The sequence below is a fragment of the Legionella stuttgartensis genome, assembly GCF_977063405.2.
The window spans coordinates 1-44,627 of the sequence record NZ_CDRUHA020000004.1 but is presented as its reverse complement, the minus strand read 5'-3'; the positions used below and the strand labels follow the sequence as shown (position 1 = coordinate 44,627).

Genomic DNA, 44,627 nt, shown 5'->3' with positions numbered 1-44,627 from the left:
GGTTATTCAAAGTGCCCACACAGTTTGTCTTCTCTCTTCTTAATGAACCTGCCCCGAAGGCGTGCTGCGTATTCTACTGATTTCACCCTCAGTGTCAAACACTTTTTTCATTTTTTTTAAAAAAAATGATGACACTCTGTTTATTGTAAATGCAGCTTGGCTATTCTACGCTTACCAACTTGTATTATATAGGTCTTATTTGTTGATAAAACAACTGCAGGGTCCTCAGCTTTATCTCCATCTATCTTAACTGCACCTTGCTTTACCAAACGAATCGCTTCTGAAGTACTTTGAGTTAGATTCATTTGTTTTAATAATTGAGCCAAAGAAAGCGGCTCTTTCGATGTTATGGTTTGTTCCTCTAGATCTTCAGGGATAATGCCCTTTTGAAATCGCTCTACAAACTCCTTATGTGCATGTTCTGCTTGCGTTTGGTCATGGAAACGTGCAACGATTTCTTTAGCAAAATCAATTTTTATATCTCTAGGATTCGTACCGTCCAGTACGGATTTTTTTAGAGCCTGGATTTCCTTTCCTGTTTTAAAGCTCAGTAAATCTACATACCGCCACATTAATTCATCAGAGATTGACATAATTTTACCAAACATATCGGATGCTGGCTCATTAATACCAATATAATTATCCAGTGACTTAGACATTTTCTTCACCCCATCTAAGCCTTCAATCAATGGAGTCATCATCACAACTTGTGGTTCAAGACCATAATGCTTTTGTAATTCACGTCCCATTAATAAGTTAAATTTCTGATCCGAGCCACCCAATTCAATATCGGCTTTAAGTGCAACAGAATCATAACCTTGAAGTAAAGGATATAAAAACTCATGAATTGCGATTGGCTGACCTGTAGTATACCGTTTATTAAAATCATCACGTTCTAACATACGTGCAACTGTGTGTGTTGCTGCCAGCCGAATTAAATCTGTTGCATTAAATTTTCCAAGCCACTGCGAGTTAAATGCCACTCTTGTTTTAAGAGGATCTAAAATTTTAAAAACTTGCTCTTGATAGGTCTTCGCATTATTAAGGACCGTTTCTGGGCTAAGTGGCAAACGTGTTACATTCTTCCCGGTTGGATCGCCAATCATCGCCGTAAAATCACCAATTAAAAAAATGACCTCATGACCATGTTGTTGAAATTGCCGTAATTTATTAAGTAATACAGTATGCCCTAAATGCAAATCAGGTGCAGTTGGATCAAAGCCTGCTTTTATTTTTAAGGGTGTTCCTTTTTGTAATTTTTTTTCCAATTCATGCTGAGGAAGGACCTCTTCACAGCCTCTTACAAGCTCGGAACAAACTGAATCTTCAACTATCATGACATCAAAACCTTTATAAATGATTGACCTATCTTCTCACACCGAGTATCTTAGCCCGGTTGGCAATTTCCTGCCATACCTAAAAGGTGATTTTAAGATAATTTGTCACCCGAAATTTAATAAATGCAGACAATAGCATGATTCCGGATGGCAATGTATAGGCAAACAATGGATAAAAAACCTTATATATATATCGAAAAAAGTAAAACGAATAAAAATAAAAAATCCAATCCATCTAAGGTATTAATGGGTTTTGCCTTGGTTATTGCCTTTTCACTACCCTATTTTCTTGTAAAAAAGTTTTCACATTCACATCAGGGACCTACAACTCAATCTATTGCCCTACCCAATCTCGAAGAGGATGAATCCGAAGAGTATCAAGATGAAGCTTACCAAGAAAATTCATTTCAAAATGAAGAAGAACAAATTGTTGAAGAGTCTAAACCCGATCTTACAGAAGAAACAGCTAAAACTGTTGTAAAAAACGCTGTTAAAACGGTTCAACCAGTTAAGAAAATTACCAAGGATAATGAATGGCAAACGATCAGACCTAGATCGGGTGACTCCATGGCTACTATATTTAAGCGCCTTGGATTAACTGCCCAAAATTTACATTTGGTTATGCAAAAAAATCCCTATTCTAAAGCACTAACCGCAATAAAACCCAGTCAAGAACTGAAGTTTTTAATTAATAAGAATAAGTTGGAAAAATTAATTATCCCGATGAACACCATACAAACACTTACAGTTTATAGGGATGGAGCGGTTTATAAAACAAAAATTGACTCCAAAAAAGTAAAAACCCAAGAGCGTTATGTTACAGGTGTAGTCAAGGGTTCCTTATTCGGCACAGCCCAGCAGTTAGGGATCCCTAGGAAATTAATTCAGCAAATGACTACTATCTTACGTAAAGAAATAGATTTTTCGCGTTCTGTTCGTAGTGGCGATCGATTTTCTATTGCTTATGAAACATTATATGTGGAAGACAAAATGGTGGGCACAGGTGATGTTGTTGCCGTTAGTTATACTAATCAAGGCAAAACTGCACAGGCTGTACGCCATATTAGTCGAAATGGTACGCGGGACTACTATACTCCTAAAGGCGAAAGCTTTAAAAAAGCATTTTCACGGTATCCCATTAAATTTAGCCATATCAGTTCGACCTTTACCACTTCAAGATATCATCCAATATTACACTATAAGAGAGCCCATAAAGGGATCGATCTTGCGGCTCCGATAGGAACTCCGATTCAATCGGTCGGTGATGGAACAATTGTTAATATTGGTCGGCACAATGGCTACGGTAATATGATTGAAATCAAACACGATAAGACATTCAGCACGCTTTATGGGCATATGCTTCGATTTGCAAAAGGTCTTTCCAAAGGAAGCAGAATAAGACGAGGCCAAGTTATTGGTTATGTAGGTCAAACAGGTCTAGCAACAGGTCCTCATTGTCATTATGAACTGCATGTTCATAATCAACCAAGAAATCCAACAACAACTTATTTGCCTACTGCATCCCCTGTTCCTGCTCGCGAAATGGCTCAATTTAAAGCGAAGGTGCGTAATGTGTTTGCTCATATGAAATCTTTAGAGAAAACAGATTATGCACGTAAAGACAAAAGTAAAGGCAAGAAAAAAACAAAAATAGGATAATTTAATGCTGAACGGCATGATTCGGCGTACGCCAAATCTTCGTGGGTGCCTGGTATTGCAGCACCCAATTAAGTTCTACCGAATTAGGGATTATCACCCGAATAAATAGCGACAAACAATGACTGACGCAATGATTCCGGCAAGATCAGCTAATAAACCTGCGGGAATAGCGTGTCGTGTGCGCCGAATACCTACAGAACCAAAATATACTGCAATAACATAAAATGTCGTTTCTGTACTTCCCATCATCGTTGCTGCAATTTTGGAAATGATCGAATCCCCGCCATATTGATGAATCAATTCTGCCATCATCCCCGTTGAAGCACTTCCAGAAAAAGGTCGAATTAAAGCCAATGGTAATACTTCCGGCGGCATACCAATCATAGCTAAAAGCGGGGCAAGAAGATTTGCCATTAAACCAAAAAAACCTGAGGCACGCAGCATGCCTATAGCAACTATCATAGCGATCAGATAAGGTACTACACTTAAAATTGTATCAAAACCTTGTTTCGCCCCCACAATAAATGCGTCAAACACATTAATTTTTTTTACTGCTGCAGCATATAAAGGAATACCCACAATAAAAACTAAAAGCATCCAATTGGATAATTGATTGGCAAACCCACTCATAAGCTATTTTTCCCTTCAACACGAAACATCGGTAATTTTGCTAATTGTTTTACAGAAATAATAGCAACCAACGTAGAAATGACCGTTGCGATCAATGAGCTGACTATAACGCTGCTAGGATTAGTACTGCCATTTGCAGCTAAATAAGCAATTGCTGTAGCAGGAATTAATTGTACGCTTGAAGTATTAATCGCCAAGAACGTACACATGGAATTTGTGGCAATTTTTGCGTGTTGATTCAGTGTTTGCAGCTCTTTCATTGCTTGCAGCCCAAATGGAGTTGCTGCGTTGGCAAGACCCAGCATATTCGCAGCAATATTCATAGTCATCGCCCCCATTGCAGGATGCTCAGTAGGAATATCAGGAAATAGTCGTCTTAAAATCGGCCGAAGTATTTTTCCCAGTAAAGCAACCAAACCTGATTCGTTCGCTATAGACATTATGCCTAGCCATAAGGACATGATTCCTGCTAAGCCAAGAGCGATTTCAAAACCTAGTTTTGCTGATTCTGTGACCGCACGAGCCACCTCATCAATACGTCCTTCAATTACCCCAACGACTACAGAAATTAGTATCATTCCTAGCCAAATTATATTGAGCATCCTTGCCTCCACACTTTGGAACAGGTTAAAATGTTGTCTTTATTTGGCTTTAGATAGAAAAAACGCATGAAGTACACACTTACTCCCTTAAAACATCTGGCTGTTATAGCCTGTTTTCTCATTTCTTTTCAAAGTCAGGCTTTTGACTCAGATAGTACCGAAAAACAAGCTAATTCCTCAATAGAAGAACTATATCATAGACTAGGCAGCATGCCGAATAGTTCAATGCCAGATAGAATAGATTGGGTTAGTAGCCAATTTTTAGGGGTACAATATGTACTTGGCTCCTTAGGAGAAGGACCAAAGGCTCGATATGATCAATTCCCTCAATATCGTGTTGATGCATTCGACTGTGATACCTACGTAAATACCGTCTTGTCATTAGCCGTTTCAAATTCTCTCACATCGTTTCAACAATGCATAAAAAATATACGCTATAAAAACGGAACTGTTTCTTATCTACAACGAAATCATTTCACTGGCTTGGATTGGAATCACAATAACCAGCGCAATGGAATACTCAAAGACATTACATTAACTATAAAAGATCAACATAATCAACCCGTAGCCAAAATTGCTGATGCAGTTATTAATAAACCCAATTGGTATGCCTATAAAACTGTCCAAACAATTAGATTAGTAAATGCGGATAAAGTAAAAGAAGAGGAACGATTAGATGAATTAAAAACGAAGGGCGCCAAATTGGAAACCATTGCAGAAGAAGTTCCATATATCCCCTTCACTGCATTATTTTCCGAACAGAATAAACCCAATATGTATTTATTCGAACAAATCCCTAATGGTGCAATCATCGAAATCGTAAGACCCAATTGGGATCTAAGCCAAAAAATTGGTACTGCATTAAATATTTCGCATTTAGGCTTTGCAATTCGAAATAAAGGCCAATTGTATTTTCGACAAGCGTCGTCAGAATACGGTAAAGTAGTTGATATTCCATTGATTGAATATCTTGAAAAAGCAATAAATAGCCCAACGATTAAAGGAATCAATGTCCAAATTGTTGTACCAACACAACCATTAACAGACTGTAGGTAGAATGCCTGTTTAAAATCAAACTTAGTTTGGGTAAACTACAAGTCAAAATGTAGTCTGGGTGAGGCGAAGTCCCAGGTTTAATTAATAAATTCCCGGGTTAAACTGCGTTTCACCCAGGCTAATCCAGGCATTAGGGATCATTAAAATGAATTACGGATTGACGCAAAAACCGAACTTATCGAGTAGTGAATGTCTTGTTCTTGGGGTGTTTTCTGATGCTGAACTATCTGATTTTGCTCTGAGTAAAGAGCATCATAACTTAGTTAGTAGGCTTATTAAAAAAACATCCGAAGCCGGCGATATGCAATGGCATCATGATCTGGATGGTAGCTTATTAATCATTCAATGCGGTGAACAAACTAAATTCACCCCATCTCAGCTAAAAAAAAGAGTAACAGAGATTACAGGTGCTTTGATAAAACACCGCATTCGCTCTGCAACAGTATGTTTGCCCCAAATAGCTCGATATTCAGCAAATTGGCAATTGGAGCAAATGATTGTTCAAATGGATAATCAACGCTATCAATTACTCGACTTTAAAAAGAAGAAAGCCAAGCCTCATCTATTAGAAACGATAACTTTTTATTTACCAAATGCTAGTGAAGAAGGATTAAAATTAGGTCAATCAATTGCAGCAGGTGTTGAATTGACTCGTCATCTGGCTAATATGCCTGCTAATATCTGTACCCCTACTTATTTAGGTGAACAAGCATTGCAGTTAGCTAAAGAATTTGCACAAAACATGAGCTGCAAAGTGATGGGCCCGGAGGAAATGCACCAAATGGGTATGGAAACTTTATTAGCAGTTGCACAAGGGTCAGCCCAACCACCAAGACTCATTGATATACATTACAAAGGAGCAGATGATGCTCCTCCAATAATTCTAGTAGGCAAAGGAATTACCTTCGATTCTGGCGGATTATCCATCAAACCAGCCAATGCAATGGATGAAATGAAATATGATATGTCTGGTGCTGCCAGTGTATTAGGTACTTTAAAGGCCTGTGCTTTGTTAAAGCTCCCGGTTCATGTTATTGGTTTAATTGCCAGTGCTGAGAATATGGTAAGTGGCACCTCGGTCAAATCAGGTGATATTGTTACGAGTATGTCCGGACAGACTGTAGAAATTATAAATACTGATGCCGAAGGTCGTTTGGTTTTAGCCGATGCATTGACCTACGCAGAGCGCTATCAACCGAAATTTGTCATTGATGTTGCAACGCTTACTGGTGGAATTATTGTTGCGCTAGGAACTGTTGCATCCGGTTTTATGACTCAAGATGAAGAATTAGCACAATTAATTGAGGATGCAGCTAAGGAAAGTAATGATAGAGTATGGCGAATGCCTTTAGATGATGAATATCAAGACGCCCTGGATAGCCCTTTAGCCGATATGATCAATGCAGGTTTTGATCGTACTGCAAGTAGCGTCACCGCAGCGTGCTTTTTGTCTCGTTTTACAGAAAAGTATCGCTGGGCACATTTAGATATCGCCGGTACAGCCTGGATTTTCGGAAAAAACCGTAATGCCACTGGTAGACCAGTTCCCTTATTAACTCAAATAATTCGCCATGCCCTCAATTCGCGTTGATTTTTATTTATTAGCAAGCGACCAAAATGATGCACGTTGGCTGCTCGCTTGTCGTCTTTTAGAAAAAGCTTATGCTAAAGGGCATAAGGTTTATGTCTTATGCAATAACAAACAGGATGCAGAGCTTCTTGATGAACTGCTATGGACATTTAAAGAAGACAGCTTTATTCCACATAACTTGCAAGGTGAAGGACCAGAGCCACCCCCTTCAATTCAAATAGGTTATGAAGGAGAACCTCGAGGATTTAACGATATTTTATTCAATCTATCCGATCATATTCCCAATTTTTATTCTAAATTCAAACGTATTATAGAAATTGTGATAAATATTGAGTCAGATAAAGAATTGAGCCGCAAGCATTACAGAGACTATCGAGTAAACGGGTGTAATTTATATACCCATCAGATAGAGGCTTAGAACGGAACGGTCAAATCTACCCATAAGGTCAGAAAATCCACTCATTTCTAATTTAAGATTTAATGCTGTTTTATATCTCCTGAGTATTAACTCTTTAAGGACACCGATAGAGGTTGTTGTTGTTCTTCCTCTTCTTCTTTTCCTGGTTGCTCAAATGCAAGCGCTTTACGCTTATCTGGACTTAGTGTTAAATAATTTTTAATAAATTCTTTTGCTTCCTGTCTAACTTTAGTATCTGAAAGCAGCTCCTCACTATATTTTTCTATAAAAGTAAAATAAGCAAACCGATCTTTAGGTCGTGCACCCTGAATTTTGATACGGTAATCAAGACTAATTAATGCCTCTCCTAGTGGCATTACGGGTACACCATTTACCTTTATTGGTTGGATTTTATTCAGTCCAAAATCTTCCTTATCGACCAGTTGAATTTTTAGTTTTTGATTTTTATTCGATTTATCAATAACATAAATATCGTTAACTAAACTAAATCCCTGCGGAATTTGCAATGTTATAGAGCTGCCTATACTTTGTAGTTTTGAATTTAATTGGGTTAGTGCCTCTTTTGCAGCTTTGCCATAGGACACCAAAATATCGATATCATCTGGATTCTCAAAGCCATTGCCTGCGAAATCAATCCCATGCATTAAAAGTCCCATACTACCTTGTACCATTGGTTCAAGACAAATACTGCGAGGTGGTGCTACCGGTTTAAACATAAACCCTCTGGGTCCCCCTATTTTCTTTTGACCGCCTTGGCTGTCTGCCGTTGGAGTGTAATCTTCCAATGCTTTAGTGACTAATGCTGCTATTTCTTTTAGATATTCTGTTGAGTGAGCCATGCTCCGCTCCCAGAAAATGAAGTTATAACAAAATTATAGCCAACTCTTTACCCTTTTGATCATTTGTTGATCAAAAGGGTAAAAAGCAAACTTAACTACAGTGATTTGAGAGAAAAAGATTTTTATTAATTTAAAATCAAAATAAACGACTTTTAGGGGAAAGAGAGAAAATAACTAGCCTTATGGCTTGAGACAACACAGCCAGAACCTGGTACTCATTGATTCACATTGATAAACAATGTTCGGCTGTGCTGTATACTGAAGTGAATTAATCCCAAAGGATATCTTTATCTTTTTTTATTGCAGCTTGCAATAAACTAATTAGAGGAACAGCGCGCTTTGACAAACTGATTTCTGGTTCATTTTCGTCATCGTTTTCGTCAACTTTTTTCTCTTTTGTAAGACCAGCCTGTAATCGTTCCAACGCTTCAGGAAGATTTTCCGATTTGATTGCTCCAGGAATAGTACCACTATGTCCCATTAAAGAAAGCAGACGCTTAGCCACATCTGCAAAATAAGTTATATCTTCATAGGCATCTGTATGAAATGTTATTAACATCAAAATCTCCTTTTAAACTCAACTTATTACGTTATCCATAAACCTTTAGCAAATACTCTGCAACCGTATGTAATCCCATTGCTTCACCACCTTCAGGTTTTCCAGGCCGATTACCCAAATTCCATGCCATAATATCAAAATGCATCCAGGGTATCGATTTTGCTACGAAACGTTGCAAAAATAACCCAGCAACAATTGCTCCTGCATAGGGGTGATCACTTGAGTTGGCCAAATCAGCAACATTTGAACGAAGCAACTCTTCATATGCACCAAATAAAGGTAAGCGCCAGATAGGATCAACCACTTTATAAGAGGCAGCTGTGACCTCTGCCGCTAAGTGATCGTTATTGGTAAACAACGCGGCAATTTCGGTACCCACTGAAACACGCGCAGCGCCTGTCAGAGTCGCAAAATCTATCAATAATTCGGGTTGTTCTTCACATGCTTTTACTAAGGCATCCGCCAAAACCAATCGTCCTTCCGCATCCGTATTATGCACTTCCACAGTTAAGCCGTTACGCATAGTTAAAACATCACCAGGCCTAAATGCATCAGGACCAATAGAGTTTTCTACCGCAGGTATCAGCATTTGTAGGCGTACAGGTAAATTCCGAGCCATAATCCATTGAGCAAGACCTATTACATGGGCAGCACCACCCATATCTTTTTTCATTAATCGCATACCCGAAGCCGATTTAATATCTAAGCCCCCACTATCAAAACAAACACCTTTTCCTACTAGAGTAATACGAGGATTTTTCTCATCGCCCCAAGTTAGAGACAACAAGCGAGGCGCTGATTTAGAAGCACGCCCAACAGCATGAATTGCTGGGAAATTATCCTTCAGTAATTCATCACCGACCCATTGTCTGAATTGTGCCTTATGGGTTTTTGCTAATTGTTCTACCACCTCAGCTAATTCTTTTGGACCTAAATCACTTGTTGGTTTGTTTATCAAATCCCTCACTAAAAAGTGAGCTTGGGCTAATGCCAAAATTGGATTTAAATCATCTGGATGAACTACTAAAAGACGTGGTTGCGCTTCTTGCTTTTTATATGCGTCAAAACGGTATTGCGCCAAAGCCCAACTTATTGCTCCTTCTTGAGAGCATCCACCTTGTACCTGATAAATATTCGCAGGAACAATTAATGCCGCATTGGCTAAAGCCAGGATCTGATTCCCATCCCCGGTACCAATAAATACTTTATCGATCAAACCATCTGCATTCTGAATGAAACAAGAATCACCTATTTTTCCTTTAAATTGATGCAAGGAAAGGCAATTCTGTACCGCAGGAGTAAGCATGCTCTGCTCCTCCTCCCATTGATCTTGCGAAATCAAATAAAGAGGAATAGCCCGTTCACCTTGCGTCTCATAAAATAACTTTGCTTGCATGTTTTTATTCCTTCACTTGACCACGAAATTGAGCAGGTCTAAGCCCAGTTAACCCCAGAACGAACAAATAAATGATTACTGCAATTGCTACATGAGCGGATAGTACGCTTAAACGCATTACAGGGGAAAAACTAAGCCAGTAACTTACTGTGCCACTCATTAAAATTAAATAAATGCTAATTGCTGCATTCGCAACGAGTAATTGCATACTGTATTTTAACCATCCAGGTGAAGGTTTGAATACCCCTCGTTTAATCAATAAAAACAATAAAGTCCCGCAATTAACATAACCTGCCAATGCGGAAGCTAAAGTTAGACCTGCATGAGCAAAATGCCAAATAAATATAGAACATAATAAAGTATTAACGATCATAGATATCGCACCCACCTTAACTGGAGTGCTAATATCTTGTCGTGCATAAAAACCAGAAGCCAATACTTTAACCATCATAAAAGCAGGTACACCTGCTCCCAGTGTGATTAAACTTTTTTGGGTCTGAATCACATCATAAGCAGTGAATTTACCATAGGCAAAGCAACTCGCAATCAAAGGCATAGCAAATAAACATAAACCTAACCCTGCTGGAACTCCAATGAGTAAAATAGAACGCAATCCCCAATCTAAGGCACTTGAATATTGGCTAATACTTTGCTCCGCATGCCGCCGAGATAAATGAGGAAGAATCACTGTTGCAATCGCCACACCAAAGACTCCTAATGGAAAATCAGTAAGGCGGTCGGTGTAATATAGCCAAGACACACTTCCAACTTTTAAAAAGGAAGCAAAAATACTATCAACCATTAAATTAAGTTGGGCGATAGAGACACCAAATAAAGCGGGAATCATCAACTTAAGCACTTTATTCACTCCAGCATCATTTCTGACTAACTGAGGTTTTACTAATAAACTACGTTGATGTAAAAATGGAATTTGGAAAAGTAATTGCGCAATACCAGCAATAAGAACACCCCAAGCCAAACCCACTACAGGCCTTGGTAAATGAGGACATAAATAGATCGCAGCAAGAATCATACTGATATTCAGTAATACAGGTGTAAATGCCGGAATTGCAAAATAACCATAGGTATTTAATACCGCTCCAGCCATAGCCGTTAGCGAAACGAGCATTAAAAATGGGAACGTAATACGCAACATTTCCGTGGCCAATACCGCACGGTCACTGTCATGACTAAAACCAGGGGCAAATAAAAAGATGATCACTGGTGCTGCAAATATCCCAATTAAAGTGACAACACTAAGAATGCTCCCTAAATATCCGGAAATACGCGCAATAAAAACCCGTACGTCGCTTGGAGAACGCGTTTTTTGATATTCAGCAAGTACCGGAACAAACGCTTGAGCAAATGCTCCTTCTGCAAAAAGACGGCGCATAAAATTAGGGATACGGAATGCGACAAAAAAAGCATCCATCCCGGCTTGAGCACCAAAAAAATTGGCAAGCACCATATCACGTACAAAACCTACAATACGTGAAATAAAGGTCATTACTGAAACCAGTGTTGTTGAACGTAATAAACTCTGCCGTTTAGGTACCATAATCTCTGTTTCTGTTGCTGACATAATTTTTATACAAGGCACAAATACCTTATAATATCCTAAATGAATCAACTGTCATAATTCTATATGTGGAATATTGGTCATTAAACGGAATCTGGAGGGATGATTAAAAATTCATATTGCCCCTTGATTTTGAACAGAAATGACACATACCGCCATAGAGTGAATCAATTTATGCTTTAGAAACAAAGAAGTCTATTGACAAATTCTAACTCATTGTGCATGATCATCATCTTTTTGTACCATCTGAATGAGTGGAGATTTTTAAGTGGCAAATATTAAATCAGCGATCAAACGTGCTCGCCAAAACGTAAAACTACGTCAACACAACGCCAGTGCACGTTCTATGTTCCGCACTTACATCAAAAATGTAATTAAAGCTGTTGAATCAGGTGATAAAGAAGCAGCTCATGCAGCATTCACTAAAGCACAACCCGTTATTGATAAAGCTGCTTGTAAAGGTTTAATTCATAAAAATAAAGCTGCTCGTATTAAAAGTCGTCTAGTAGCTCGTGTTAAGGCAATGGCTGCTTAATCACTCAATTCGAAAATTCGAACTGGCTATGCCGGTTCGATTTCTTTATCTCCTAATGAAATCGTGTAATCGTTCACGACTCTATCACCCTGAAAAATTTACGAATCCCTGATTTTAGCATTATGTTTATTGCCATATCTTTGGGAGATCCCTCATAATGGCTCAGATAGAATTGAAGAACTCCGTCATCCAGAATAGTTTATGACGAAGGAGCTCCTGTTTTGAGCATTAATTTTATTATTATGTTATACCACCACTCGAAGATCTTTTACTAAGTTTCAAAATGACATTTCTTACACCACTAAAATATCCCGGGTTATGGCATGCGCCTCACCCGGTTATAAGCAAAGCTAAGTAGCAACAGGTACCGGCAAAGGCGCATAGGTTTCTTCATTTTTCAAATAAGCTCTTCCGAGTATCTTGCATAAACTAATTTTGTCTTCAGTTGATAAATAAGAAGCTAAGGCTTCCAGTACGTTATAATCTTCTGCATCTTCTATTGTAGATGTCTCAGAGGGATACTCATCATAAATTGACCATCCATCTACCATGGCCATATAAAGAGAGTTTAAAAGTGTTTTTGCCTGACGGATTTTATTTTGTAATTTTTTCTCTTCACAACTTCTAGGCATAGAAAAGAAACTAAGCATCGAACCTTGCCAACCTGATATTTTAGCATCTTCCTTGGGGTGAATAGTGGCAAAAGCTTTATAAGAGGAAACAATGCGCTGAATTAAATCCTCTTGATATTCTTTGTATTTTTCAGGTAAAGACGCATTTCTTATTAACCACTCGGAACGCTGTAACTGACTGACAATATATTTCACTTCATCACGATACATTTCATCTATTTTAAATAAATTCTCAGTATCCTCTGATAATTGATCAAAACGTTGGGGCGGCACACTCCAATATAATTTAACCTCTTTATCCTGTTTCTTATCTCGGTAATAAACTTCTTTACCTGATGATTTTTTATGGGTATGTAACGGACCTTCGCTATGTAAAAGAATAGGTTCTAAACCTGGAATCAATCGTGGTAAAGAGGAGTTTTTAAATGGGGCGAGTTGTTCTTGAGTTAATATTCCTTCCAAAAGGGAAACTGCCCTAGTTTTACAAGTATTGGAATTCTTCAGGCTAGGTCCTGATAAACCAAATGATAAATGAAAATCAAACGGCTTAAGCCTTGAAGGGCGTCCTTCAATTTTGGCTTTTATTTGTTCGATTTCAAAAATTTGCCTGGAGTATGCCTCTTCTGGATAAACTCGTCCTTTTTTTGATGGATCGCTTTTAAAATTTTGACCATCACCTATTATTTCTTTAATAGCAGCTTCTTGATCTGCTACAGCTTTTGCACATCTCTTTTGTAATAATTCGAAATTATCCTCATCCAACTCAAAAGTGTATCCATGTAAACCATGCCCCAGATCCATAAAACGCACTTCTTCATTTATTAACATCCCATGATTGCCTTGGAAATCAACATCTAAATGATATTTGTTTTTGAATTGCTCGAACCAACTGTGTTTATCTCCAGTACTTGTAACACCATAAAATCCCCAAGTCTCAACAACCTCAAGCAATTGTTTGCTTTCATCCAGCATCGATAGAAAAAATGAACCATGCCAAAAAGGATTCCCTCCTACAGTATGATCAAATACGCAAAAAGTTATCGTATATTTCATCGTGACACTCCTGTCAATTGTTAGACTTTCTATTAAAAAACTAGATAAATCAAAAGCTATTTTGAGTAAAAATTATAAAATTTGCAAGATTTTATCCCAAGATAAAGGAGAATAAATTGAAAGAAGGCTTTTATTGAGAATAACAAGACGTGCGACGCATAGACGATAAACAAAGCTTCCCGGGCATGTTGACTTCACCCGGGAATTTAAGAATTAATTAACTAACCATAAATACTGACTAATTTTGCTTGGTTCAACCGCTCAAAAGCACGTTTAGCCGGTACAAAATTAGGATATTGAGTCACTAAACGTTGTAAAATCATACGCGATAAAATTTCATCTCCCTGATTCCACTCATTTAATGCTTGCAGATACATAAAATCTGCATTTTGCTCCATAATTAATGGAGCTTTACTCATAAACACGGGCTCAATAAAGCTTACACGGGCTTGATTTTGTGCTTCCATCCTTTGTAAAACTTTACGCGCTTGTACGCTACCATTATCGCTCGCCTGTTGTAATAACTCCTTACCCTTAACAAGAGAGCGCTCCCCAGCTGTACCTTCCAAATAATAAGTACCTAACTGATATTGCGCATAAGCATTTTGACGTGCAGCCAGTTTTTCATAAAAGCTTGCAGCCATTTTGGGGTTTTTATCAACACCCACACCATAATGATACATTCTTGCTAAAGCCAACATCGCTTTCTCATTCCCTTTATCTGCAGATTGTTGGTAATAGTTAATTGCGTCATTAAAATCAAGTTTGGTAATAACTCCTGTTTCTGATAACAATCCTAATTGATAAAGAGCATTGTCATTTCCTAAAGCCGCTGCTTTTTTATACCAGGATAAAGCTTGTTGTGTATCACGGGATTGTCCAAGGCCATTGAAATAAATTGCGCCTAATTGATTCATTGCCTCATGAACTTGGTGAGTAGATGCTTCAACAAACAAATCTCTAGCTTTTTGATAGTTGACTGGCGTTCCTTTACCGTATAAGTACATTAATGCCAAATCATATATCCCTAAAGCATCTCCTTTCGCAGCAGCTTGTTCATAAGCTTTGAATGCCTGGGCATAATTATCATTGACTGTTTCATCAATAAAACCTAAAGCAACCGAAGCTTCTGGTAGGACAGAAGCAGCCTTCTCATACCATTGCTTAGCCAAATTATAATCGGGCTCGCCATTCTCACCCAATTGATAAAACTGACCTAACAGATACTGAGCAAGAGGATTTCCTTGTTCTGCAGATGCAGTATACCAACGTTGTGCCTCAGCCAGATTAGGTTCGGAACCCAAACCTTTTTCCAGCATAAAAGCCAATTTCAATTGGGCATACTGGTCTCCTTTTTCGGCTAAACCAGAATAAATTTGTTTGGCTTCTTGCATTTTCTCTGGATCAGAATTTTCTGCCAAATAGAAATCAGCCAAAACGATTCCTGCATGACTGTTTCCTAATTTATAGGAGCGTATTAAATTAGGTAAGAAATCTTGTCCATTTTGTTTTTGCAACACGGCCATATTAAAATCAGCATAAGAGAATTTATCATCAACGGATTTCTGCAATTGCTCAATTCCTTTTGTCTTGTCTTGAGCAATACCCTTCCCTTCTGCAGAATAAGTTCCTAAGATAAAATCGCTTACTGAGTTTTGTCCTGCTTGCTGATACCAGGTGATCGCTTGTCCTGGATCCGCTTTAACACCGACACCCCGATCATAGAGTAATCCCAGCAATAATGCGGCATTTTCATCGCCAGAAGCCGCTTGCTCCTTAGCAATAAGAAAAGCTTGCGATTGTCTCGCCTTATCCTGATCCATAGCATCGTAAAATGCGAGTGGCAGTAATGCCTGCGAAATACCTCTATCTGCTGCTCCTTGATACAATTGACGAATCATAGCTATTCTGTGCTTCCTAACATTGACACTTAAACCGCTATCATTTTGACGCGCCAAACTATCTGCAAGCTCATATTCTGCCGGGCCATAATTATTGGCTGCAGCCAGATATAACATGGACATTGCCTGTTCAGGGTTAGGCTGAATATACACTGTGCCATCTGGACCAGTTATTCCCTGAGATAGGATTCTGGCCAAAACATATTGAGATTTTTTGTTTCCTTTAAACGCTGCATCAGTTAAATCATTTAATGCAAGCTGATAATCATTTTTATCCTTTGCATGCTGCAAATATAAAAGTCCTAAATTGTATTCAGCCCCCAAATGTTGCTGCTGTGCCGCATTTTGATAAAAAATAATGGCTGAAGAATCACTTTGTGCTACACCGATTCCATATTGAAACATTTGTCCTATTTGAAACTGCGATTGAGCATCACCTAATATGGCTCTGAAATATAAATGATTAAACATCGACATGTAGTTAAGTTGTGCTTGCCAACCTTGAGTCCACAAATCCATGATGCTGGCTTGGGAATTATCATCATAATCATAATAATTAGCATCTATGTAAGGAGCAGGTAAGTTCAACTGAGCAAATACAGGGGAATTGACCCTTTCCAAAGCAGAGAGCTGCGGGTCTAAAGGATAAAGAGGATAGGTCCATTGATTTGCCTGGAAGCTTGGGATTTTACTCAAGAGTGCATCGTAATAACTGGTAATTGGTACATCATTAGGTTGAACTAATTCAAATTGAGGCTGGAAAATAGACTGTCGCATTATTTTTTTCAGCTGAGGTGCTTGGTTATAAGCAAAATCTCCTAATACTGCAGGATTATGCCAGGCACTAAGTATTCCTTTCATTTGAAAATCGGTTTGTTCCAGTTTATCGGTGGTGCCATTACTTAACCACAATGCTGCTTGCGCTAATGCGGCTTCTTGATTTTTTGCACTTTCATCTTGATTCGCCTGAGCCAACCATTGTTTTGCCAAATTTTGATCCGCATCAACGCCTATTCCTTTTTGATACATTTCGGCTAACTCACGTTTCGCTTTGGGCAATCCATTCTGAGCGGCCTTCAAGGTCCACATAAATGCAGTTTTGGTATCATAAATTGGGCTTTTCTGTTGTAAATAAACGTGAGCCAAGTCTAAATATGCTTCATCACTTGACTGATTACCTGCTTTATTAAACCACTGCAAAGCTTGTTCTTTTTGATTTTGCTCTAAAGCCAATTCCCCTAAAGCCACCATTGCAGGCGCAAAACCTTGCGCTGCAGCTTGATTTAATAATTCCTCACCTTTCTTTTCATCTTTATCAACCAGCTGCCCTTCAAGATAAAGCTCACCCAATCGAGTTATGGCTTGAGTATTGCCATTAGCAACTGCTTTATTTAACCAAATAAGGCCTAATTTACGATTTGATGAATTACGACTATCAATAAAATTCTTTGCTAAGGTAAATTGTGCAAGAGAGTTACCACTTTTTGCCGCATTAATATAATAGCGAGTTGCCGTATCGCTATTTTTCTTTACCCCTACTCCATACATATAAGCGGCTGCCGTAAACATTTGGGCGTCTACATCACCTGCATCGGCTGCTTTTTTAAACCAGACAAAAGCTTGCTCCGGATTCTTATCATGCAATAAAGTGTATTTCGCCATCAGTTGGATTGCAGGAAGATATCCCTTTTGTGCGGATTGAGTAAAATAACGTATTGCTAACAAACTATTTTTTAACTGGCCATATCCATATAGATAAATCCGTCCTAAATAGTAATCAGCGACTGCATTTTTCCCTGATTGAGTCATCAAAGGCTCTATCGCGTTATTATAATTCCCTAATCGATAAGCACTAAAGTCATCAGCAAAAGTATTTTGGCTAGCTGATGCAACGAATAAACATACCCAAGGTACTAGCGATTTCATGAAAATTCTCCCTCTTTGCATGGCAATTTAACCTGATTTTTTATCATTATATTTTCAGATTTATACCCCAGGTATTATGCCATAATGCACTACTTCATTAACGGCCCCATTTCTCGTTGTGCCATCGACTATCCAAAAATTACCTTTATTATTCAAACCAAATTTAACATTAACGTATTCACATACTTTTATCGTATCAGCACAATCAATAATTTTTCCATAGGAAGTTTTACCATCCCCCGCTGTACAAATAAATTTGACTAATGGTTCCCCTGTAGCTAATGCCGCCCATTGTCGACCACCTATAGAATGATTATATCGAGTTGTATACTGACTATTCTCATCACGCATTTGGTACAAGCTGACCGTTTGGGTTGATTTATTAAAGAAGAAATACAAAGATTGCAAAGCACCCTCTTTCCCTGGATAAAGAGATAATACTTTTAAACTTTCCTTATACCCTACCGGCTTACATCCTATAGGAAACCTTGCCTCCTCTTTTTCCGCCTTGGCTTGCGCCTCTTGAGGGTCATTTTTTTTGGGTTTGGCTGCCTCAAGTTGTGCAGACATGAGTCCTAAGAACAGCATCAATGAAATTGAAGTGATTTTATTTATTGTGTTCATTATATTTCTCACTCACTGTCATTTATTGGACGTACAATAACCGTTGTACCCGTAAAATTATTTCGCTCACTTGATAACTCAACAAAGCTTTGATTTAACCATTTAGCATCTTGAGTGAACATCCGCACACATCCATGACTTGCTCTTACTCCAGGAATATCATCTGAACCATGTAATGCAAACCCTTTATGGAAAAACATGCAAAAAGGCATCTTTGCGCCACCTTTGCCTATAGGGAAGACATCGGAGACACATTTTTCATTTTCTTTACTGAAAACCCGATAAATTCCGGTTAAAGTGCGGCAAGAACGATTGGCATCAGGACATCGGTCTCTTCCAGATGAAATCGGTCCCCATTTCACCAGATTACCTTCGGCATCATAAGCACCAAAAGCCAATTTATCCTGATCAACAATAATTTGTTTTTGATGTTCATTCGGAATTTTTAATGGGAACGGTGCCACATCAAAAACGGAGAGATAAGCTAAGTTTTTTGGAACTGCGATAATCTTGCCAGTCCATAAAGGGTTATAGGTCCGATTGACCCTTTGCACAATATCGCGTTGATTCGGATCTGGAAATAAGGTATCCCAGCTTTGCCCCGACTCTACTTTAATACAGTCGTATTGTGGGTATCCACATAATCCAGTGCCATAAAAGTTACCCGCATTCGCAATGGTAACCATGAGCATCATCAATGCAGCTGAAAGTAATTTATACATATGCCCCCCTCTCACCTTACTTTTTATTTTTACATGCAAGATTTGTGCTTAAATATCAATTTATTCTAATTATTATTCGAGCATATCTAAAATAAGTTTAGTACGAATATTAGAGTTTTTGCTAGGGTTATGAATAATATTCCGCGTCATTAATCGATAACTGAGATTCAATAGGGAGATTTTTTGGGGTTTCGAACAGGAATAGAGCCCAGTTTTGCTGCATTGTACCCAGATTACAACCGCTTTATGGCAATATGTTTTCGCCATGAAAAAATTGAAAAATACGCTTTGCTAAATGCTCACTAATTCCTGAAACTTTGGCAATCTCTTCTAATGGAGCTTTAGCAAGCTCTCGTATCCCACCAAAACGATGCAGTAATGCTTGTCTTCGTTTGGCTCCAACTCCTTCTATATCCTCAAGCGTTGATTCCAATCTCTTTTTTTGTCTTTTTTTACGATGGGCCGTAATAGCAAAGCGGTGGGCTTCGTCACGAATATGTTGTAACAAATGCAAGGCTTTTGAGTCATCAGGTAACGTCCATTCTTTTGCTTCGTGCACTAAAATCAATTTTTCCCATCCCGCTTTCCGTGAGGGTCCTTTAGCCACTCCCAACAAGGTAACCGTTGAAACACCTAAGGACGTAAGAACTCTCTGGGCCACCGCGACTTGTCCCTTGCCTCCGTCAATAATTAATACATCGGGTAAAGATTGAGCTTCCACTAAACGCTTAAAGCGACGGGTAATTGCCTGTTCCATTGCGGCATAATCATCTCCTGGAGTAATACCTTCGATATTAAAGCGTCGATAGTCATTAGGACTAGGACCTTCATGATCAAACACAACACAGGATGCAACAGTCGCTTCACCTTGAGTGTGACTAATATCAAAACATTCCATGCGTTCAATGGGTTTACTTAGACCCAAAAGCCGCTCCAACTCTAGGAAACGAGATTTCATTGTGGAATGTTTCGTAACATATTCGGCTACTGAAACACGTAAATTATTTCGTGCAAAATCCATCCAGCGGGACTTAATTCCGCGAGGATTCACTTGAATTTTACACAATTTCCCACGCTGTTGTGATAATGCTTCTTCTAAAGACTGGTGATCCACCAAATTCTGATTCGTAATGATTAAAGCAGGAATCTTCTCTGGGGCGTCTAAATAATAAAATCCAATAAATGCATCAAAAGTTTGTTGCCACAAATCGTCCATGTCGAGTTCATCTTCTAGACCTTTTTGAGGGACTGATGGAAAATAGCTACGACTTGCCAATACTTGACCTTCACGAATGGTCACACATTGGACGCATGCAAAACCAGGGCTAAGTTCAATTGCAATAGCATCTGCATCCCCACGTAATTGCAAAACCCCCTGTTGTTCTTGCACCAATCGCAAACTTTTAATTTGATCGCGCAAAAGTGCTGCTTCTTCAAAATTTAATTCGTTTACAGCTTTATCCATTCGCTTAGCAAGCTCATCAAGAATTAATTGAGATTTACCCTGTAAAAATCGCATAGCGTCCTGCACTGATCGTTTGTAATCTTCAGGTGTTATAAAATTGACACAGGGTGCAGTACATCTTTTAATTTGGTACTGCAAGCAAGGTCTTGATCGTGCATTGAAATAACTGTCTCGACAATTCCGGACTTTAAAGACTTTTTGAATAGTGACTATGGTTTCTTTTACCGCGGCACTACTGGGATAAGGACCAAAAAAATCACCTGAAAGAGGTTTTTTTTTAGAACGATAGCTTTCTATACGCGGAAAGTCAGGATGATTGGATAGATGAATGTATGGATAAGATTTATCATCACGTAATAAAACATTGTATTTGGGTTTTAATGTTTTAATCAGATTGCTTTCCAATAATAAAGCTTCTGTTTCGCTACGCGTAACGGAAATTTCTATAGAAACGATTTGATTCACCAAAGAACGGGTTTTAATCCCTGTATTTTGTTTGTTGAAATAGCTTGTAACCCGCTTTTTCAGATTGGAAGCCTTACCTACGTAAAGAAGATGACCCGCTTCATCAAGCATTCGATAAACTCCGGGCTCATTAGGTAACTTTGTCAGAAACAACGCTAATTCTGTAGAAATATTCATGTAATAATAGCAATAATTTTGGTTTAAAAAGTATTATAGGTGCAGTGCTGCTGCACCTGCTCCTTACTCAAAATAAAAATTTTTGGAGGAAAGTCAGACGCTGCACCCAGGCTACACTAGGGCCTTTAATCTTCTGACGTCAAGTCGATGGGATTTTCTATAATTCCATGTTTGAGTGCTAAATAAGTAAGCTCCACATCATTTTTAATACCTAATTTTTCAAATGTTCGATAACGGTAGCCATTAATTGTCTTGGTGCTAAGGAAAAGTCTATCACTAATTTCTTGCACATTCATGCCACTGGTAATCATCAACATCACTTGCATTTCACGTTCAGATAATACATCAAAGGGTGAACCTTGTACTTCTTCTAAGCTATTAATCGCAACTTTCTGAGCAATTTCAGCACTAAGGTATTTTTCTCCTTTGGCAACTTTACGTATTGCAGCAGCCATTTCTTCGGCACCCGATTCTTTCGTCAGATACCCCATAGCGCCTAATTGCAAAACACGAGTAGGTAACAGATCGGAACACATCGCGGTTACAGCTATAACCTTAATATGTGGATTGGATTTTTTTAGACGACGTGTTACTTCCCAGCCATCAATCCCAGGCATTTTCATATCTAAAAGGACCACGTCAGGTGAATGTTTTTTTACCAATGCCAAAGCTTCTTCACCGCTTTCTGCATCAGCGACTACCTCTACATCCGACATATCTTCGAGTAATCGTCGAATACCCATTCGAACCAATGCATGGTCATCAACAATTAGTACTTTAATCAAATAATGCTCCTTGACCTTAAAGCCAATGAACAAACTAGGTTGCTCGATGTTAACAAGACTAGCTGTTCATTACAATACATAGATTAACATGCTCTAATATGGATATTAGGGTTATCTGGATCCACTTTGAAAAAAGGTGGAAACTCACCTAGTTCTCGAGTTCGAGCTAGAAGTTTACCTATGTCTGATAAAACAAAATCGTACAAAACCTGATAATCATTAATTACAAAATAAACGGGTTGTAACATATCGATGCGATAGGGCATCCGAAATGCAGCTACTGGTTCAAAAACCACTCTAAGCGGAATATCACTTTCGACGCTATAGACTGTTTCACTGATAGAAGACAGTATTCCACCGCCATAAGCTCGCAATCCCTGTGCGCTTCTCACTAAACCAAACTCCACAGTAAACCAAAACAATCGTTGGAGTAAGGGCCAATCTGATTCAGGGAAGGTTAATACTTTTTGGGCATAGTCATAAACAAACTCTGCATAAACCTTATCCGTCAACATGGGACAATGGCCAAAGACTTCATGAAAGATATCAGGCTCTTTAACATAATCCAACTCTTCTTCATTTCGAATAAAAGTAGCTACAGGAAAATGTTTGGTGGCCAACAATTCAAAAAATTCTCGAGCGGAAATTAATGCCGGGACTCCAGATACTTGCCAACCAGTTTCAGCTTTAAGCCTTTGATTTAGATCGGGAATCTGTGGAATTTTTTCAGATTTTATCGCTAAAGTTTTTAATCCAGTTATGAATTCATCACAAGCTCTTCCTGGTATTAATTTTATTTGTCTTTCAAATAAAATACTCCAGATTTTATTTTCTTCGGCAGAATAATTAACAAACCCTTGAGCGTCAGGAATATGCGCTACATAACGGCTTGAAAATTCCATAATTTCTCCTTTACATACAAATGATCGTACAAATTAATCGCAAACTAGTATTTATCTTAAAAAAAACCACCTTTTCTAGTTATTAGGCAATTTCAGAATAAATGTCAATAACTATTACAGATTTTTCAAATTATGCTATAAAATCAAGCTAATATGATCTTCGGAAATAAACAATGACGGCAGCCATTTTAGCAACCGGTGATGAAATTGTTCATGGTGATACCCTAAATACCAATGGTCGCGACATCGCTCATGCCTTAAGCTCTGAAGGTTTATCTTTAGGCCTGCACCTTTCTTGCAGTGACAAAAAAGTTGATATTATCAATTGCTTGCAGTTCTTAACCAAAAAGCATGACATTATCATTATCATTGGCGGACTAGGACCTACCACAGATGACCTCACTCGTTTTGCCTTATCTCAATTTACAGGCGAAGCATTGGTACAACATGCAGAAGCTCTTGAGCACATAAAAACGCGCTTACGAGATGCAAAGCTAATCCTCAATGCAGGGAATTTACAACAATGCCTTTTTCCTGAACAAGCCCAACTTTTACCCAATCCTGTGGGAAGCGCTTTAGGGTGCTATTATCAGTGGAATAATAAAATCTTTTTTTTATTACCTGGTCCACCCCGTGAATGTTTGCCAATGTTTAATAATTACGCACTGCCTATCTTGCAGCAAACTACCCACAGCCACAAACAAATACTCAAGTGGCGAATTTTTGGCTTGGCAGAAAGTGAAATAGCCCAAAAATTAGAAGATGCGCTTGAAAGTATTGATTGTCATACAGGCTATCGATTGGAATCACCTTATATAGAATTTAAGGTGCGTTGTACTCCCAATTTGATGCATAAAGTAAAGGACATAGTCGATCCAATCCTAGAACCACACATTATTAGCTCTGTAGAGAAAAAAGCGTCAGAACACTTACGTGAATTAATTGCCAGTATTAATGAACCAATAACTATAATTGATGAAGCAACGGGGGGATTATTGCAATTATTGCTAACCAGGCCCAATACACATCATTTATTACATTTTAGTGATTTACATCAAAATAAGCTGTATTTTCATATCAGTGGCCTAGCAGAATATTGGCAGCAACAACCCACAAACGGGACAACACAAGTAATCATTGACTACAGCAATCACTCTCAAGAAGGACGTGAAACCCATAGCATCCCCTATCGGAGTGTTTCAGTAGTTGAACATGCTGCAGAATGGCTATGCTTCAGACTCTTTCATCTCATCAATCAGCTGCATCAATGAATAGCATAATTGTTGTGTTCCTTCACCACTGATTGCAGAAATGGCAAATACCTTATCTTCCCAGCCCAGGCCCTTTACTATGGTCTGTATTCTTTCTTCACGACTCTCAGCATCGGGTAACATATCTATTTTGTTCAACACCAGCCATCGAGGTTTTTGCAACAGTTCAGGATTGTATTCCGCTAATTCATGAATAATTGCTTTAGCTGAGGCAACCGGATCACTGTCGTCTAATGGAGCGACATCAATTACATGGAGTAACACACAGGTACGTGAAAGATGTTTTAAAAACCGATGCCCAAGCCCAGCACCAGTAGAGGCCCCTTCAATGAGACCTGGAATATCAGCCATCACAAAGCTTTTGTGTGAAGAAACACTCACCACACCTAGACCTGGATGCAACGTAGTAAAAGGATAATCCGCTACTTTTGCTTTTGAACTGGATACTGCGCGGATTAAAGTAGATTTTCCGGCATTAGGCAATCCTAATAAACCCACATCAGCCAAAACACGCAACTCCATACGTAAATGCCGTGATTCGCCTGGACTTCCTGGACTCGTTTGCCTTGGAGAACGATTTACACTACTTTTATAGCGTGTATTTCCTAAACCATGAAATCCACCTTGAGCAATCAATACGGGTACGCCTGGTTCTTTAATATCACCCAACAACTCTCCAGTATCTACATCATAAATCATAGTGCCGACAGGGACTTTTATCGTTAAATCATCACCTTTTTTTCCGGTACAATTTCCTCCCATGCCATGCTGGCCATTACCTGCTTTATAATGACGCATATAACGGAAATCAATCAGGGTATTTAAATCCGTACTGGCTTCAAAATACACGCTGCCGCCATCACCACCATCACCGCCATCAGGACCACCACGGGGTATGAATTTTTCGCGTCTGAAGCTTAGACAACCATTTCCACCATTGCCCGCATCTACTTTTATTACTGCTTCATCAACGAATTTCATGACCAACCTCAAAATAAAAAAAAACCCCGTTGCCGGGGTCAAATAGCGACATTGCATTTGGGTATAACATGTATCCTGAATTAAGTACAATCATATTCCGGAATACGTTATAAACACCAAAGCCGCTCTGAGCGGCATAATGGTTTCCTGTACGAATTAGTTTGCAGCTTCTTCTTTTTCTTCTGCAACTATAGTTACGTACTTACGATTTTTGTCACCCTTAACAACAAATTGAACCAAACCTTCAACTAGGGCAAACAAGGTATGATCACGACCACAACCTACGCCAGGTCCTGGATGGAAACGTGTACCACGTTGTCTTACAATTATTTCACCCGCATTAACAAATTGACCGCCATAACGCTTAACACCAAGATACTTGGGATTCGAGTCGCGGCCGTTACGAGTACTACCACCTGCTTTCTTATGAGCCATTTCTATCCTCTCTTACTTGCTTATCGCAGTAATTTTAACTTGCGAATAATATTGTCTGTGCCCCATTTGCTTTCTGTGGTGCTTACGACGACGAAACTTGATAATTTTAACTTTCTTGTGACGACCATGATCAAGCACTTCAGCTTTCACTATTGCCTTGGCAACTAATGGTGTACCACAAACGATTTTATCACCATCAGCTAACATTAACACTTCTTCAAATTGTATTTCATTGCCAACATCTTCAGGCAGTAATTCAATTTTTAACACATCACCTTCCTTCACGGTGTATTGCTTACCGCCAGTTTTGATTACCGCATACATAATATTTCTCCAATTCGCCTGATTGGCTATCACAAATTCAATAAAGTCGCATATTCTATGAAATTATGACTATGACTTCAAGTTCATTTTAAAATATTGTATACTTCGCCACCCTTTCCGGATATTTTAATTCATTATCCGGTGTTTAATCTGGTCGCGGATTAAATTTTAAAGGAACCGTATCGATTCATCACATCTAATCTTGGCAAAAGCCATATTTGAATGAATGTGCTGAATAGTTACCAAAAACTTATAAAAATTTTTGGAGTATATAATGTCAAACATCCTTTTAGAAGCACAAGCAAGAACGGATATGGGGAAAGGTGCGAGCCGCCGCCTACGTCGTCTTGAAAATAAAGTACCTGCTGTAATTTACGGTGGGGATAAAAAGCCAATGTCAATTCATTTTCAACATAACAAAGTAGTTAAAGCACTAGAAACAGAAAGTATCTATTCAAGTGTTTTTGATATTACAGTTGATGGTAAAGTTGAACATGTTATTTTAAAAGCGTTACAACGTCATCCCTACAAACCTGTTGTAATGCATATGGATTTACAACGCGTTTCTAAAACTGACATTCTGATTAAATTAGTACCCATCCACTTTATCAATGAAGAGAAAGCTCCAGGTATTAAAGCAGGTGGTATCATTAACCACACCATGACTCAAGTAGAAGTTCGTTGCCAAGCAAAAGATCTTCCTGAGTTTATTTCAGTAGATATGTCAGAAGTTAAAATGGACGATGTTGTTCATTTATCTCATTTAAAATTACCTAAAGGGGTACAACTGACTGTTGATGTTACTGATGGAAGTCATGACGCACCTGTTGTTAGCATTCATATGCCCAGAGGAAACGTAACAGAAGAGGAAGAAGCTGAAGCAACCGAAGTTCCAGCCTCTGCTGTACCCACTGTTAACGCTGAGAAAAATGAAGAGTAATCTTCAAGTTTGATTGAAAAATGTAAAACGTAGCCTGGGTAATGCGACAGCAGAGCCCGGGAAATTTGTGTAAACTTAACCCGGGTACAGCAGTACTTTACCCAGGCTACATAAGCTCCAAAATTACGACCCCTATCAAAGAGCTATATCATGGCTATAAAACTTATCATTGGTTTGCGTAACCCCGGTTCAGCCTATGAACATACGCGTCATAATGCCGGTGGATGGTTAGTCTCTGCCTTAGCTCAGCGACATAGTGTCTTTTTCAAATTGGAAAAAAAAATGCAAGCCGAACTGGCTGATTTGGAATTAAATCAGCATGCAGGTAAATTGGTTTTGCCCATATCTTTTATGAATCACAGCGGTCAGCCTACCCGACTCATTAGTCAATTTTATAGAATTCAACCTGAAGAAATACTGGTTATACATGATGAATTGGATTTACCTCCAGGACGAATTAAACTTAAAACAGGTGGCGGTCATGGCGGTCATAATGGCTTAAGAGATATAATTGCCCAACTAGGTAGCCCAGAATTTCATCGCTTACGAATTGGAATCGGTCATCCTGGTCATAGAGATTTAGTTCATCAATTTGTGCTCGGTAAACCCTCAGCACAAGACAGACAATTAATTTATGATGCAATTGATAGAGGCATCGCGGTAATGCCTTTAGTCTTATCTGGTGATTTAGCTAGAGCAATGAATCAATTGAACGTTTAGATCCTGTTTCTCTGCAAGTTATTAATCCCAATCGATTTGAATAAGTTGGCAGAGTAGCAGTTAGTTTAGTTTAAGGTGCGTTCGGTATAAAAGATAATTTATTCTTTTCTATCGAACTAAATTATTTAGAATGGATCCCATATTAAGTGCGTCACATTTTTTTATGGGATAACGTTCGTTTAACGACATAAAAAGAAGAACATTATTTTTTACTTTTTATGCCGAAATTCACGTTAGTTTTAACATTTAGAGGTATTACTCATGGGATTTAAATGCGGCATAGTGGGCTTGCCCAATGTTGGTAAATCAACTCTGTTCAATGCGCTCACCAAAGCAGGTATTGAAGCAGCAAACTATCCTTTCTGCACTATTGAACCCAATGTAGGCATAGTTACTGTTCCCGATCCCCGTCTTGATGCTTTGAGCGAAATAGTAAAACCACAGCAAGTGCTCCCAGCCACCATGCAATTTGTTGATATCGCAGGGATTGTAAAAGGAGCATCCAAGGGCGAAGGTTTAGGGAATCAGTTTTTGGCTAATATTCGCGAAACCGATGCCATTGCTCATGTAGTCCGTTGCTTTGAAAATACTGATGTAGTGCATGTAGAAGGTCATGTAAATCCACTAAGTGATATCGAAGTAATTAATACAGAACTGGCCTTAGCAGACATGGAAACTCTTGAAAAAGCCATTCTCAAAGCTGGAAAAAATAGTCGTAGCGGTAATAAAGAAGCAATTTTTGAAATGAAAACCTTGGAAAAAATCAAGGCTCACCTTGATGAAGGGTTTCCTGTCCGTACTCTTGAATTAAGTACTGAAGAAGAACCTCTTGTACGCCGCCTGTTTCTACTCACCGCCAAACCAGTGCTCTATATTGCGAATGTCGATGACAATGGTTATGAAAATAATCCATTATTGGACAAAGTTCGTGACTTAGCCTTACAAGAAAAAGCCAGTATTGTTGCTCTATGTGCAGCAACAGAAGCGGAATTAGTCGAGTTGGATGAAGCGGATCGCCAAGAATTCATGGAAGATTTAGGATTAAATGAACCTGGATTACATCGAGTAATTCGTGCAGGTTATGAATTGTTAGGATTACAAACCTATTTCACAGCAGGAGTAAAAGAAGTAAGAGCCTGGACCATTCCTAAAGGAGCTACCGCACCGCAAGCAGCAGGTGTTATCCACACTGATTTTGAAAAAGGATTCATCCGCGCAGAAGTCATAGCATACGATGCATTTATCGCATGTAAAGGCGAACAAGGTGCTAAAGAAGCCGGAAAGTTACGTCTAGAGGGCAAAGATTATATCGTTTGTGACGGGGACGTAATGCATTTCCGATTTAATGTATAAGTTCAAGTTAAACCCCGAGTTTTACTTGACAATTTGTATGTGCAAACCTTAGCATTTGTTGATTGAATCGTAGAGGACAAACAATGGCGATTGACAGTATACGCGCGCTAATTAGTGACGATTTTAATGCAGTTAATACCTTAATTGTTAATAAAATTGAATCGCAAATTGGCTTAATTGATGATATGTCCCACCATATAATACAAAGTGGCGGCAAAAGACTACGGCCATTGTTGGTTCTTTTAGCAAGTAATGCATGTGGTTACCAAGGTAAAGAGCACATTACGCTGGCTGCGATGGTTGAATTTTTCCACACAGCCACTTTACTTCATGATGACGTCATTGACGAATCTACATTGAGAAGAGGACGTCAAACAGCAAACGATATCTGGGGCAGCAAAGCAAGTATTCTGGTTGGTGATTATCTCTTTACCCAATCGATTGAACTTATTGTTGATTCCGGTAATACAGAAGTACTCAAACTCTTTGCTAAAACGGCACTCGAGATCAGCTGTGGGGAAGTAAAACAACTATCCAATCGGCATAATCCTGCATTAACCTTTGAAGAATATTTTGATGTAATTCGTGCAAAGACGGCTCTTTTATTTGCAGCTGCTGCCTGTATCGGCCCCATGATCAGCAACGCGTCTAAAGAACTACAAGACAGCCTCTATGCTTATGGCCTGCATCTAGGAAATGCCTTCCAACTTATAGATGATGCTCTAGATTATTGTTCTGATGCCAAAACTATAGGCAAAAACATAGGAGATGACTTAGCTGATGGGAAAGCTACGTTACCTTTAATTCACGCATTGCAACATGGAACTGAACTGCAGAAACAGCAAATCATGAGCAGTCTGAAACAAGGAAGCCTGGATTTCTTACCTGAAATTCTTATCGCCCTGGAAGAAACAAAAGCAATAGAATATACCAAAAACATAGCAGCACAAGAAATCGACAAAGCATTATCCTCTTTAGTGACATTACCCGATTCAAAATATAAAGAAGCGCTTATCAATTTGGCACATTTTGCTTTGCAAAGAAGCTATTAATTTGTTCAGTATAAAGTAGTCTGCGCAAAACCTGGGATGTCAAAGCCAGAAATTTATCAATACCAGGCTACTTATTACTCAGTACGGAGTGTAGCTCAGCCTGGTAGAGCACTGCCTTCGGGAGGCAGGGGTCGCAGGTTCAATTCCTGTCACTCCGACCATATAAATATGAGTTATTAAGTCACCAAAGAAAAAAACCGCTCTATCGCCTGATCCATTATCTTAAGGATTAACGAGCTCATCTAAGTCGCTAACTAGGGATTTACTGGCGTAAGTTTTTCTAAAATTGTCTTATAAGCTGACCCCTTCATCACTAGATATAAAATGCTTTTCTGCAATATCCCACTCACTTTTTGATACATCAAACACAAGTATGTATTTCATACCAAGTTGTGTCTAAATTCTAGACTACTGTATTGTTCGATGAGCAAAAGTAGCACTTAAGAAGCAACGTAGATTACGGAGACACACATGCTGTACAATAACAACCCATCATGATAATATTTTCCACTTTAAAAACCGTAACAATTCCTGAACGATGACTAAATGAAAACAACTAGAATGTTAAGAGCCGACGCTATAAATCCTTTTGATAATTTGCCGAATGAAGCACTGCAATATTTGCTCCGCTTTACCAATCATCGCGGCATGTTAGTGTGCAAACGCTTCCTGGAAGCAGATAGAGAAGTAACCAAAAATGAAGCGCAAAAGTTTTTCACCGACTACCTAAGAACAAAAACTATAAACTTTGACTCAGTACACCCTCTAAAGATAATCTATCTTATAAATGTATTTGCGCTTGATGAATTGCCTAAAATATCAGATCCAAACGAAAAAACAGCCACTATTGGTATCTTATTATTACAATTATATGAAGTGCTGTATTTCTATACCAATCATAACCAGATAGAATTTACACTTCTACGCGAACCCGACGTACTAGCGAGTTCAGCATGGGCAGTTTCTTATTTAGTTACTTCTAATGATGAGAGTGATTCACTAAGAACCTCTATTTCAGAACAAGATATTAATAAGATCAAAGACGATGTAAGTGATATGCTGGCTTTTCTAACCAACACAAACCCAGAACAAAACATCAACACACGTTATTTTAATGAAATTGTTACAGGGATGATGCAAGATTTCAAAGCAGGCATGAAGTATGCCTTAGATAATACATCTGGCTGTAATTGGCGTTTTTTTAGCTTTACCGCTGAAAGCAAACCGCAGATGATTTTACGCTTAATCAATCAATGTGCCTCTTTGCTTGAAAACCAGCCACCCACACCTCAAACAAGTTGCATCCTGTTTTAATTTAGGCTTTTAAATTTAATCAGTATCTGGGCTTGCTGTGTTTATCATTGATTCCATGCTTTTTATTTGATTTTAGGGCGCGACCTGCCACTCAGCGAGTTCTACCCCTATTTTCAGAGCATTGTTTCAGGGTAATCTTTCTTAATTCATCGACTGGACTCATCATAACTTAATTATTCTTGCAATTTCTGAATTAACTCTTTCCTTTCTTTTAACGATGTTCATAACAAAAGAAACCATTTAACGTAGAGCTAATGACAAGGCTAAAGGCTACGGACGGGTTTAATGGCTTGGTTAGTTGACTATCCAGATAAGTTCTGGCAGATCAAGTCTGCATACTGATGCATACCGCGCTTCCAGAGCTCCTCAACGAATATCGGCCTCGGCAGAATGTTGCTCATGTAAGGCTGTGGACCTATCGACATTCCCGCCTGGACCAATATCTTGGTTTCGAAAGGATGGTTTATTTGAAGCCCATTAATTAGAGGTCATGCCCTTCATTACATTAAAGCCGTTCTATTCTCCATGCCCTGTATTTTTGATCTTTAATTAACTTAAGGTTGCAATTGGAAGAATGGCTTCAAATGTAACAATTTTGTTACAAAACAAACTCCCTATGTCATAGTCACGTTACATTCAGCACCTATCATTTCTTGTGAATTACTTGATAGGAAAAAAATGAACTTAAAAAAATACTTAGTAATTGGAGCCTTAGTAAGCTCTTTGGGCGGGGTTTCTGTTGCAAACGCACATATGCCTCCTGGACATGGATGCCAGAATTCTTCTCCTAAAATCTCAAAATTAGTTCCAGAGGAACACCGTGCTGAATTTAAAGCGATGCTCAAAGACATGCACGCTCAAATGCAGTCATTAATGAAGGAGAAACACGCGTTACATATGCAGTTAATGGGTTTAGTAGCTACACCCGGAGCTCATTGGGAAGACATTTCTTCAGTTATGGATAAATTAATCGCAAATAATGCTGCTACGACCAAATTACTAACAAAAAATCAATTCGAAATGTTTCATAAGTTTGGCGTGCTACTTCCACCACCTCCAGGTGCTGCGGCCCTATAATCTCAATCGCTATCTCCAAGGTTTATTTGGAGATGGACATGAAATACCATACTGATTATTATGACTTCCATTAGTAAAAAACCAAGACCGTTAGTTTGTTACATAATCAATAATCGTATACTTTAGTTACTCTGAATAGGTACATGAATATGAGTGATACCATCAACTTAGCGAAAATGAGACAACAAAAAAAACTAAACCAATTCAAACGAGAAAACAAAAGCACATTGGTTAGTGCTAAAATTTCTAAAATTCCTGGGCAAACCTATTCTGGTAACATCGATATTTATTTTAAAAAGGAAATCAAAATTTCGTCTACCGAGGCGGTCCATATCATAGAAAAGAATGGTTCATTTAAATCGCTTATCTGCCATGTCAAGCATCCCTCTTTAGAACAATTGAAACGATTTGGTTTCATCCCAGCTGGAACGCCTATTTCTCAAGCCATCAAACAATTAGGTGGATACCGCCAAATCATTCTTAAACGAGCCTATGAAAATCATAGGCTTACATCGCTTCATACAGAAAAAGTGTCCTTACTGGATTTTTCTCAAGACCTATTGATGGCTTTAGAGCCCTTAGAGTGTGTAACTAATACGCTAAATGAACATCTATATGAACATCAAAAAATAGCCATTCAGTCTACAATTAAAAACCTCCTAATAAAATTATCTCAATATAAAGCCAAGCATCGGAATACATTGCATCCGTTATGTGCATTCGATACAAATGCACTTAATAAAATGGACCAGCTCTATGAGGCGCTATGTACACGATTAGAAGCGTTATCCGTAACCATTGATAATGCATCTTTTGAAGAACTTAAAGTGCTCTTAAGACCAACGGGCTCAGAATCCATTCTTACTCATGTAAAAGATATGGGTATGGCAATTATTGTAAAAACGCAAGAACTGAATCAAAACCTTACCTACAGCCGCAAAGCAAAATCCTTTTTCAGAGGTGACTTAAATAATGCCTGCGAAGAGGCACTCAAAGCAATTCAGAATTATGAAGTGGATCCACACAATCCTATTTTGCTCGAGCACCAGGGAAACTTTAATGATACTGGCAGTACACTTGCTGTTGATTTCTCCGGACTTGATGAAGAAAAAATAAAACCTCTCATTTATGCAATTAATGAACTATCAAATCACGGTATTCAAAAACGAGAGGAACGCTATGTATTAGGGAAAATAGAGCTAAGCCCTTCTAATCTCTCTAATAAAGCAACATGGAACAATTTTTCTTTATCTAATGTATTTAAAGATATTTTCCGCGGGACTTTAGTTGTACTCAAGCAAGCTATCTTTGGAGTAGCATCTTTCCTTATAAATTTAATTATAGATTTACCTATCTCTTTCCTTACTGCCCTTTTCTCTTTTGACCTTCTAAAAATTGCTTCATTAAGTACATTACTTTTTCCTCAAAAGAACCAAAATAGTACAATACCATTAGTTAAAGAACTTCTCGAGTCTTGTTCATTTAAGCAAACCAGTTTTGGGTCGAATAGTGGACGAAAACTCGCTTTATTAGCGGTTAATTTATTAAAAGATGTAGGTAATACATTCTTAGGTATACTTTACCGTTTAGGTTTTGGTTTTTATGACCTTTTTTTAGATGCAAAAATACAGTTCAAAAAAAGCAATCGAACGACTCAATGCCAAGCAATTTTATCGGATATTAGCGATTCTCTTACAGCAATAAAGCAAGAAAACATAAAACAACTTGATTCTTTGATAACACAAGAAAAGAGCATCATAAAAGCTCAAAAAAACTGCTCTCAAAATACTAGGCCTATAGTAATAACAAGTCCTGACGTCGCCTGTGCCCCCTACCATCTTAGCTCGGGAGAATGGCATGACCTAGTAAATGTAATCTTTGATAAAGTAAAAACAGTCTTGGATGAGGGAGTTACTTTTGCTCTCGCAAAAGATCCCATTAAAACAAATCTAATTTTGGTATTACAGCTTGGAGCCGTGCTTTCCATCCTCGCTCCAACAGCAATGCCACTGGTAACCCAAATATACACCCAAATATTTTCCCTTTTACAAAATACAGTAATTACTATTATTCCTCAGCCTGTTTTAAATACATCAACCCTGATAATGAATAATGATATGGTTAAATACCTTCAAGTCACTCAAATGCTTGAAAATATAATCGGTATTAATCAACCTTTAGGCACTGATTTGCCTATAAAAAAAATTGACTCTTTTAAGTCTCATCTACCAGAGCAAAACCTAAGGCAAAATAAGACACCTCAGCTATTTTTACAAGTAAAGGCGCTTCAACTTCTCTTAACAAGACAAGATGTACTTCAATCTTTATCATATCGAGAAAAACGTTTGCTCATGATGGCGATTGAAGAATTATTTAATGACATCAAAGATAAAGAAAATTTTATAAAAGGATTATCCTGCTTACTCTATCCCCCTACAAAAAAGACTTCTTTAAATCAAACGTTAACCATTATCTTCGATTACATTCCATTAGTGGCACGCTGTCTTTTGAGTCCTATAACGTTTTCTTCTCGACCTTGGGATGAATTGAAAAATAAAATAATTAAAGATTTAACCCGTATCGGACATGCGATAAGTAGATTATCTAATGCTGTATTTAGCATGGCAGTACGGATTTTTATAAGAGCTCCGGGAGACATTCTTGTTAATGAAATTGCAGCAAGAGTAGAAGGAGCAATCCATGATAATAAACACAGTATCTCTCAAATTTCTTATCAATTAAGCCAATGTTGTAATCAATCAATGGAACAAATCCGACAGAAATCTTCAACTAGTATCGACATCATGCGACGCATGTCTAGTGCACCATCTCCACAAGAAGCGCTCAAAAATGTGACTGCATACTTATATGCTGGTGGGCTTTTTGCATCTGAAAATAATATTAATTCCGAACAAAACACTCTAAGCAGTAACCCTTCTGCAAACGTTCGACTAAATACAGTTGTATAGAAACGTTTTAAGGGTAATGTTTTCTATCAATAGAATGTACTCAAAATAAAGCTTTGATCGACCTTATCTTTGAAGGATAAAATAGTACAACTTTGATTTAAGGTAGTACTCAGAGAATGAAAAAGATTTTACTTGTTTTGTTTTTATCATTGTCTAGTGGCACCATTTTAGCACAAGATGACTTGCCGCAATTATTTTTGTTTTTAGGAGGAAACGAGGCAAGTTCATCTGAACACATACTAAAAAATAATTGCATAAATGGAGTACAAATAATTTATTCTTGGAAACAATTAGAACCTAAAAAAGGTTTTTATGATTTTTCCAAAATTGAAAAGGATTTAAAGTTTCTTAATAAAGAACATAAAAAACTTTTTATCCAAATACAAGACCGATCCTTTACTCCAGACGTATTTAACGTTCCTGACTATATCCGCGAAGAAAGTGTGTATCATGGTGGAGTAGAAATGCAGTATGATTTTCCAGGTGAAGGAAAACCCATTACTACAGGGTGGGTTGCACGCACATGGGATCCTGCCGTAAGAAATCGTTTTCAATTATTAATACGAAAATTAGCATCTCAATTTGATGGAAGAGTTTACGGTATCAACTTACCAGAAACATCAGCTGATTTTGACCCAAACCATATGCCAAAGGACTTCACATCTGATAAATATTTTTACTCAGTAATTAATAATATTCGTTACTTAAAAAAATCCTTTAAAAAAAGCAGGGTTATCCAATATGTCAATTTTTTTCCAGGAGAATGGAATGATGATCATCTTTATATGAGTAGGTTATTTACTTTCGCAATGAAGTATCACATCGGTTTAGGTGGTCCAGATGTTGTACCTTATAAAGATTCGCAGATGAAGAATAGCTATCCTTTTTTTCATAAATATAATGGTAAAGTATTAACGGCTATAGCAATTCAAGAGCCTGATTATACTTATAAAAACCCACAAACAGGTGATTTTTATAATTTTTATGATTTCTATTCTTTTTCAAAAGAATACTTAGGTGCATCAATTCTTTTTTGGAACATTGAAGAGCCGTTTTTGTCTAATCAACTTTCACCTAACTTAAATGTTAATTATTTTATGTGCAATTAACAAAATGCTTAGAGTTCCTTTTCGGTACATTTGCTCGTCACCCCCAAATACAAACCGAACTCATCAATTTCACTAGAGAAATTCTGATTTATGAGAACTTAATTACTCAGTTCAATTTACACCATCAATAGGGCTCAAATGAACAACAATTTATTGAAACTGTTTATTAAACTGAGAAAACACATTAAAGTTCAAAATTAGAACACATTTTAAGCGTTCACAAAACGGTGGTTATTTTAGACTTAATCCGAACTTTTTTAGGAAACTCGGATTTTTGAAAATTAATTCTTGGAGAATTACTTCTTATTTAACCATTTAACAAAATCATCTGCACATTCGGGAACATTAACCTAAGAAATTTCTATGTTACTATGGAGTACGTCATCCTTTAATAATCTGAATAGATATGGAAGATTCAATAATTAATAAAATTATTCAACAAGAAAAAAAACTGTTAGATAAGACTGACACCTTATCAACCTTGATTGATCTGATTGATGATGAGTTTATTGAAATTGGAAGTAGTGCAAATGAGTATAATAAGACAGCGGTCGTGGACTGGCTTAAGAGCAATGATCAATCTAAACGCTCAGGTTCTTCATTCAAAACTCATCAAATTTCTGATGACCTGATTTTACTCACCTATATTAGTGCCATTAAAGATACACCAAATTCTGAAATTAAATACGCTGCCAGATCATCTATTTGGCGCTTAAGAGATAACCAATGGCGTATGATTTTTCATCAAGGAACGCCAATGAAATAATCTTATCCATCACAAGCTTTAAACTTTTTTAGCGCGAACACTCAAACGGTTAGTGTTGAGATAAAGAGCTATAATGAACAGCTTGTGCCAGATAAGGCTAGACTTTCAGCAAACATGCGTGACTAATGACAGCATTTCAATAGGCTATAACTCCATGAGTAACGATATTGACACCCTATTGCAAATGGTGCTCTCTATTTATCTGAATCAAATAGAAAAAACCATTTACGACTCGAGGTGTAAGAAAAATTTAAGCTGAGTATGCTATTGAAGTAGGGATGACAACAAATCAGGCTTAGCTATTCGCTTGCAAATTTGTCAATCTTAAATTAAAACTTTAGACCTTGGCTATAAGGAGGTAGAGATAATGTTAATGCTGTTTCAACAATTTATGTCAGTCGTTGATCCAGAACAACTTTATGAGTGGAAATATGAAGGGCTAAGCAATTTCTCTACTCTCTTTTTTTGGAAGGACAAAAAAGGTGAATATTTAGGATGTAATGATTCTTTTGCTCAGCGTGTAGGTTTTGATAAGAGTCAAAAGGTCCTTGGATGCACCGATTTTGATTTATGTTGGTCCGATTCTGCCCCTGATTTTCGCTTAAATGATTTACAGGTTATTAAATATGAAAAACCTAAAATAATTATCGAAACAGGTAAGTTACTTAATGGCGATCTAGGTAAAGCGATTAGTTATAAATTACCCTTGCGCTCAGCATCAACCCGTGAAGTTACAGGGATTATTGGCATCGCCATTGAGTTTAATCAAATGGAAATTCCCACGGATTCATTGACTAATTCCATTCCTATTTCCCAGCTTACAAAGCGTCAGAAAGAATGTCTTTTTTATTTATCGAAGGGACTATCTATCAAACAAATCGCTCGGGTTTTACAGCTTTCTCCGCGTACTGTTGAACATTATCTTGAAGCTGTTCGCGAAAAATTAGATTGTCATTCACTTGCTCAGCTGAAAGAAAAAATCTTTGAATCCTCAATTAAAATAGGGGAATAATTCCCCTAATTGCTCCCAGCTTATTTCTTGTATTTTTTCTCCCATACCAAATCTCAGAGAGAAAAAATAAATGCGAAGCAAATTTGAGGATTTTATCTCCATTCCACGTCTTGATTTATTCGAATTTGGCGATTTAGCGATTCCTGGTATTTTTCATGATCTTATGCGAGATTATTTAGGTTTTATTGCCAGAATGGGTATTTATAATCCCAGTTTTCCTGTCATTAAGGACGTAATAGAGACCCATCATTGCGAAAAAATCGTCGACCTCTGCACAGGAAGCGGGGTGCCGGCGATCTTGCTGAGGGAGTATCTAGAAGAGCAAGGTTATCCTATTCCTCTAGATTTAACGGATAAATTTCCTCATCAAGCGAATGCTCAAAGGGTTAATAAGAACTTAGCTGAGGTAAAATATTTAACTAAATCCATTGATGCAACGGAGCTTCCGCAGGACTTAAAGGGGTTAAGAACTCTATTTGCATCTTTACATCATTTCAAACCGCAACAAGTACAGGCAATTCTCCAAAATGCTTTGGATAATAATCAGCCGATCGCAGCTCTGGAGTTTACCGAGCGAACTTGGTTTAGGGTATTTTGTATGCTCCCAGGTACCTTACATCTATTGGCAGTGACTCCCTTTATTAAACCTTTTTCTTTAACTCGATTATTTTGGACCTACGTCATTCCTGTGGTACCAATTATTTATTTTTGGGACGGTTTGGTCTCCAATTTACGTACCTATTCCGAGAAGGATTTAAGAAAAATTATTTTTAAATTAAAAGATAATAACTTTGATTGGGAAATCAAAACGGTACCAAGCCCATTAATGGCAATCAACCTGAGTTATTTAATTGGCCAGCCTCATGGACAACAGTCTACAAAATCAAGTCTTGTTAGGCAGGAGCAGATCGCCACTAAATCTATTAAAAAAACGAGCGCATCTACTTGTATTGTCCTAGGAATGTTCACTGGCTTCTTTGCTTTTCTAATGAGTCGCAAGGTAAACCTCAGCTTGGCTATCTGCCTATTGACTGCTCTTCTTTGTCATGAAGCCTCCAATAGAATGGCAACAAGCATGCAGCAATATGGGCGCTTTTTTCAATTATTTTCCTCGGATAGTAAAAAGCCCGAGGCCAAGGAAATTGAACTGACGAATTCACTCTGACAAGCCTGGGTAGCGATAGCATAACTCAAGATTCTTCCTCAACTTTCGCTTAATATGCGAACACTGCTATCTATGAGACTACAAAATTAATTTTTCAAATGTTGAACTTCTTCGCGTCAGTTTTCTGCTTAAAGTCTACTTGTTGCAATAATCAGCCTTAAAGGTCATTAGTTCAATTACTTTTTAGGCTCTTCTCTCAATTTAACTTCTTGTATTGGATTGGAGCTTATTTGCTCTTGTGAATGATGAAAAAAACCTTTTTGACTTTGAGATACAGTAGTTAGAACAACAGCAGCTGAATCTTTTGACTTTTCTTGCTCAGAAATAACTGGAGTTTCATTTTTTTGTTCTTGAAATTTAATAAGCATTTCAGCTATAGACGTAAATCCTTTGGAGTTTGCATAATTTACTGGAGATTTCTTATTATTATCAATAACATCTATTTTAGCTCCTCTCCTTACCAGCAATTCTGCGACCTCTTCTTTTCCAAGGGATGCGGCTACATGCAAGGGAGTTCTATTATCTTTACTGCGAGTATTAGGATCAGCCCCCACGTCTAATAGGGATGTTACTGAAGCAAGAGAACCGAAGAAAACCGCATAATGTAATGGAGACATTCCTTTTCCTGACATATTAGGATCTGCCCCGAACTCAACCAGTGTTTTGAAAAAATCCAATTGATTTGATTTAATTGCATGTTGGAAAATGGTTAAGTTACTTTTATCTTCAAAATTCGGGTTCGCACCTTTTTTTAAAAGGGTTTCAAGCATTTCACGATTGCCTTTTTTTAATGCATATACTAAGGGTGGCCACCCGTTTTGATCGGGAGTATTAAGCCCTCGTCCTTCTTTAATTAGCGCATCGATTATTTCGTTAAAGAGTTGCATATCACCTGAATTTATCGCGTAATGTAAGGGAGTAAGTCCTTGTTTGTCTTGCATATCAGGATTAGCATGTCGCTTCAAAAGAAAACCGACAATTTTATGTTTCTTCAATTGAATAGCATAATGCAAGGGGACCATCCCATCACCATCCATTACATTAGGATTAGCGCCATTTATTTTAGGTAAGAGGGCTCTGAGAAGATCAGGATGGCCGCTGTTGACTGCGAGATGAAGTGCGCTTTTTCCAGCATTATCTAATTTGTCCGGATCCGCTTTCTTTTGTAAAAGTGCTTTAATCATAGCTGGTCTTTCAGCTAAAACAGCCAAGTGGATTAAAGACATACCATTCTCATCAATATGATTTATGTCTCTTTTACTGGCTAAATCTTCATGAGCCTTTGCCAAAAGAATATTGTCTAATTGTTTTTTAACATCTGGGGAAACTTGTCGTATATTTTTTCTAAACTGGTCCATAATCATTTGTGGATTTTCATCTGAGCTTTGGTTTTTTTCTTGCAAGTAATTTTTTAATTGATGATATCCTTTGTCCACATGATCCCTAATTTTGCTATTGTCCTTGGGTAATTTTTCAAAACAGCGGTCTAGTTCTTTTAATGCTTCGAAAACCTGATGTATTTTTGCATTTAAGCTAACCATCTTTCGATAGTCATCACCATTTGTATTTCTGAGGTTATCGAGCTCTTTTTCTATGTTAGAAATGAGTTCATTCCGATTTTCTTGATGCTCACGAGGTTGTTTAAGATACTCCGTGACCCTTTTCAATAAGATTTCTCTAATTTCAAGATATGGTCTATGGCTATTACCATACATTTTTGTAAGAGGGAAACCAGATAATCTGGCTAAACTCGTATTGGTTTTATCAAATTGAAATCTCCATTTATCCAAATTATTACTGGGTATTGAATGTAATCCCTTTGTAATGGAATCAATTATTAAGGATGCATTATTATGATGAAATGTAGCAATTCTGTGAATATCATCCAAATTTTCACGTATTATCTGTTGTACAGAATCCCATCTTGATAAATAACTATCAAGTGCGACTCTGGGTTGATCTAACTTAGTAGGTGATGCATATAACATCCATGATTCGTAATCCCTACCAACAGGTGCTTTAAAATTATCTTCCAGTGGAAAGGTAACGTGAGTTATTTTGTCAGCAAGTCCGACGCTTGTATCTAAAGTATATCCGCCTTCAATTGCGAGTAAGAATAAGGAGAAAGCATCTTTAAAGGCCACTCTATCTACAATTCGATTGCGAGGTTCCGTTAAAAGCTCTCTTCTAACTTCCGCCATTTTATTTGCTATTTTAATAATATAAGGATCATCATTTTTTTGCATCCTGGCTATGTATTGATCTATTGATCTAACTTCTACGGTGCAATCCTTTTTTTTGAATAAATCCTGATAATGTTGAACATGTTCATCAAGACAATAATAGTAAATCTTATTCGCGCATTTTTTTGAGACCTCAATAACATCCGCAACATCAGATCCCAACTTATTTTCTCCTGAAGGATCAATTTTTGGGGGACCTATCCATAAATAGTTCACCTTCGGTAAGCTTTTACTATCCTCGTTCAAAGAGGTATCTTCATGTTTTTTTAACAAAATACGCTCCCATAATTTTTAATCGCACTTTAAATCGATTAAAAAAAACCAGATGATTAATTATAGGCTAGAAAGCTCATTGAATTATCAAATGAATATGAAAAATAGAGTTATAGCGGGTTAATAAATCTAATTGACTCGTTAATGACTACGTTTATTATTAATTAAACTGATAAATAAGACCGGATAAACTTTTTATAAAGAGGATAAGATAGTTATTTATACAATATCAGGAATTTAATTGGTAGGGCGTCGGGAATCGAACCCGATACTAGGAGTTATGGCAGATCCGTAAAAACAATGAAAGACTATGAAACACCATATAAAATCTAGGCTAAATGTAGATCGGCAATTGCAATTTTTTGTCTTTAGTTGTCATTAATTGTCGGTAAATAAACCCGCAAAAACCCCTTTGATATTCTAATAGAATGTTCAGCTATTCTTGTTATGCTAAGTCGAATGTCTAGTATTCGCAGTAATCAGACTTAATATAATTGTCTCGCCCTTCCCTTTACGAGCTCTCTTACAACAACCAATAGATTAACTAATTTAGTAATTGTTTTAGTAAAGTCTCTAACTCATTTTGGTTTAATCCATGATAAAGACCATTTTTAGTTTTTGATTCTGAAAACTTAGGTATACAATAGTTTCTATCTCTACTATTTTGTTCTTCATAATATTTAAAGAACTCATCTAATATTTCCTCGTCCCTTTTCATGAATCCTCTCTAAGCTATTATTATTCAAGCAAATATAACAGAGATCTTGTCTCCAATCAGAACGTTTAGTAATGATATAAAGGCTAGTTTTAGGATTAATCAGCAAGCAACACTATAGAATTCTTTAATTATCCGTGCCGCTGATAAAGCTGTAATATGATTATGATCTAGTTTTGGAATCAATTCACAAATATCCATACCGATATAACTGAAATGCTTCCTTAATTGATGAATTAAATAGATCACTTGATTTACACTAGGGCCTCCAGGATAAGGGCTTTCGACCGCTGGCGCACAAGAGGGGCTTAATCCATCAAGATCGATTGAAAAATAAAGATACTTAAGACCAGCGAATTGCGTGATAATTTTTTTGGTCATCGTTTTAAGATTAGCGTGCGCAAATTCACTACCTCTGATAATGCCTATATTTGGTTTGTATGTAGCTAAAGAAGCAGCTTCACTTTCAGTGAATTGTCTTATACCCATGAGCATCACCTGGCGCGGAGTTAATGAAGGCAACAAGAAGCCATGATGTAGAATGGAGCTATAGGATAGTTCATCTTGGGCTTCACAATCAGGATGGGCATCAAGATAAATAACGCCAAACTGACCTGGTAGAATTTCATCTAATGCCTTCAATGCAGCAAATTTGATAATATGATCCCCACCAAGGCAAATGGGCTTTTTATTATTTTTTATCAGCGTACCAAATTTTGAACAAACCAATTTGATTTCTTCAGAAAGAACAGGTTCCGGTATGGCCAAGTGACCTTCATCCCAAAGTTGGTTACCTGATTTAAAATTTTCTGGAAGTGAATATAATCTGTTATCAACCTCTCGGATAAAATCCGCAGAAAATACATTTCGATCCGATGTTGATGAAAATGTAGGTGCGGTTCCCGCGCACTTTGTATTTACGCTGAATAAAACCGAGTGCGCGTTTGCGTAATTTGGACTACTTGCGTATTTCAGCTTAGACATAATCTACTCCTGCTTTTGAACCTTTTCGACATAAAAAATATAAAGGTTACATTTGTTCTCTTTAAATATTGTAAAGGAGATATGATGATTCGTATAATTTATTATATTTTATCTTTGATGAATTATTTTGATATTACTTGACCCCCAATTAGTGGCTTTTGAAGCAATTGTTAGCAAAGGGACAGTTCATGCTGCTGCAGAATCACTTTCTTTAACGCAAACTGCAGTAACGCAACGTTTGCGTCTCTTGGAACAAAAAATGAAAACTACTCTTTTTATCCGCAGTCGCCGAGGCATGCTGTTAACTTCAGAGGGTGAGCAGTTGCACCGTTATTGCCAGAGAATCATTGAAATGGGAAGCGTGGTGCTTGCCAACATCCAGGGGGCTGGTATCTTATCTGATTTGCGGATAAAGATTGCTGGACCTTCCAGTATCATCCGCTCAAGAATTATTCCCCAATGCCAACCTATTTTAAAAAATTACGCCAAGTTGCATTGGTCATTTTTAATCGATGATGCTTTTGATCTTACCCCTGCTTTGAAATCTGGTACAGTGGATTTTGTTTTAATAAGGCCAGAACAAGTTACTCAAGAAATGGAAAGTAAGCCTTTATCCCCAGAGCATTATTTATTAGTTTGCTCTTCAAACTGGAAGCATCGCAAATTATCTGAAATTATTCGTAATGAAAAAATAATCGATTTTGATAGTTCGGATCAAATGACTTTTTCTTATCTAAAGAAATTTAGGTTATCCGATGGAATTCAGTCGGAACGACATTTTGTGAATAATACAGAAAGTATTGCTCAATTATTTATTGCCGAGTTTGGTTATGGAGTACTAACCAAAGAATTCGCAGAACCTTATATAAAAAATGGAACTTTACATATTCTGAATCAGGGAAAAGCGTACCTTAACCCAGTAACTCTGGCATGGTATAAACGGCTTGTTGACAGGGGTATAAAACCGCGGAAATATGGCGCAGGCTTAAATTGATCAAAGTACGCGCAAAGTACACACTTTGATCTGACATTTACCTTAAAGCTAAAATGGGGGCTCCTCTCTAAAGATAT

At 37.7% G+C, this 44,627-nt stretch carries 37 protein-coding genes and 1 tRNA gene; 19 read left to right on the top strand and 19 right to left on the bottom strand.

Annotated elements, in window-relative coordinates; translation table 11 throughout:
* Positions 1-140: 140 nt before the first annotated feature.
* Positions 141-1,337, bottom strand: coding sequence for a tyrosine--tRNA ligase (tyrS, locus tag ACWTEW_RS01620; protein WP_454783500.1), 1,197 nt, complete (start codon positions 1,335-1,337; stop codon positions 141-143).
* 168 nt (positions 1,338-1,505) lie between these two features.
* Between tyrS and ACWTEW_RS01615 the strand changes: the two genes are divergently transcribed.
* The gene (locus tag ACWTEW_RS01615; protein WP_454783501.1) at positions 1,506-2,996 is read left to right on the top strand and encodes a M23 family metallopeptidase; all 1,491 of its coding nucleotides are present in this window, start codon (positions 1,506-1,508) and stop codon (positions 2,994-2,996) included.
* A gap of 93 nt (positions 2,997-3,089) precedes the next feature.
* Here the strand turns inward: ACWTEW_RS01615 and ACWTEW_RS01610 are convergent, their stop codons facing one another.
* A complete protein-coding gene (locus ACWTEW_RS01610; protein WP_454783499.1) occupies positions 3,090-3,626 on the bottom strand; it encodes a spore maturation protein in 537 nt (178 codons plus the stop codon).
* Positions 3,623-4,228 (bottom strand): nucleoside recognition domain-containing protein, encoded by a 606-nt coding sequence (locus ACWTEW_RS01605; protein ID WP_454783498.1) that lies wholly within the window; start codon positions 4,226-4,228, stop codon positions 3,623-3,625. The genes ACWTEW_RS01610 and ACWTEW_RS01605 overlap by 4 nt, the downstream gene beginning before the upstream one ends.
* A gap of 66 nt (positions 4,229-4,294) precedes the next feature.
* On the opposite strand from ACWTEW_RS01605, the gene ACWTEW_RS01600 reads away from it, so the two are divergent.
* From ACWTEW_RS01600 to ACWTEW_RS01590, 3 genes are all read left to right on the top strand, one after another.
* Positions 4,295-5,284, top strand: coding sequence for an N-acetylmuramoyl-L-alanine amidase-like domain-containing protein (locus tag ACWTEW_RS01600; RefSeq protein WP_454783497.1), 990 nt, complete (start codon positions 4,295-4,297; stop codon positions 5,282-5,284).
* A 145-nt stretch (positions 5,285-5,429) separates the two neighbouring features.
* Positions 5,430-6,875, top strand: coding sequence for a leucyl aminopeptidase (locus ACWTEW_RS01595; RefSeq protein WP_454783496.1), 1,446 nt, complete (start codon positions 5,430-5,432; stop codon positions 6,873-6,875).
* On the top strand, positions 6,856-7,293 hold the full coding sequence (locus ACWTEW_RS01590) for a DNA polymerase III subunit chi (RefSeq protein ID WP_454783495.1): 438 nt from the start codon (positions 6,856-6,858) through the stop codon (positions 7,291-7,293). Before ACWTEW_RS01595 ends, ACWTEW_RS01590 begins: the two co-directional genes overlap by 20 nt.
* Before the next feature lie 86 nt (positions 7,294-7,379).
* Here ACWTEW_RS01590 and ACWTEW_RS01585 read toward each other — a convergent pair whose 3' ends face one another.
* The 4 genes from ACWTEW_RS01585 to murJ all read right to left on the bottom strand — a co-directional run bounded on the left by ACWTEW_RS01585 (position 7,380) and on the right by murJ (position 11,669).
* Positions 7,380-8,132, bottom strand: a complete 753-nt coding sequence (locus ACWTEW_RS01585; protein ID WP_454783494.1) for a hypothetical protein — start codon at positions 8,130-8,132, stop codon at positions 7,380-7,382.
* 268 nt (positions 8,133-8,400) lie between these two features.
* Positions 8,401-8,691, bottom strand: coding sequence for a DUF1840 domain-containing protein (locus tag ACWTEW_RS01580; protein WP_454783493.1), 291 nt, complete (start codon positions 8,689-8,691; stop codon positions 8,401-8,403).
* A gap of 31 nt (positions 8,692-8,722) precedes the next feature.
* Entirely contained in the window at positions 8,723-10,087 is a 1,365-nt protein-coding gene (locus ACWTEW_RS01575; protein ID WP_454783492.1) for a leucyl aminopeptidase family protein, read from the bottom strand.
* Between the two features lie 4 nt (positions 10,088-10,091).
* A complete protein-coding gene (gene murJ, locus ACWTEW_RS01570; RefSeq protein ID WP_454783491.1) occupies positions 10,092-11,669 on the bottom strand; it encodes a murein biosynthesis integral membrane protein MurJ in 1,578 nt (525 codons plus the stop codon).
* Between the two features lie 265 nt (positions 11,670-11,934).
* On the opposite strand from murJ, the gene rpsT reads away from it, so the two are divergent.
* Positions 11,935-12,201 carry a 30S ribosomal protein S20 gene (gene rpsT, locus ACWTEW_RS01565; protein WP_454783490.1) on the top strand — a complete coding sequence of 89 codons (267 nt, stop codon included), beginning with the start codon at positions 11,935-11,937 and terminating at the stop codon, positions 12,199-12,201.
* 350 nt (positions 12,202-12,551) lie between these two features.
* Here the strand turns inward: rpsT and ACWTEW_RS01560 are convergent, their stop codons facing one another.
* The 7 genes from ACWTEW_RS01560 to phhA form a co-directional block, all read right to left on the bottom strand.
* Entirely contained in the window at positions 12,552-13,886 is a 1,335-nt protein-coding gene (locus ACWTEW_RS01560; RefSeq protein WP_454783489.1) for a hypothetical protein, read from the bottom strand.
* Between the two features lie 221 nt (positions 13,887-14,107).
* Positions 14,108-17,713: an SEL1-like repeat protein gene (locus ACWTEW_RS01555; RefSeq protein ID WP_454783488.1), complete on the bottom strand. Its 3,606-nt coding sequence runs from the start codon at positions 17,711-17,713 to the stop codon at positions 14,108-14,110.
* Between the two features lie 60 nt (positions 17,714-17,773).
* On the bottom strand, positions 17,774-18,337 hold the full coding sequence (locus tag ACWTEW_RS01550) for an endopeptidase IV (protein ID WP_454783487.1): 564 nt from the start codon (positions 18,335-18,337) through the stop codon (positions 17,774-17,776).
* 8 nt (positions 18,338-18,345) lie between these two features.
* Positions 18,346-19,059 carry a L,D-transpeptidase gene (locus ACWTEW_RS01545; protein ID WP_454783486.1) on the bottom strand — a complete coding sequence of 238 codons (714 nt, stop codon included), beginning with the start codon at positions 19,057-19,059 and terminating at the stop codon, positions 18,346-18,348.
* A gap of 244 nt (positions 19,060-19,303) precedes the next feature.
* Positions 19,304-21,166 carry an excinuclease ABC subunit UvrC gene (gene uvrC, locus ACWTEW_RS01540; protein WP_454783485.1) on the bottom strand — a complete coding sequence of 621 codons (1,863 nt, stop codon included), beginning with the start codon at positions 21,164-21,166 and terminating at the stop codon, positions 19,304-19,306.
* Positions 21,167-21,291: 125 nt separating this feature from the next.
* Positions 21,292-21,951 carry a two-component system response regulator LetA gene (gene letA / locus ACWTEW_RS01535; RefSeq protein WP_454783484.1) on the bottom strand — a complete coding sequence of 220 codons (660 nt, stop codon included), beginning with the start codon at positions 21,949-21,951 and terminating at the stop codon, positions 21,292-21,294.
* 83 nt (positions 21,952-22,034) lie between these two features.
* Entirely contained in the window at positions 22,035-22,853 is an 819-nt protein-coding gene (phhA, locus tag ACWTEW_RS01530) for a phenylalanine 4-monooxygenase (RefSeq protein WP_454783483.1), read from the bottom strand.
* Between the two features lie 173 nt (positions 22,854-23,026).
* Between phhA and ACWTEW_RS01525 the strand changes: the two genes are divergently transcribed.
* Positions 23,027-24,124, top strand: a complete 1,098-nt coding sequence (locus ACWTEW_RS01525; RefSeq protein WP_454783482.1) for a competence/damage-inducible protein A — start codon at positions 23,027-23,029, stop codon at positions 24,122-24,124.
* Here ACWTEW_RS01525 and cgtA read toward each other — a convergent pair.
* From cgtA to rplU, 3 genes are all read right to left on the bottom strand, one after another.
* Positions 24,080-25,105 (bottom strand): Obg family GTPase CgtA, encoded by a 1,026-nt coding sequence (gene cgtA / locus ACWTEW_RS01520; protein WP_454783481.1) that lies wholly within the window; start codon positions 25,103-25,105, stop codon positions 24,080-24,082. The two genes, ACWTEW_RS01525 and cgtA, sit on opposite strands and share 45 nt — an antisense overlap.
* A gap of 156 nt (positions 25,106-25,261) precedes the next feature.
* Complete coding sequence (rpmA, locus tag ACWTEW_RS01515; RefSeq protein ID WP_454783480.1) at positions 25,262-25,540, bottom strand: 50S ribosomal protein L27; 279 nt, start codon at positions 25,538-25,540, stop codon at positions 25,262-25,264.
* Positions 25,541-25,552: 12 nt separating this feature from the next.
* Positions 25,553-25,864, bottom strand: a complete 312-nt coding sequence (rplU, locus tag ACWTEW_RS01510) for a 50S ribosomal protein L21 (RefSeq protein ID WP_454783479.1) — start codon at positions 25,862-25,864, stop codon at positions 25,553-25,555.
* A 274-nt stretch (positions 25,865-26,138) separates the two neighbouring features.
* Here rplU and ACWTEW_RS01505 point away from each other — a divergent pair, with 274 nt between their 5' ends.
* The 12 genes from ACWTEW_RS01505 to ACWTEW_RS01450 all read left to right on the top strand — a co-directional run bounded on the left by ACWTEW_RS01505 (position 26,139) and on the right by ACWTEW_RS01450 (position 39,341).
* Entirely contained in the window at positions 26,139-26,804 is a 666-nt protein-coding gene (locus ACWTEW_RS01505; protein WP_454783478.1) for a 50S ribosomal protein L25/general stress protein Ctc, read from the top strand.
* 150 nt (positions 26,805-26,954) lie between these two features.
* The gene (gene pth, locus ACWTEW_RS01500) at positions 26,955-27,524 is read left to right on the top strand and encodes an aminoacyl-tRNA hydrolase (RefSeq protein ID WP_454783477.1); all 570 of its coding nucleotides are present in this window, start codon (positions 26,955-26,957) and stop codon (positions 27,522-27,524) included.
* 261 nt (positions 27,525-27,785) lie between these two features.
* Positions 27,786-28,877 carry a redox-regulated ATPase YchF gene (gene ychF, locus ACWTEW_RS01495; protein ID WP_454783476.1) on the top strand — a complete coding sequence of 364 codons (1,092 nt, stop codon included), beginning with the start codon at positions 27,786-27,788 and terminating at the stop codon, positions 28,875-28,877.
* 83 nt (positions 28,878-28,960) lie between these two features.
* Positions 28,961-29,929: a polyprenyl synthetase family protein gene (locus ACWTEW_RS01490; protein WP_454783475.1), complete on the top strand. Its 969-nt coding sequence runs from the start codon at positions 28,961-28,963 to the stop codon at positions 29,927-29,929.
* Between the two features lie 84 nt (positions 29,930-30,013).
* A tRNA-Pro gene (locus ACWTEW_RS01485) sits at positions 30,014-30,090 on the top strand.
* 385 nt (positions 30,091-30,475) lie between these two features.
* On the top strand, positions 30,476-31,243 hold the full coding sequence (locus tag ACWTEW_RS01480; protein ID WP_454783474.1) for a hypothetical protein: 768 nt from the start codon (positions 30,476-30,478) through the stop codon (positions 31,241-31,243).
* 678 nt (positions 31,244-31,921) lie between these two features.
* Complete coding sequence (locus tag ACWTEW_RS01475; RefSeq protein WP_454783473.1) at positions 31,922-32,320, top strand: hypothetical protein; 399 nt, start codon at positions 31,922-31,924, stop codon at positions 32,318-32,320.
* Positions 32,321-32,469: 149 nt separating this feature from the next.
* Positions 32,470-35,289 carry a hypothetical protein gene (locus ACWTEW_RS01470; RefSeq protein WP_454783472.1) on the top strand — a complete coding sequence of 940 codons (2,820 nt, stop codon included), beginning with the start codon at positions 32,470-32,472 and terminating at the stop codon, positions 35,287-35,289.
* 116 nt (positions 35,290-35,405) lie between these two features.
* On the top strand, positions 35,406-36,398 hold the full coding sequence (locus tag ACWTEW_RS01465) for a hypothetical protein (RefSeq protein WP_454783471.1): 993 nt from the start codon (positions 35,406-35,408) through the stop codon (positions 36,396-36,398).
* Between the two features lie 406 nt (positions 36,399-36,804).
* Complete coding sequence (locus ACWTEW_RS01460) at positions 36,805-37,164, top strand: nuclear transport factor 2 family protein (RefSeq protein ID WP_454783470.1); 360 nt, start codon at positions 36,805-36,807, stop codon at positions 37,162-37,164.
* Between the two features lie 367 nt (positions 37,165-37,531).
* A complete protein-coding gene (locus ACWTEW_RS01455) occupies positions 37,532-38,176 on the top strand; it encodes a helix-turn-helix transcriptional regulator (RefSeq protein ID WP_454783469.1) in 645 nt (214 codons plus the stop codon).
* Between the two features lie 70 nt (positions 38,177-38,246).
* A complete protein-coding gene (locus ACWTEW_RS01450; protein WP_454783468.1) occupies positions 38,247-39,341 on the top strand; it encodes a hypothetical protein in 1,095 nt (364 codons plus the stop codon).
* 176 nt (positions 39,342-39,517) lie between these two features.
* On the opposite strand, the gene ACWTEW_RS01445 is transcribed toward ACWTEW_RS01450, so the two are convergent.
* Together ACWTEW_RS01445 and ACWTEW_RS01440 are read right to left on the bottom strand one after the other, a co-directional pair.
* Positions 39,518-41,857 carry an ankyrin repeat domain-containing protein gene (locus ACWTEW_RS01445; protein ID WP_454783467.1) on the bottom strand — a complete coding sequence of 780 codons (2,340 nt, stop codon included), beginning with the start codon at positions 41,855-41,857 and terminating at the stop codon, positions 39,518-39,520.
* An 817-nt stretch (positions 41,858-42,674) separates the two neighbouring features.
* Positions 42,675-43,556, bottom strand: a complete 882-nt coding sequence (locus ACWTEW_RS01440) for an arginase family protein (protein ID WP_454783466.1) — start codon at positions 43,554-43,556, stop codon at positions 42,675-42,677.
* Positions 43,557-43,683: 127 nt separating this feature from the next.
* Between ACWTEW_RS01440 and ACWTEW_RS01435 the strand changes: the two genes are divergently transcribed.
* A complete protein-coding gene (locus tag ACWTEW_RS01435; RefSeq protein WP_454783465.1) occupies positions 43,684-44,550 on the top strand; it encodes a LysR family transcriptional regulator in 867 nt (288 codons plus the stop codon).
* Positions 44,551-44,627 lie beyond the last annotated feature (77 nt).

What these genes read in the sequence shown, in the direction of transcription:
- phhA (WP_454783483.1), bottom strand. Translation starts at nt 22,853, where the DNA reads ATGGAATTTTCAAGCCGTTATGTAGCGCATATTCCTGACGCTCAAGGG.
- ACWTEW_RS01610 (WP_454783499.1), bottom strand. Translation starts at nt 3,626, where the DNA reads ATGAGTGGGTTTGCCAATCAATTATCCAATTGGATGCTTTTAGTTTTT.
- rpmA (WP_454783480.1), bottom strand. Translation starts at nt 25,540, where the DNA reads ATGGCTCATAAGAAAGCAGGTGGTAGTACTCGTAACGGCCGCGACTCG.
- ACWTEW_RS01440 (WP_454783466.1), bottom strand. Translation starts at nt 43,556, where the DNA reads ATGTCTAAGCTGAAATACGCAAGTAGTCCAAATTACGCAAACGCGCAC.
- ACWTEW_RS01585 (WP_454783494.1), bottom strand. Translation starts at nt 8,132, where the DNA reads ATGGCTCACTCAACAGAATATCTAAAAGAAATAGCAGCATTAGTCACT.
- ACWTEW_RS01465 (WP_454783471.1), top strand. Translation starts at nt 35,406, where the DNA reads ATGAAAAAGATTTTACTTGTTTTGTTTTTATCATTGTCTAGTGGCACC.
- uvrC (WP_454783485.1), bottom strand. Translation starts at nt 21,166, where the DNA reads ATGAATATTTCTACAGAATTAGCGTTGTTTCTGACAAAGTTACCTAAT.
- ACWTEW_RS01470 (WP_454783472.1), top strand. Translation starts at nt 32,470, where the DNA reads ATGAGTGATACCATCAACTTAGCGAAAATGAGACAACAAAAAAAACTA.
- ACWTEW_RS01525 (WP_454783482.1), top strand. Translation starts at nt 23,027, where the DNA reads ATGACGGCAGCCATTTTAGCAACCGGTGATGAAATTGTTCATGGTGAT.
- ACWTEW_RS01600 (WP_454783497.1), top strand. Translation starts at nt 4,295, where the DNA reads ATGAAGTACACACTTACTCCCTTAAAACATCTGGCTGTTATAGCCTGT.
- ACWTEW_RS01595 (WP_454783496.1), top strand. Translation starts at nt 5,430, where the DNA reads ATGAATTACGGATTGACGCAAAAACCGAACTTATCGAGTAGTGAATGT.
- ACWTEW_RS01450 (WP_454783468.1), top strand. Translation starts at nt 38,247, where the DNA reads ATGCGAAGCAAATTTGAGGATTTTATCTCCATTCCACGTCTTGATTTA.
- ACWTEW_RS01475 (WP_454783473.1), top strand. Translation starts at nt 31,922, where the DNA reads ATGAACTTAAAAAAATACTTAGTAATTGGAGCCTTAGTAAGCTCTTTG.
- rplU (WP_454783479.1), bottom strand. Translation starts at nt 25,864, where the DNA reads ATGTATGCGGTAATCAAAACTGGCGGTAAGCAATACACCGTGAAGGAA.
- ACWTEW_RS01550 (WP_454783487.1), bottom strand. Translation starts at nt 18,337, where the DNA reads ATGAACACAATAAATAAAATCACTTCAATTTCATTGATGCTGTTCTTA.
- ACWTEW_RS01460 (WP_454783470.1), top strand. Translation starts at nt 36,805, where the DNA reads ATGGAAGATTCAATAATTAATAAAATTATTCAACAAGAAAAAAAACTG.
- cgtA (WP_454783481.1), bottom strand. Translation starts at nt 25,105, where the DNA reads ATGAAATTCGTTGATGAAGCAGTAATAAAAGTAGATGCGGGCAATGGT.
- ACWTEW_RS01605 (WP_454783498.1), bottom strand. Translation starts at nt 4,228, where the DNA reads ATGCTCAATATAATTTGGCTAGGAATGATACTAATTTCTGTAGTCGTT.
- ACWTEW_RS01545 (WP_454783486.1), bottom strand. Translation starts at nt 19,059, where the DNA reads ATGTATAAATTACTTTCAGCTGCATTGATGATGCTCATGGTTACCATT.
- ACWTEW_RS01490 (WP_454783475.1), top strand. Translation starts at nt 28,961, where the DNA reads ATGGCGATTGACAGTATACGCGCGCTAATTAGTGACGATTTTAATGCA.
- ychF (WP_454783476.1), top strand. Translation starts at nt 27,786, where the DNA reads ATGGGATTTAAATGCGGCATAGTGGGCTTGCCCAATGTTGGTAAATCA.
- ACWTEW_RS01555 (WP_454783488.1), bottom strand. Translation starts at nt 17,713, where the DNA reads ATGAAATCGCTAGTACCTTGGGTATGTTTATTCGTTGCATCAGCTAGC.
- ACWTEW_RS01580 (WP_454783493.1), bottom strand. Translation starts at nt 8,691, where the DNA reads ATGTTAATAACATTTCATACAGATGCCTATGAAGATATAACTTATTTT.
- tyrS (WP_454783500.1), bottom strand. Translation starts at nt 1,337, where the DNA reads ATGATAGTTGAAGATTCAGTTTGTTCCGAGCTTGTAAGAGGCTGTGAA.
- pth (WP_454783477.1), top strand. Translation starts at nt 26,955, where the DNA reads ATGGCTATAAAACTTATCATTGGTTTGCGTAACCCCGGTTCAGCCTAT.
- ACWTEW_RS01575 (WP_454783492.1), bottom strand. Translation starts at nt 10,087, where the DNA reads ATGCAAGCAAAGTTATTTTATGAGACGCAAGGTGAACGGGCTATTCCT.
- ACWTEW_RS01505 (WP_454783478.1), top strand. Translation starts at nt 26,139, where the DNA reads ATGTCAAACATCCTTTTAGAAGCACAAGCAAGAACGGATATGGGGAAA.
- ACWTEW_RS01590 (WP_454783495.1), top strand. Translation starts at nt 6,856, where the DNA reads ATGCCCTCAATTCGCGTTGATTTTTATTTATTAGCAAGCGACCAAAAT.
- ACWTEW_RS01560 (WP_454783489.1), bottom strand. Translation starts at nt 13,886, where the DNA reads ATGAAATATACGATAACTTTTTGCGTATTTGATCATACTGTAGGAGGG.
- ACWTEW_RS01480 (WP_454783474.1), top strand. Translation starts at nt 30,476, where the DNA reads ATGAAAACAACTAGAATGTTAAGAGCCGACGCTATAAATCCTTTTGAT.
- ACWTEW_RS01455 (WP_454783469.1), top strand. Translation starts at nt 37,532, where the DNA reads ATGTTAATGCTGTTTCAACAATTTATGTCAGTCGTTGATCCAGAACAA.
- ACWTEW_RS01615 (WP_454783501.1), top strand. Translation starts at nt 1,506, where the DNA reads ATGGATAAAAAACCTTATATATATATCGAAAAAAGTAAAACGAATAAA.
- murJ (WP_454783491.1), bottom strand. Translation starts at nt 11,669, where the DNA reads ATGTCAGCAACAGAAACAGAGATTATGGTACCTAAACGGCAGAGTTTA.